Source organism: Bacteroides graminisolvens (assembly GCF_963666085.1).
GTDB classification, from domain to species: Bacteria; Bacteroidota; Bacteroidia; order Bacteroidales; family Bacteroidaceae; genus Bacteroides; species Bacteroides graminisolvens.
Window position 1 is genome coordinate 692059 of the sequence record NZ_OY762556.1, and the last position, 57671, is coordinate 749729.

The 57671-nt window shown below is 43.7% G+C and carries 35 protein-coding genes, 1 tRNA gene and 1 pseudogene (2 of these 37 only partly in view); 24 read left to right on the forward strand and 13 right to left on the reverse strand.

The annotated features are described in order from the left end of the window. Positions 1 to 222: the 5' portion of a VanZ family protein gene (locus ACKPCE_RS02905; RefSeq protein ID WP_319504130.1), read on the reverse strand. It extends 177 nt beyond the left edge of the window; the window shows 222 of its 399 coding nt (coding positions 1-222); its start codon is at positions 220 to 222; its stop codon lies off the left edge, out of view. 102 nt (positions 223 to 324) lie between these two features. On the opposite strand from ACKPCE_RS02905, the gene ACKPCE_RS02910 reads away from it, so the two are divergent. Beyond that, positions 325 to 1692: a sodium-dependent transporter gene (locus ACKPCE_RS02910; RefSeq protein ID WP_319504131.1), complete on the forward strand. Its 1368-nt coding sequence runs from the start codon at positions 325 to 327 to the stop codon at positions 1690 to 1692. A gap of 2 nt (positions 1693 to 1694) precedes the next feature. After that, complete coding sequence (locus ACKPCE_RS02915) at positions 1695 to 2588, forward strand: ComEA family DNA-binding protein (protein WP_319504132.1); 894 nt, start codon at positions 1695 to 1697, stop codon at positions 2586 to 2588. Here ACKPCE_RS02915 and ACKPCE_RS02920 read toward each other — a convergent pair whose 3' ends face one another. Both ACKPCE_RS02920 and ACKPCE_RS02925 read right to left on the reverse strand, forming a co-directional pair. Continuing rightward, positions 2589 to 3242, reverse strand: a complete 654-nt coding sequence (locus tag ACKPCE_RS02920) for an ABC transporter ATP-binding protein (protein ID WP_024995314.1) — start codon at positions 3240 to 3242, stop codon at positions 2589 to 2591. A 20-nt stretch (positions 3243 to 3262) separates the two neighbouring features. Further along, positions 3263 to 5395 (reverse strand): cation:proton antiporter domain-containing protein, encoded by a 2133-nt coding sequence (locus ACKPCE_RS02925; protein ID WP_319504133.1) that lies wholly within the window; start codon positions 5393 to 5395, stop codon positions 3263 to 3265. Positions 5396 to 5629: 234 nt separating this feature from the next. On the opposite strand from ACKPCE_RS02925, the gene ACKPCE_RS02930 reads away from it, so the two are divergent. The 18 genes and pseudogenes from ACKPCE_RS02930 to ACKPCE_RS03015 form a co-directional block, all read left to right on the forward strand. Next, positions 5630 to 6640: an aspartate-semialdehyde dehydrogenase gene (locus ACKPCE_RS02930; protein ID WP_024995316.1), complete on the forward strand. Its 1011-nt coding sequence runs from the start codon at positions 5630 to 5632 to the stop codon at positions 6638 to 6640. Between the two features lie 205 nt (positions 6641 to 6845). Continuing rightward, positions 6846 to 7694 carry a hypothetical protein gene (locus tag ACKPCE_RS02935; protein WP_276962676.1) on the forward strand — a complete coding sequence of 283 codons (849 nt, stop codon included), beginning with the start codon at positions 6846 to 6848 and terminating at the stop codon, positions 7692 to 7694. Positions 7695 to 8198: 504 nt separating this feature from the next. Further along, positions 8199 to 11510 carry a SusC/RagA family TonB-linked outer membrane protein gene (locus tag ACKPCE_RS02940; RefSeq protein ID WP_319504134.1) on the forward strand — a complete coding sequence of 1104 codons (3312 nt, stop codon included), beginning with the start codon at positions 8199 to 8201 and terminating at the stop codon, positions 11508 to 11510. Between the two features lie 21 nt (positions 11511 to 11531). Further along, positions 11532 to 13331, forward strand: a complete 1800-nt coding sequence (locus ACKPCE_RS02945; RefSeq protein WP_319504135.1) for a RagB/SusD family nutrient uptake outer membrane protein — start codon at positions 11532 to 11534, stop codon at positions 13329 to 13331. Positions 13332 to 13495: 164 nt separating this feature from the next. Continuing rightward, positions 13496 to 14671: an exo-beta-N-acetylmuramidase NamZ family protein gene (locus ACKPCE_RS02950; RefSeq protein ID WP_319504136.1), complete on the forward strand. Its 1176-nt coding sequence runs from the start codon at positions 13496 to 13498 to the stop codon at positions 14669 to 14671. Between the two features lie 50 nt (positions 14672 to 14721). Further along, the gene (locus tag ACKPCE_RS02955) at positions 14722 to 16173 is read left to right on the forward strand and encodes a sodium:solute symporter (protein ID WP_277638690.1); all 1452 of its coding nucleotides are present in this window, start codon (positions 14722 to 14724) and stop codon (positions 16171 to 16173) included. Positions 16174 to 16216: 43 nt separating this feature from the next. Further along, positions 16217 to 19255 (forward strand): golvesin C-terminal-like domain-containing protein, encoded by a 3039-nt coding sequence (locus tag ACKPCE_RS02960; RefSeq protein ID WP_407655022.1) that lies wholly within the window; start codon positions 16217 to 16219, stop codon positions 19253 to 19255. 12 nt (positions 19256 to 19267) lie between these two features. Next, positions 19268 to 21127 carry a BamB-related PQQ repeat family beta-propellar protein gene (locus ACKPCE_RS02965; RefSeq protein WP_319504138.1) on the forward strand — a complete coding sequence of 620 codons (1860 nt, stop codon included), beginning with the start codon at positions 19268 to 19270 and terminating at the stop codon, positions 21125 to 21127. Between the two features lie 15 nt (positions 21128 to 21142). Next, positions 21143 to 22606: a glycosyltransferase family 2 protein gene (locus tag ACKPCE_RS02970; protein WP_319504139.1), complete on the forward strand. Its 1464-nt coding sequence runs from the start codon at positions 21143 to 21145 to the stop codon at positions 22604 to 22606. 2 nt (positions 22607 to 22608) lie between these two features. After that, complete coding sequence (locus ACKPCE_RS02975) at positions 22609 to 23541, forward strand: DUF4922 domain-containing protein (RefSeq protein WP_319504140.1); 933 nt, start codon at positions 22609 to 22611, stop codon at positions 23539 to 23541. Continuing rightward, positions 23538 to 24851 carry a SpoIID/LytB domain-containing protein gene (locus ACKPCE_RS02980; RefSeq protein ID WP_319504141.1) on the forward strand — a complete coding sequence of 438 codons (1314 nt, stop codon included), beginning with the start codon at positions 23538 to 23540 and terminating at the stop codon, positions 24849 to 24851. The genes ACKPCE_RS02975 and ACKPCE_RS02980 overlap by 4 nt, the downstream gene beginning before the upstream one ends. Positions 24852 to 24860: 9 nt before the next feature. Further along, positions 24861 to 26159, forward strand: coding sequence for an MFS transporter (locus ACKPCE_RS02985; protein ID WP_319505909.1), 1299 nt, complete (start codon positions 24861 to 24863; stop codon positions 26157 to 26159). Between the two features lie 18 nt (positions 26160 to 26177). Then, a complete protein-coding gene (locus tag ACKPCE_RS02990) occupies positions 26178 to 27416 on the forward strand; it encodes an exo-beta-N-acetylmuramidase NamZ family protein (RefSeq protein WP_319504142.1) in 1239 nt (412 codons plus the stop codon). Then, entirely contained in the window at positions 27413 to 30271 is a 2859-nt protein-coding gene (locus tag ACKPCE_RS02995) for an FAD-binding and (Fe-S)-binding domain-containing protein (protein WP_319504143.1), read from the forward strand. Before ACKPCE_RS02990 ends, ACKPCE_RS02995 begins: the two co-directional genes overlap by 4 nt. Beyond that, positions 30268 to 31416, forward strand: coding sequence for an acyltransferase family protein (locus tag ACKPCE_RS03000; RefSeq protein ID WP_319504144.1), 1149 nt, complete (start codon positions 30268 to 30270; stop codon positions 31414 to 31416). Before ACKPCE_RS02995 ends, ACKPCE_RS03000 begins: the two co-directional genes overlap by 4 nt. Further along, complete coding sequence (locus ACKPCE_RS03005) at positions 31413 to 32243, forward strand: BadF/BadG/BcrA/BcrD ATPase family protein (protein WP_276966292.1); 831 nt, start codon at positions 31413 to 31415, stop codon at positions 32241 to 32243. The genes ACKPCE_RS03000 and ACKPCE_RS03005 overlap by 4 nt, the downstream gene beginning before the upstream one ends. Before the next feature lie 18 nt (positions 32244 to 32261). Further along, positions 32262 to 33104, forward strand: a complete 843-nt coding sequence (gene murQ, locus ACKPCE_RS03010) for an N-acetylmuramic acid 6-phosphate etherase (RefSeq protein ID WP_319504145.1) — start codon at positions 32262 to 32264, stop codon at positions 33102 to 33104. A gap of 23 nt (positions 33105 to 33127) precedes the next feature. After that, positions 33128 to 34309, forward strand: a pseudogene (locus ACKPCE_RS03015) (serine hydrolase domain-containing protein); the annotation flags it as partial. A gap of 78 nt (positions 34310 to 34387) precedes the next feature. Here ACKPCE_RS03015 and ACKPCE_RS03020 read toward each other — a convergent pair. The 8 genes from ACKPCE_RS03020 to ACKPCE_RS03055 form a co-directional block, all read right to left on the reverse strand. After that, complete coding sequence (locus tag ACKPCE_RS03020; protein WP_319504146.1) at positions 34388 to 35722, reverse strand: RagB/SusD family nutrient uptake outer membrane protein; 1335 nt, start codon at positions 35720 to 35722, stop codon at positions 34388 to 34390. A 17-nt stretch (positions 35723 to 35739) separates the two neighbouring features. Further along, entirely contained in the window at positions 35740 to 39054 is a 3315-nt protein-coding gene (locus ACKPCE_RS03025; RefSeq protein ID WP_319504147.1) for a SusC/RagA family TonB-linked outer membrane protein, read from the reverse strand. A 39-nt stretch (positions 39055 to 39093) separates the two neighbouring features. Further along, entirely contained in the window at positions 39094 to 41589 is a 2496-nt protein-coding gene (locus ACKPCE_RS03030; RefSeq protein ID WP_319504148.1) for a zinc-dependent metalloprotease, read from the reverse strand. Between the two features lie 102 nt (positions 41590 to 41691). After that, positions 41692 to 43164, reverse strand: a complete 1473-nt coding sequence (locus tag ACKPCE_RS03035) for a sensor histidine kinase (protein ID WP_319504149.1) — start codon at positions 43162 to 43164, stop codon at positions 41692 to 41694. Continuing rightward, a complete protein-coding gene (locus tag ACKPCE_RS03040; protein ID WP_319504150.1) occupies positions 43149 to 43907 on the reverse strand; it encodes a LytR/AlgR family response regulator transcription factor in 759 nt (252 codons plus the stop codon). Before ACKPCE_RS03040 ends, ACKPCE_RS03035 begins: the two co-directional genes overlap by 16 nt. Before the next feature lie 115 nt (positions 43908 to 44022). Continuing rightward, complete coding sequence (locus ACKPCE_RS03045) at positions 44023 to 44787, reverse strand: hypothetical protein (protein WP_319504151.1); 765 nt, start codon at positions 44785 to 44787, stop codon at positions 44023 to 44025. A 577-nt stretch (positions 44788 to 45364) separates the two neighbouring features. After that, positions 45365 to 45958 (reverse strand): BamJ family beta-barrel-assembly machinery protein, encoded by a 594-nt coding sequence (locus ACKPCE_RS03050; RefSeq protein WP_319504152.1) that lies wholly within the window; start codon positions 45956 to 45958, stop codon positions 45365 to 45367. Further along, positions 45959 to 47500 (reverse strand): glycine--tRNA ligase, encoded by a 1542-nt coding sequence (locus ACKPCE_RS03055; RefSeq protein ID WP_319504153.1) that lies wholly within the window; start codon positions 47498 to 47500, stop codon positions 45959 to 45961. It lies immediately after the preceding gene. A gap of 196 nt (positions 47501 to 47696) precedes the next feature. Between ACKPCE_RS03055 and ACKPCE_RS03060 the strand changes: the two genes are divergently transcribed. The 4 genes from ACKPCE_RS03060 to ACKPCE_RS03075 all read left to right on the forward strand — a co-directional run bounded on the left by ACKPCE_RS03060 (position 47697) and on the right by ACKPCE_RS03075 (position 52421). Then, entirely contained in the window at positions 47697 to 50348 is a 2652-nt protein-coding gene (locus ACKPCE_RS03060) for a DNA gyrase/topoisomerase IV subunit A (protein ID WP_319504154.1), read from the forward strand. A gap of 66 nt (positions 50349 to 50414) precedes the next feature. Beyond that, a complete protein-coding gene (locus ACKPCE_RS03065) occupies positions 50415 to 51248 on the forward strand; it encodes a DUF3316 domain-containing protein (RefSeq protein ID WP_374048561.1) in 834 nt (277 codons plus the stop codon). Positions 51249 to 51260: 12 nt separating this feature from the next. After that, positions 51261 to 52259: a S41 family peptidase gene (locus tag ACKPCE_RS03070; RefSeq protein WP_319504155.1), complete on the forward strand. Its 999-nt coding sequence runs from the start codon at positions 51261 to 51263 to the stop codon at positions 52257 to 52259. 80 nt (positions 52260 to 52339) lie between these two features. After that, positions 52340 to 52421, forward strand: a tRNA-Leu gene (locus ACKPCE_RS03075). Positions 52422 to 52480: 59 nt separating this feature from the next. On the opposite strand, the gene ACKPCE_RS03080 is transcribed toward ACKPCE_RS03075, so the two are convergent. Continuing rightward, positions 52481 to 55849, reverse strand: a complete 3369-nt coding sequence (locus tag ACKPCE_RS03080; RefSeq protein ID WP_319504156.1) for a DUF4450 domain-containing protein — start codon at positions 55847 to 55849, stop codon at positions 52481 to 52483. Positions 55850 to 55870: 21 nt separating this feature from the next. Next, a protein-coding gene (locus tag ACKPCE_RS03085; RefSeq protein ID WP_319504157.1) for a hypothetical protein crosses the window boundary here: on the reverse strand, positions 55871 to 57671 show its 3' portion. It continues 308 nt past the right edge of the window; only the last 1801 of its 2109 coding nucleotides appear in the window; its start codon lies beyond the right edge, outside the window — the gene reads right to left on this strand; the stop codon is at positions 55871 to 55873.

Below are 57671 nucleotides of genomic sequence, written 5' to 3' on the forward strand. Positions count from 1 at the left end.
TCCTACCCATGCGTGCCACAACGGGGCATGAAATTTCCGGTGATTACGAAGAAACTCAAGCCATAGCATGCCCGACATGCCGGCGTACATGCACACATGCACCACTTTGTCGAGGTAAGGAATTTCATTCAAATCTGTGGAAGGCGGTCTGAAGAACGACAAGTAGATAACACTAGAAATAACAAGCAGCGAAAACGGATACCTTTTTATATAGCGTAACATTATTCAATCTATTAACTGTTGAGGCACAAAAATAAGAAACATTTTCTATATTTGCACCGAAATAAAACAGTTTAGTACTAATTACGAGATAATACTTACAAAATGAATAAAAACGATAGAGCAAACTTCGGTAGCAAACTGGGTGTTATATTGGCCTCTGCGGGCTCGGCCGTCGGACTGGGAAACATTTGGCGTTTCCCCTATGAAACGGGCAACCACGGCGGAGCGGCCTTTATCATTATATACTTGGGGTGTATTCTGTTGCTGGGACTTCCCATCATGATTTCCGAGTTTCTCATCGGCCGGCATTCACGCGCCAACACGGCTGCTGCTTATCAAATACTGGCACCGAAAACCCACTGGAGATGGGTGGGCAGAATGGGAGTTTTGGCGGGATTGCTCATCCTCAGTTATTATTCCGTTGTGGCCGGATGGACGCTCGAGTATATCACCGAAGCGCTCACCAACAGCTTTTCCGGAAAAAGTTCGGCCGATTTCATCGCTTCCTTCCAAGGTTTTTCTTCCAATCCGTGGAAGCCGGTGCTGTGGCTCATTGTTTTCTTGCTGGCTACTCACTTCATCATTGTAAAGGGAGTGGAAAAGGGCATCGAAAAATCATCGAAGATTATGATGCCGATGCTGTTCATCATCATATTGGTGTTGGTGGTTTGCTCGGTTACGCTACCCGGTGCCCAAAGTGGTATTGAGTTTTTGTTGAAACCTGATTTCAGTAAAGTAAACGGCAGTGTGTTTCTAGGTGCTATGGGGCAAGCTTTCTTCTCGCTCAGTTTAGGCATGGGTTGCCTTTGCACGTACGCCTCTTATTTCGGGAAGGATACCAACCTCACCAAAACAGCTTTCAGCGTGGGACTCATTGATACGGTTGTTGCCGTACTGGCAGGGTTTATCATTTTCCCGGCTGCCTTTTCCGTAGGCATCAAGCCCGACGCTGGTCCCAGCTTGGTATTTATCACCTTGCCCAACGTGTTTCAACAAGCTTTCGGAAGTATTCCTGTGCTGGCATACGTTTTCTCCGTTATGTTTTATGTGCTGCTGGCTGTAGCGGCGCTGACTTCCACCATTTCCCTGCACGAAGTGGTTACGGCTTATCTGCACGAAGAGTTTAAGTTTACCCGCGGCAAAGCAGCCAAGATTGTAACCGGCAGCTGCATCTTCTTCGGTATTTTCTGTTCTCTTTCATTGGGCGTGGGAAAGGAATACACGCTCTTCGGACTGGGATTGTTTGACTTGTTCGACTTTGTAACGGCTAAGATCATGCTTCCGTTGGGCGGACTACTCATTTCTTTGTTTACCGGCTGGTATCTCGACAAGAAAATTGTATGGGAGGAAGTTAGTAACCAGGGAACCTTGAGAATGCCTCTTTACAAGGTCTTTATCTTCATCTTGAAATTCATTGCGCCGATAGCCATATCGCTCATTTTCATCAATGAACTTGGGTTGCTGCGCTAATCATGTGGAAGGATTATTTTTATTTCACCCGAAACGAACAACAGGGGATTATCATGCTGATGATAGGTATCGTCTGCGTGGCGGGCGGTCTTTACTTTTGGCCGAAAGAGACACGGCAACAGGAAAAGACCAAACAGGAACTGCAACACGAAGAGGCTGAGTTCGCGGCTTCTCTGCAACGGAAGAAGAAAGAATACGACTACAAGCGTTACCACACCTTTGAACAAACACCGATACATCTGGCTCCGTTTGATCCTAACAAGACAGACTCTGCCGGGTTTGTGAGGCTTGGGCTGCGCCCTTGGATGGCTCACAACATCATGCGTTATCGTTCAAAAGGAGGACGCTTTCGCAAGCCCGAAGACTTTAAAAGGGTGTACGGCCTCACTGCTCAACAGTTTCAGTCATTGCTTCCTTATATAACAGTTGAAGAGCGTGCCGTCAACAGAGACAGTTCTCTGTACACGGCGTTGAAACGTGATTCGGTTAAGCCGTTTAAATATGCGGCTGGGGTTACGATTGATTTAAACGCCACCGATACAACCGAACTTAAGAAGATTCCCGGCGTGGGAGGCAGCATTGCCCGCATGATTATTGGCTACAGGCAAAAGTTGGGCGGCTTTTACGATGTGTGCCAACTGGATGACATCAGGTTAAACGTTGAGAAGCTGAGAGGCTGGTTTTATGCAGATGCCAGCAAAACACAACGCATCAACCTCAACAAAGCAAGTGTTGAACGGTTGAAAGCGCACCCTTACCTGAACTTCTATCAGGCAAAAGTGATTGTGGAGCACCGCAGCAGATACGGTGCAATCAGTAACTTAAGCCAATTGTCGCTCTACAACGAATTTACACCGCACGACATACAGCGTATTTCGCACTATGTTTGTTTCTAATCAATACTGAATCATTCCGTCGATCATGTGCACCGTGCGGTCGGTTATCTTCGACAAGCTTTCATCGTGCGTTACAATGACGAACGTTTGCCCGAACTTGTTACGCAAATCAAAAAACAACTGGTGCAGTTCTTCTTTATTGTGCGAATCTAGGCTACCCGAGGGTTCGTCGGCCAAGATGACAGCCGGATTGTTGATCAGTGCTCTGGCTACTGCTACCCGCTGCTTTTCTCCACCCGATAATTCATTGGGTTTATGAGAAGCACGCTCCTTTAACCCCATGAAATCGAGAATTTCCGAAGCACGGGTCAACGCTTCGCGATTGCTCACACCCGCTATAAATGCGGGTATCATGATGTTTTCAATGGCTGTGAACTCAGGGAGCAACTGGTGAAACTGAAAAACAAAACCAATGTGTTTGTTTCTAAAAGCAGAAAGTTCTTTCTGTTTCATCCGGCTCAGATTGGTACCGTCAATACTAACAGTTCCTGCATCGGGATCATCGAGCGTACCCATAATTTGCAGAAGGGTCGTTTTACCCGCTCCGCTGGGACCTACAATGCTCACCACTTCGCCACTGTTTATCTCCAAATCAATTCCCTTCAGCACTTGCAGAGAACCAAAACTTTTTGTTATTCCTTCGAGTTGAATCATACGGATTTGCTTTTGTTACATTAACTTTTCTTGAACCATTTATAGAACCATCTGCCTACTGCTTCGTAATGCTGCGATTCGTTGTGATGCCCCAGATCTGAGAACGAAAGTGTATCTTGCGGGTCGCCGTATTGGTCGGGGTATAACACCAGCAGACTATTGTTATTGAAATACTTGGAAATCTGCATGGGCAGCTTCTCAAACAACGGCGAATACGAGATAGAACCGCGGCGTGCACTGACTATCACCAACAGATGGTCGTAGTTAACCTGTCCGGTAAGCAGCAACAAGTCTTCCCAATTGGGGAATGCGGTAAACTCCGTACGCACGTTCTTATGTTTTTTCCTCACATAAGATTCCAGGTAACGAAGCGTTTCGGGATGCGCAAAGAAATGAATGCGACAACCCAGTTGTCCGCCCATGCGACACAAACGGTCTATCCACTTCAAGAAGCCTGCTTCATACTCAGCCTTTACGGGAACGGCAACAATGATGCGCCTCAACGTGTTGGCAGGCATAAGGCATTTCACAATCATGACCTGACGGTGCATTCCTTTGAGCAGGTTCTCGGCAAGCGCACCGAAGAACGAATCGACAATTGTTGCCTTGCGGTGCAAACCAATGACTACTTCGGTGGCATTGTATTCCTTCACCGCATGTATGATACCTGAAACAGTACTCTGATCAAAACGGGTAGCTGTAGCAACTTTAACATCTACCGCTGCCGCCACCATCGCGGTGCGCTCCAATGATTTACGGCCTCTGGCCAGTACGCTTTCGGATGCATTATTATCATTGATCACGTTTAAGGCTACCAGTCCGTCGTTTCTTTTAGGATCTTTCATAAGCAATGCCATGCCCATCAAACCTTCAATGGTTTCGGGGTTCGACACAGGTATCAGTATTTTTTCTTCTTCTTTTGTCTTCTCATCGGGTAATATGAAATCGTCCCCCAGCGTTATCTGACGAGAAGCTCTTTCGGTTACCACCGAACTAATGATGCAAGTAAACAAGATCATGACAACTGTTCCATTGAGCACATCATCATTCAGTAACGGAACGCCCGGTGATATCTCAATCTTATTTCCAATGAGCACAGCAGCCAAGGTTGCTGCCGCCTGAGCGTTACTGAGTCCGAAAATCATAGCACGTTCATGTTTGTGCATTCGGAAGGTTTTTTGTGTAAACCAGGCAGCCAGCCATTTGCTCAAAGTGGCAACAATGGTCATCACTACGGCTACCTTCAAGGCTTCGCCCTGCGCAAAAAGAGAGCGTACGTTGATAATCATACCCACTCCAATCAGGAAATAAGGAATGAACAAGGCATTGCCCACAAACTCGAGCCGATTCATCAGGGGCGAAACGTGTGGTATCAAACGGTTTAATACGAGACCTACCATGAAAGCACCCAGAATACCTTCCAGCCCGGCTAGTTCAAGCATCCCTCCTCCGAGGAAAACCATGGCAAGTACAAAGATGAACTGCATGATGTTGTCTTCATACTTCCTGAAAAACCAGCGACCGATACGGGGAAAGAAATAAATAATCAGGAAAACTACGGCAATGACTTTCAACGTAAGCCACATCCAGAAGAAGCCGTCAATCGTACCACTGTATCCACCGGCAATAACAGCCAGAATGATCAATGCCAACGTCACGGTAATGGCGGTTCCGGCAATGGTGATGCTTACGCTGCGCAGTCGGCCCAAGCCGTATCGACTCACAATAGGATAAGCTATCAGTGTATGTGAAGCATACATACTGGCCAGCAAAATGGCCGTTGTCATGTTGTAACCCAATATAGTCATGCCACTCCAAATACCCAATGCCATAGGAATAATAAAGGTATAAATACCAAAGACCAGACCTTTTAAACGGTTTTTCTTGAAGTCTTCCATGTCCATCTCCAAACCGGCAAGGAACATGATATAATAAAGGCCTACTTTCCCAAACAGCTCGAAACTGCTATCTCGCTCCAACACGTTAAATCCGTGATCACCAATCACAACTCCGGCCAAAATCATACCTATTATATGAGGTATACGCAAACGATTAAGCAAGATAGGGGCGAATAGAATGATGGTTAACACCAAAAAGAACACCCACGTGGGGTTCGTGATAGGGAGCTGAAAATCGAGATTAAGCCAATCCATCGTCATTTATTTAAATTCCTATGCAAAATAACAAAAAAGATACCAGATTGTCAATCGGAATGAGCGGTAGATTACCAGTTGATGCTAATTTATCAGACAAAGAGTCCGTTTTTGTATAATTCCCAAGTAATTAATAGCTTATATACAGCAAATTATTATAAATTTGCAACCGATTAGCAGTCTCGTTGGCAGACTGGTTTGAATAATTTATTCACATAAAACAAAAGAAAAAAAATGAAAGTAGCTATTGTTGGCGTAAGCGGAGCTGTAGGACAAGAGTTCCTTCGTGTGCTCGATGAAAGAAATTTCCCGTTGGACGAGTTAGTTTTATTCGGTTCTAAACGCAGTGCGGGAACCACATATACTTTCCGCGGTAAACAGATCGAGGTCAAACTTCTGCAACACAACGATGACTTTAAAGGTGTTGATATTGCTTTCACTTCAGCCGGCGCAGGTACCTCTAAGGAATTTGCCGAAACCATCACGAAGTATGGCGCAGTGATGATTGACAATTCAAGTGCTTTCCGTATGGACGCTGATGTGCCTTTGGTAGTTCCCGAAGTAAATGCAGCCGATGCTAAAGATCGCCCCAGAGGTGTCATTGCAAACCCTAACTGTACCACCATTCAAATGGTAGTAGCTTTAAAGGCAATTGAAAACCTTTCTCACATAAAGACCGTTCATGTTTCAACTTATCAGGCTGCCAGCGGTGCAGGCGCTGCTGCTATGGACGAGCTATACGAACAATATCGTCAGCTCCTGGCCGGCGAGCCCGTTACAGTTGAAAAATTTGCTTATCAACTGGCGTTCAATCTCATTCCTCAAGTTGACGTTTTCACTGAAAACGGATATACAAAAGAAGAGATGAAGATGTTTAACGAGACCCGTAAAATTATGCACTCCGATGTAAAAGTTAGTGCAACTTGCGTACGTGTACCAGCTTTACGTGCACACTCGGAAAGTATATGGATTGAAACCGAACGTCCTGTTTCGATAGAAGAAGCTCGCGAAGCATTTGCCAATGCAGAGGGAGTTATCTTGCAAGACAACCCCGCTGAAAAGGATTATCCGATGCCTTTGTTTATTGCCGGAAAAGATCCTGTTTATGTGGGCCGTATCCGCAAAGATTTAACTAACGATTGCGGATTGACATTCTGGGCTGTAGGCGATCAAATCAAAAAAGGCGCAGCTCTTAATGCCGTTCAGATAGCAGAATACCTCATTAAAGAAGGCGATATTAAGTAATTTGCTTCAAATTCTGATATAATAACTCCTATACTTCTTATCATGCGAAGTATAGGAGTTTTTTATTTACCTTAAATCTGTACAAAAAGACCATTAGTCGATAGATTTATACTTTTTAGCAGTAAATCAATAATTAAATACAGTTTAAAAATGGACAGTATTAAAAAAAGCTATATATTTGTATCGAAATACAAAAAACTACAAAATGAAGCTTATTGCAGAAAGTGGTTCTACTAGAACAGAGTGGGCATTAGTTGAAGACTGCCACATTGTTCAACGTGTCTTCACGGAAGGGTTAAATCCTTATTTTCAAACGAGAAGAGAAATTAGCAGGAGTGTCCGCTTAGGATTGCCTGAGTTATTTTTTAAAAAGAAACTGGAACAAGTATATTACTATGGTGCTGGATGCACTACCAATGAAAAGAAAAATATATTAGGAGCCTCTCTGGTGGCCCAATTTAAAACACCAATACAAGTAGAAAGCGATTTACTTGCAGCGGCGCGCGGACTGTTTCAATGCGAAGCCGGAATTGCTTGCATCCTCGGAACAGGATCAAACTCTTGCCTATACGACGGCAAAATAATCATTAAAAACGTAAGAGCCGGTGGTTACATATTGGGAGATGAAGGCAGTGGAGCCGTTCTCGGAAAGATGTTTCTATCAGACGCGTTAAAAGGCATTGCACCTAAAGAATTAGTGAACGACTTCTATGAAAAGTTTCGCATCTCTGCCAATGATGTAATGGAGTCCGTTTACAACCGTCCATTTCCCAACCGTTTCTTATCAACCATTTCTTATTTTCTGGCTGATTACCTGGATAGTGATTATGTTTACCACATGCTAACCGGCAATTTGCGCAACTTCTTTGTTCGTAACGTATGTCAATACGATTACCAAAATTACCCCATACGATTTGTAGGCTCTGTAGCTTACTCATACGCTGATATACTAAGAGATGTAGCAGAAGAATTCGGGGTAACACTTGAGACTATTGAAGAAACTCCTATGCCGGGATTGATAGAATTCCATGCACTTAATATAGAAGAGGCATAAGAAACAAAAACAAATAACTGTTTTTCCGTTCTTAACAGGTAGTCTTTTCTTAAATACAGGTTGTTTTAAGCTATCACATAGTCAAATCGCAACCTTGCTGTTTATAAAGCAGCAAGAAAATCGTTTATATTCGTTAAAACAGAAAACAAAACTCCAACAAAGAAACTTTCTATGCAAAAAAGAATATTTGATTCTAAATAAATGCAAATAAATGTTCGTAACTTGAAAACAATCTCTATATTTGCAAAAGAAGACATAACCTAATGGTGCACTGCCTTTGTTAACAACCTATTGATCTCTTAAAACAACCAACGAGCAGAGATAATGATCCCCTGTCGAATATAAAAAGACAGTCTAACTTATATAATATATAAACGTTAAGAGATAATATTCAATTTTTAAGCCTATGAGACAAAAACCCCCGATAATCAGGCTATCAGCTTATTATCAACTCAAAACTGAGAATTCATCCTTAAGTTACCTAACAATTAAAATCAATCTTTTATGAACGAAGATCGAAAAAGAAGGAGTGTAAAATCATACAAACTCCTGACGACTTTAGCATTCGTGTTACTGATAGGTAACACCGAATCTTTTGCAGAAACAACGACCTTAAGCACAGTTAACACCTCAAGCGAGCAACAACAGGCACAGCAAATACAAGGAAAAATTGTAGATGCTAAAGGCGAACCTGTTATTGGAGCCAGCGTACTGGAAAAAGGTACAACTAACGGAACCATTACTGATATAGATGGAAATTTCACGATTCATTGCAAAACAGGCAGCATATTGGTTATATCTTATATCGGTTATAAAACTCAAGAAATAAGAGCTTCTAAGAATGTAAAAATCACATTGACTGAAGACACTGAACTTCTTGACGAAGTTGTAGTAGTAGGTTATGGAGCGCAGAAGAAGGTCAACCTGACAGGAGCGGTATCAAACGTCAACGTACAAGAAGCTATAGCAAGCAGACCTGTTACTGATGTCGCCAAAGCTCTACAAGGAATAACACCCGGACTTACTATAACAAACAAGGTAGGAGGAATAGGAACAGAGTCAACGATCAAACTACGCGGATCAGTAGGATCATTAAGCGCCAGTTCAGGAACAGCTCCACTTATCTTGGTTGACAATGTTGAAGTACCAAGTATAAACTTGGTGAACCCAGATGACATTGAAACAATTTCTGTACTCAAAGATGCAGCGTCAGCATCAATTTACGGAACACGTGCAGCATGGGGGGTTATATTAATCACAACCAAGCAAGGGAAAAAAAGCAATAAAGTTAAGGTTAGCTACTCAAATAACTATGCATGGAGTACACCAACTACTATGGCAGAATTAGCTTCTGCTTCCGACAATGCAGAGTATATAATGACTATACTTGAACGTTTAGGACAAACTTCAATTACCAACATCGGTTACACGATAGATGCAACTGCAGTTGAAAAAATAAAAGAATGGGAACAAAAGTATGGCAATATGTCTCAATCTGCATTGGGCGAAATGCAAGAAGGTCGAGACTTTGAAATAAGAGGAGGTAAGACCTATTTTTATCGCTCCTTTGATCCGATAGAAGAATTCACCAGAAATTGGACACCACAACAAAATCACAATCTATCTGTAAATGGAGGTAATGATAAAACCACTTATAATATTAGTTTGGGTTATTTGCAGCAAGAAGGTGTAATGAAGTTCAACTCAGATCAATATGACAGATATACATTAAACTCAAGCATCACAACAAACATTAAGGATTGGTGGAAGGTTAAGGCAAACGTATTATTCACTCGTTCTATAAACGATCAACCCTACAAATATACATCAGGGCAATACGATGCTTGGTTTTATTTGATGAGATGGCCTAGATGGTACCCTTATACAACATACGACGGCAAAGAATTCCGTTCGGCTGTTACAGATATAAAAGCTGGAAATCGGGAATCATTAACTTCTAACTATATACGAACAAATCTAGGAACCGAAATAAGCCCCATTAAGGACCTGACAATTAACTTTGACTACACATTTTCCATGTTAATTGATGCCCAGAAAAGAAATGGAGGAACCATAATGGCTTATAATATGTTCTCTGCTTCCCCATTTGACAACTATAGCGATATTTATGGTTCATCTCACAACCGGGTTACACAGTCAAGTAAATACACGATGGCCAATATATTCAAAGCGTATGCTACTTACAACTTTAAACTTAAAGATAAACATGAATTTAAAGTCATGGCTGGTATGGATGCAGAGACTCGTGAAAGATTGTCTCATTACTCAGAAAGAAGAGGCTTAATCAGTACTATATTGCCCGAAATAGCACTAGCAACAGGAGATCAATACTCTTATAACTCATCAGACAGTTATCACAATGATTTTGCAGCCGCCGGGTTCTTTGGACGTATCAATTACAACTACCTACAAAAATACCTGCTGGAAATAAATGCGCGTTATGACGGTTCTTCTAAATTCCCTAAAGGAGAAAAATGGGCTTTATTCCCATCAGTATCTGCAGGCTGGAGAGCCTCTGAGGAAACATTTATGGAATGGGCTAAACCTGCTTTAAGTAATTTGAAAATCAGAGGTTCTTGGGGTACAATTGGTAACCAAGATGTTGCCTCTAATTCATTTATATCGACCATGACTTCTGGAAACTCAGGATGGGTAGTTAATGGACTCAACCAATTATATCTTGGTTCTCCATCAGTCGTGTCAAGTTCATTAACATGGGAACGTGTTACCACCTTTGATCTTGGTTTAGACGCAAGATTCTTCAATGACGAGCTTGGATTCACCTTCGATTGGTATCGAAGAGTGACTTCTGATATGCACTGCGCCGGCGAAACTCTTCCTGCAACATTTGGTGCCTCTTCACCCAAAATCAATTACGGTGAAATCACAGGAAACGGGTTTGAACTTGGTATGGATTATAATCACAGGTTTGCTACAGGACTTGGGTTAAATGTAAAAGCTTCCATCTCACACATCAGAGAAAAGATAACAAAGTTCAACGGAACCAACAACAATATATATGGCAATTATGAAGGTAAAGTATTAGGGGAAATCTGGGGATATGAAACAGACAGGTTATTTCAAGAAGATGATTTCAATGCAGACGGAACGCTTAAAAGTGATATCCCATCACAATCATTGTACGAAACCGGTTCTTTCAAATTTGGTCCTGGAGATGTAAAATACAAGAATCTAGATAATGATGATAAAATCAGTTACGGAAAAAATACGGTTGAAGATCACGGCGATCTAAAGGTTATCGGAAATTCTTTGCCTGATTACGAATACAGTTTTTCACTTGGATTTGACTATAAAGGTTTTGATCTTAGTACTTTCTTCCAAGGAGTAGGGAAACGTGATTATTGGGGATACGGCAGTGTTGCAATACCATCAGGAGGCTCTAGCTATGCTGATGCAGCATACGCACATCAGATGAATTATTGGACTCCGGAAAACAAGAATGCCTTTTATCCACGACCCTCAAATAACGCATGGGTTAGCAATGCTCAAAACTTTCTAAGACAAACGAGATATTTATCAGATATGTCCTATTTACGTTGTAAAAACATAACAGTTGGATATACTCTACCAAAAGAATGGATGAAAAAGATTTATTTTGAGAGCGCACGGTTCTACGTAAGTGCCGAGAATTTATTTGAGTTTGATAACATGAAAATACCTGTTGACCCAGAATCTACAGCATATAAAACGGGTTACGGCGATGAGTCATGGTCATTCGGAAGAAGCTATCCATACTCAAGAACAATCTCATTTGGTATACAGGTTAATCTATAATCACATAAAATTAAGATAATTATGAAATCTAAAATATTTTCCTTACTAATTATCATACTGACCCTAAGCTCATGTGATGATTTTCTAACGCGTGACCCAATGGATACGGTTACTGATACTCCAACTTTTTGGAACAGTGAAGATAATATAAGAACTTCACTCTACGCATTTTACGATGTCTATTTTGAAGGTTATAGAACCGGTTGGGAACGTTCAGACTGGTATTCAGAAACAAATGTAGCAGATTGGACTGATGACAATGCGCAAAAATCAGCAACCTATTTTACTAAAGTTGCTCCTGCTGCAGAAACAGATGTTACATCTACAAAAAAAGATGAACGTAATTGGACTTTTAGCTATGTTAGACAGTTAAACATCATAATAAACAGAATTGGCAGTTCTTCATTAACCAGTGAAGCTAAATATCATTGGTTAGGCGTTGCGCGTTTTTTACGTGCAATGGAGTACAGTAAATTAGTTTCAAAGTTTGGCGATGTGCCATGGTACAGCAATGCATTAGAGAACACTGATTATGAAAGTTTATATAAAGAAAAAGATTCCAGAACTTTAGTGATGGATAGTGTTTTAAATGATTTAACTTATGCATGTGCAAATATACGTAAATCAGATGGAACGGCCGGGCTAACTATCAATAAAGCGGTAGCTTATGCATTTACGTCTAGGCTCATGTTGTTTGAAGGCACATGGCAAAAATATCGTGCAAATAACAATGAATATGCAATTAAATACCTTCAAGCGGCAAAAAATGCAGCTAATGAATTATTAAGTTGGAATGACTATAGCCTTGCAGACAACTATAAATCATTAACTACATCTGCAGATTTAGCTAATAACAAGGAAATCATCTTGTACCGTTCTTACGTCGAAGGTGTTATTACACATAGTTTAATGACATTTCAAGTTACTGAGGCTGAGATTAACAGCCCGTCAAAAGGATTAGTTGATTCATATTTATCAGCAAACGGGCTCCCTATCAACCAAGCAGAAAATGCTCTCTATAAAGGAGATCAATGGTTCTTTGATGAAATTTCAAATAGAGACCCGCGTCTGTATGCCAATATTGACACAACAGGATTGAAATTGGATGGGGTAGAAAAAGTATACGCTATTTCAGGATACTTTGGTAATCGTTTTGTGAACGAATCTTTAAAAACTTCAGCAGGAGGAACAAGTAATACTTGTATCACAGACGCTCCAATTATGAAGTTAAATGAGGTCATGATGAACTATATTGAGGCCGCTGTCGAATTGTCTCAGCTAGGAGCATATTCATTGACACAAGTCGACTTGGATAAAACAATTAATACTCTACGCGATAGAAAAAGCACGAAAATGCCTCATATAACTCTTGAGGGGAACAATTTATCGGTGAATGGCATTACAATCAACGACCCTCTGCGAGACACAGATGTACCTTCATTAATCTGGGAAATACGTCGTGAACGTAGAATTGAACTCGTATACGAAGGGATTAGATTCAACGACTTACGGCGCTGGAACAAACTAAAGTATGCTGATATGTCACTCAATCCCAAATTAAATCTTGGAGCATGGCTTGACAAAGAGAATTATATTGTATGGTATAATAACAAATACAAGCCATCTACCCCAATAACTCTACAGACTCTAAAATCAATAAATTTAGATCGAAGTGGTAATGCTGGATACATAGTGCCAATTACTGATAATAATATGCTAAGAAAGTATCAGGAGAAAGATTATTTGTACCCAATACCTTTAGATCAAATTACTTTATACGAAACAAGAGGTAAAGAGCTGAAGCAAAACACTGGATGGTAAAAATATTGAATAATGAGGAGATGATTGATTATATCGTCTCCTCATCAATAAAGTTTTTTCATTTTAAAAGATAGTCCTAATAATGATTAACTATATTTATTAGCTAAAACTTTTCAATCTCATCAAGTTATACTTAATTTAGCTTGTGAATAAACAAAACAATAATGAGAACAGCCGTTATTACATCTCTACTTTTCTGCATAACTCTTTGCACAAATGCCCAAAAGACAAATAACAGCCGTATTGCGGTTGGAGCAGAACAAACCTCTGAATATTTCCCCATTCTTAAAAATAAGAAAATAGCAGTTTTCTCAAATCATACAGGAATGATTGGAAACAAACATACTATTGATGTATTACTGGAGAATAAGCTAAATGTGGTTGCTATATTTTCCCCCGAGCATGGCTTCAGAGGAGATGCAGATGCCGGAGAGCATGTTTCCAGTTCGGTAGACAGTAAAACCGGAGTTCCTATTCTTTCTTTATATGATGGGAGAGCTGGTAGACCGAGCGAAGAATCCATGCGTAAGTTCGACGTATTGCTAGTCGATATACAAGATGTGGGGTTACGCTTCTATACATACTATATTTCTATGGTAAAGCTCATGGATGCTTGTGCTGAATACAATCGCAAGATGATCATTCTTGATCGTCCCAATCCCAACGGACATTATGTTGACGGTCCTATACTTGATATGAAATATAAATCGGGAGTTGGCTGGTTGCCTATTCCTGTGGTACACGGAATGACGTTAGGTGAACTAGCACTTATGGTCAACGGAGAAAAATGGCTTCCGGCGTCGAAAGAATGTGATGTTACTGTTATTAAATGCAAGAACTATACACATCACTCTTTCTATCAGCTTCCCGTTGCCCCATCACCTAATTTGCCAAACATGAAGGCCATCTACCTCTATCCTTCTACATGTTATTTTGAAGCAACTCCGGTAAGTCTGGGCAGAGGAACATCTCTACCTTTCCAGATATACGGACATCCCAACATGAGAGGCTATGACTATTCCTTTACTCCTAAAAGTGTTCCTGGAGCAAAAAATCCGCCTCAATTAGATAAACTATGCTACGGCAAAGATTTAAGTGGGCTCTCAGACAAAGAGATATGGGAAAAAGGTGTAGATTTGAGCTATGTCATTGACGCTTATACAAACCTCAACATGGGAGAACATTTCTTCAGGCCTTTCTTTGAGTTACTAATCGGAACGGATTACGTACGCAAAATGATTATCCAAGGGAAAAGTGCTGATGAAATTAAGGCCATGTGGAAAGATGACGTGGAGAAATTCAAAGTACAACGCAAACCTTATTTACTCTATGCAGAATAAAATAACGGAGTAGCGAATCAACTAATTATAACAGTTATAAAAAACAATTTATGAGTCCTGTACTAGTCCTTATTACCATTGCAGCATATTTTGCTATCCTATTTACAATATCATATATTGCCGGAAGAAAGGCTGATAACGCAGGCTTCTTCGTAGGGAATAGAAAATCAACGTGGTATGTTGTAGCCTTTGCTATGATAGGTTCGAGTATCTCGGGCGTAACATTTGTATCGGTACCCGGTATGGTTGCAACGAGTAACTTCTCATATCTGCAGATGGTGTTGGGCTTTGTTGCCGGGCAGTTCATCATTGCTTTTCTATTAATACCACTGTTCTACAAAATGAATTTGGTCTCTATCTACGAATATCTTGAAAACAGGTTTGGACTTTCTTCGTATAGAACAGGTGCGTGGTTCTTTTTTATATCCAAAATGCTAGGAGCAGCTGTCAGACTGTTTTTGGTTTGTCTTACTTTACAACTTCTGGTATTCGACCCATTAAAGCTACCTTTTATTCTAAACGTTATCGCAACAGTGGCACTGGTTTGGCTATATACTTTCCGAGGTGGAGTCAAATCATTGATATGGACCGATTCTTTGAAGACTTTCTGTCTGGTAGTATCTGTTGTTTTGTGCATCTATTACATTGCTTCCGATTTGAATCTAAGTTTTACCGGCATGGTGAATACCGTCGTTGACAGTGATTTTTCTCGTTTCTTTTTCTTTGATGACGTAAACGATAAACGATATTTCTTTAAGCAATTCCTGGCAGGCGTCTTCACCATGATTGCTATGACAGGGCTCGATCAAGATATGATGCAACGAAATTTGAGTTGCAAGAACTTCAAAGATTCGCAGAAGAATATGATTACTAGTGGAATTTCGCAATTCTTCGTTATTCTACTCTTCCTCATGTTGGGTGTTCTTTTGTATACATTTACAGCGCAGAACGGAATTACGAACCCAGCAAAAAGTGATGAATTGTTCCCTATGGTTGCCACGGGAGGGTATTTCCCTGTAATTGTTGGAGTCCTTTTTATAGTAGGGCTCATATCTTCCGCCTATTCAGCAGCCGGTTCTGCATTAACGGCCTTAACAACTTCTTTCACCGTAGACATTCTAGGAACTAAAGGAAAAAGTGAACAAGAAGTTGTAACCATAAGGAAGCGGGTGCACATTGGAATGGCTATTGTTATGGGAATTGTCATTTTCATATTCAACATACTTAATAATACCAGTGTGATAGACGCCGTATACATCTTGGCAAGCTACACATACGGCCCTATTCTGGGATTATTTGCATTTGGCATGCTTACCAAAAAACAAGTGCGCGACAAATACATTCCACTTGTAGCCATTCTCTCTCCTATACTGTGTTTCATCCTACAGAAGAACTCGGAAGTCTGGTTTAACGGTTATGCATTCAGTTATGAACTCTTAATATTCAATGCATTTTTTACCTTCATCGGGTTATGCCTGCTGACTGTAAATGAGAAGAAATAAATAAATCGCAAGATCCATTTATAAACTTAACACAATGATGTTTATCAAAAAAATCTCTTTCTCGGCGATATTCGCTTTAGCAACAATTCAGGGCAGTATTGCACAAGAACTTTCCCCCGAAGTTCGAGTGCAAATAGCTACTGTCCTGAATGAAGTTGCACGCAAGGAGATATCCATCGGCAAGATAACGATTGATTCTGCCAAATTGCAAAAGGACGAGTTAATCTTGTTTGCCAACACAAACTGTTCGTATATTCCTTTCCGCGAAAATAACGTATTGGAGATCTACAGTAGAGTACGTACACTTCTTCCGCCTGATTTTAGCAACTGTAAAGTGAAAATATACGCGGATAAAAAGGCAATTGAAGACTTGATACCCACAGCTCTTAAAAGTCGAAAAGAGAAGGGTACAATCAGCTTCACCCATAAATCGACCAAACCTTTAACTACCAGGTTATCAAATCCTTTTGCCCCCACAAAAGGTTTGGTTAACCGACACATTGCCTTGTGGCAAAGTCACGGCTACTATTACGAGGCTAAACTTTCAAGATGGGAATGGCAACGGGCAAGGGTTTTTCAAACCGTAGAAGATCTGTTTACACAAAGCTATGTTCTGCCTTACTTAGTACCGATGCTCGAAAATGCAGGAGCCAATGTACTTGTTCCTCGTGAAAGAGACACACAAGTAGCCGAAGTTATCATTGACAATGATAACAACCGTGACACGTCAATTTATAGTGAGATCAATACAGACAAAGAATGGCAAACAGGAAGTTCTCCAGGTTTTGCTCACTTCCGTAATCACTATGTTGACTTTGAAAATCCGTTTAAAGAAGGGACTTACCGTTTCACCCAAACTGTCAAAAAAGGAAAGGAAAACTTGGCAGAGTGGATTCCTTCTATTCCTGAAACCGGCAAGTATGCTGTATATGTATCCTATCAAACGGTGGATAACAGCACAGACGATGCACTGTACACGATATATCATAAAGGTGGGGCCTCCCGGTTTAAGGTGAACCAAACAATGGGCGGCGGTACTTGGATATACTTGGGACATTTCAGTTTTGATAAAGGCAAAAACCCATCTGGGAAAGTGGTATTAAGTAATAGGTCATCGAAATCCGGTCGCATCGTTACTGCTGACGCGGTTAAGATAGGAGGCGGCTATGGAAATATTGCCCGCAGAGTTTCACCGTGTGGAATAGTCACAGAAAACAGGAAAAGCTCTGATGCCAATGCCCCTGCTGTCAGCACAAAATTACCGCAAATAGATTATCCTTACGAAACAAGCGGTTATCCCAGATTTACTGAAGCTGCAAGATATTGGATGCAATGGGCCGGTATTCCCGACAGCATTTATTCAGAAAGCCACGGGCAAAACGATTACACGGATGACTATAAATCACGTGGGCTATGGGTTAATTATTTGGCCGGAGGTTCTGCAGCAGCCCCAAATGATAAAGGACTAAATATCCCTGTAGATATGGCTTTTGCATTTCATTCAGACGCAGGTACAACACCAAACGATTCAATTATAGGAACATTGGGTATTTTCCAAACAGCTGCCAATGATGGTATCTTTGCTAACGGCGCATCTCGGTATGCATCAAGAGATTTAACTGATTTAATCCAATCTCATATCGTTAATGACATCCGACGCTTGTACGAGCCGAACTGGACAAGGCGCGGCATGTGGAATCAATCTTATTACGAAGCAAGGGTACCCAAAGTTCCAACCATGCTATTGGAACTTCTTTCACATCAAAACTTTGCAGATATGAGATACGGTTTGGATCCACGTTTCAGGTTTACTGTGAGTCGGGCTATATACAAAGGAATGCTACAGTTCCTTGCCAATCAGTATAAACAAGACTATGTTGTTCAACCTTTACCAGTTGATCACATGAGTGCACGTTTTACAAAAGACACAGAAGTGGAGTTAACATGGCAACCCCTTGATGATCCGCTTGAACCCACTGCCAAAGCCGAGCAATACATCGTATACACTCGAATAGGAGAAGGGGATTTCGACAATGGTATTCTTGTTAACAAAAACAGTTATCAAACCAACATCCCTTCGGGCGTTATTTGCAGTTATAAAGTAACAGCCGTCAATAAAGGCGGAGAAAGCTTTCCCTCTGAAATCCTTTCCGTGGGCAAAGCCATACAAACCAAAGGTACAGTTTTAGTCATCAATGGATTTGACCGCATAAGTGCACCGGCCGATTTTGTAGCTCCTCAAGATAGCATTGCCGGTTTTCTAGACCAGTTAGATCATGGAGTGCCTTACAAAACGGACATAAGCTACATTGGCAGCATGAAAGAGTTTCGTCGGAATATTCCATGGATGGACGATGATGCCTCTGGATTTGGTGACAGCTACAGCAACTATGAAACAAAAGTGATAGCGGGTAACTCATTTGACTACCCAGCCATTCACGGAAAAGCCATTCTGAAAGCCGGATATTCCTTTGTTTCTTGTAGTGACGAGGTCATTGAAAACGGGTCCGTGTCGTTACAAGATTACCCATTTGTTGATTTAATTCTGGGCAAGGAGAAACAAACTAAAATGGGAAGAGGTGCAATGGCATTGGAATTTAAAACATTCACTCCCAGTATGCAGCAAGCTCTGACTGATTATTGCCAAAAAGGAGGAAGTCTATTTATATCGGGTGCCTACGTTGGCTCAGACTTATGGGATAATCCGATGGCTAATCAAACCGACAAGGACTTTGCTACCGAAGTATTGAAATACAAATGGAGGGCAGGGCAAGCTGCTATAGAAGGAAAGGTGAAATCCGTAACCTCTCCCTACTCTGTTTTAGGGATTCAGTATACTTATTACAACGAATTAAATGCAGAGTCATACGTGGTTGAATCACCAGATGCCATTGAACCAGCTACTAATGAGGCCTTTACCGTATTGAGATATAGCGAAAACAACCTCAGTGCAGGTATTGCTTACAAAGGGAAGTATAAAACCTTTGTAACCGGTTTCCCGTTTGAATCACTTCGCAGTGAGTCGGAACGTGAATCCCTGATGAAATCTGTACTAGATTTTTTTGATAGTCCAACCGAGTAATAAATTGTGCAGATGAAAAAGATACATTACATATTATTCTTTCTATTGTGTCAGTTATCACAATTGAATGCGCAAGATTTTCGTTTTGCATTAATTACCGATACACACATTGCCGATAATACTCCAGCAGCAGAAGACCTAAAGAATTCAATTGAGCAGATTAACGCAACCCCTAACCTTGATTTCGTATTGGTAACGGGTGACATCTCTGAAAATGGAGATCGTAAAAGTCTGCAAATAGCTCATGATCTATTGTCTCAATTAAAAATAAGGTATTACATTATCCCCGGTAACCATGAAACCAAATGGAGTGAATCAGGTGTCACAGCTTTCAGCCAGCTGTTTGGCTCTGAACGTTTTACATTTGAGCATAAAGGTTTTCTCTTTCTGGGTTTCAATAGCGGGCCGCTTATGCGTATGGCCGACGGCCATGTTGCGCCGCAAGATATCACGTGGCTGAAAAAACAGTTAAGCAAAGTCGGCAAGAAAAAGCCCGTCATATTAGTTACACACTATCCCTTACAGGAAGGAGATGTAGATAATTGGTTCGATGTTACCGATGCTGTGAGAGCCTATAATATACGCGTTGTATTGGGAGGACATTATCACAGCAATAAATTCTTGTCTTATGATGGTATACCCGGTATTCTAAATCGTTCCAACCTTCGGGCTAAGAGTTCGGTAGGAGGTTATTCAGTTTATGACATAACCAAAGATTCCATAGCAGTATACGAACACAACATTGGTTCGCCAATGAAGAAGTGGGCCTCATTATCTCTAAGCAAGCAATATTTTCAAGAGAAAGGTTCGTCTCAAAAGTATCCAGACTTCAAGGTAAACAACGAATACCCGCAGGTTAAGAAAGTGTGGCTCATTCAATCGGGCATTGGCATTTACAGTTCACCTGCATACGATGGGAAAAATATATTTGTAGGAGACGACATGGGGTATTTAACATGCTACGATGTCCGTAACGGTAAGAAGAGATGGCGGTTCAAGTCGGGCAGTCGCATCGTTGGAACACCCGCAGTTGCAAACAATACAATTGTATTTGGCTCAGCGGACCAATACATTTACGGAGTGAATGCAGGTAACGGCAAACTGAGTTGGAAAGTAAAAGCCTCAAGTCCGGTGCTCGGAGCTGTTGCCATTGAAAACTACATAGCTTATATAGGAGCTAGTGACCATACGTTCAGAGCCATCAATATACAGAACGGAACAATTATCTGGGAATATAACCAGGTGAAAGGATATATTGAAACTCGTCCGTTGCTTACCGATCACAAAGTCATATTCGGAGCATGGGACAATACGTTGTATGCTCTTGATAAACAAACCGGTAGAGAAGTCTGGAAATGGACCGGCGGACTTACGCGGATGCATTTTTCGCCAGCAGCAGTATGGCCGGTTGCAGCCGATGGCAAAGTCTTTATAACAGATCCGGAACGTGCCATGACAGCCATTGACTTAGAAACAGGAGAAACGATATGGCGTACCAAACGCTCCATGGTTAGAGAAACAATTGGACTATCCGAGGACCAAAAGAGAATTTACAGCAAAACGATGAACGACAGCATTGTATGCTACTCAACCCAAGGTAACCGCCCCACACCAATATGGGCAACCAATGTCGGCTTCGGATACGAGCATGCCCCTTCTATGCCGGTTGAGAAAGGCAAAGTTGTTTTCGGAAGCACCAAAAGCGGAATCATGTTTGGGCTGGATGCTTATTCAGGTAACGTATTGTGGAAACACAAAGTTGGGAATTCATTGATCAATACATTGGTTCCCCTCAACAGAAATCAGGTTCTATTCACAGCTTCCGGAGGTGAGATCGGATTATTAGAGTGGCAAGAAAAATATAATAAATAATATAAAACAAAGAATATGAGAACAACAATCGACTGCTTTATTCCCTTCTCGGGAGTAACACAAGTGCAACAAACCATAAAAGGATTACTGGAAACAGACCTTATCAATAAAATATATCTGTTGGCTACCGAAGATACTCACGAAGAGGTAAATGGTTGTGAAACAATTGTAGTGTCATCTCTTAACTCGAGTGCAGCGATGCATGCCATTGCTGCACGATCAACTGCAACATTTACACTATTATATACCAAATACACCACGCTTGAGTTTGGTCTCCATGCACTCGAAAGAATGACACGCTTATCAGCAGATGCGAGTACCGGTATGGTTTATGCTGATCATTATCAAGTTTCAGGAGAGACAAAGACAAACAATCCGGTTATCGACTACCAATTCGGAAGTTTACGTGATGACTTTAACTTTGGTTCCGTACTCTTATATAAAACCGATGCTTTCAAAAAAGCAGTATCAAAGATGAAAGTCGACTATCAGTTTGCCGGACTTTATGATTTGCGTCTCAAATTATCACAAACAGAAACGTTGGTGCACATCAACGAATACCTCTATTCGGAAATAGAGAATGACACCCGTAAGAGTGGCGAAAAGATATTTGATTATGTAGACCCTAAAAACAGAGGGGTACAAATTGAGATGGAAAACGCCTGTACGGAGCACCTCAAAGAAATTGGAGGTTATTTGGCACCCAAATTCAAAGACATTGAATTCAATGATGGAAACTTTGAGTACGAGGCCTCCGTTATCATCCCGGTAAGAAATCGCATCCGCACCATTGAAGATGCCATTCTATCCACCCTGAATCAAAAAACAAAATTCAAATACAATGTGATTATCATTGATAACCATTCAACAGACGGTACTACCGAAGCAATAGATAAATACAGCACTGATGAACGTATCATTCATATTGTTCCCGAGCGTAAAGATCTAGGCATTGGCGGTTGCTGGAATGTGGGTGCTCACCATCCCAAATGTGGTAAGTTCGCTATTCAGCTCGATAGTGATGATGTTTACAAAGACGAGAACACCATACAAAAAGTAGTTGACGCATTTTATAGTCAGAAGTGCGGCATGGTAGTGGGTACCTATATGATAACCGATTTTAATTTGAATATGATTGCTCCCGGTGTTATTGACCACAAAGAGTGGACTCCCGATAACGGACGCAACAATGCCATGCGCATCAATGGTTTAGGAGCTCCACGTGCTTTTTACACTCCGCTTTTACGCGACATAAAGATCCCGAATACCAGTTACGGGGAAGATTATGCTACTGCATTGAATATTTCGCGAAACTATCAGATAGGTCGTATCTATGATGTGCTATACTATTGCCGCCGTTGGGACGACAATTCAGATGCTTCGCTCGATGTCGTGAAAATGAATGGCCATAACACCTACAAAGACAGAATTCGCACTTGGGAATTGCAGGCACGAATTGCCTTGAATAAAAACAAATAAGCATGAAGGAAGCTGTTGAAAACTTATACAGAAAGCAGTTGGACAACTGGGAACTTGCAGCTAACAACTACAAAGCCTTAGCTTTAGTCAAAACCAAACAGGTTGATGTAGATGGCTGGAAATACTTGGTACAATTCAATCCGGCACGTATCGTTTCGTCGAGTGCAAAGATTGATCCTCAATCAATAAAAGAAAGAAAATGCTTTCTTTGCCGCGAACATTTGCCGGCACAACAAGAGGGGCTATCTTTTGGAGAACATTATACCATTCTCGTTAATCCGTTTCCCATTTTTCCGAAACACCTGACTATTCCTGATAACAGGCATCTGCCTCAACGCATTAACGGACGCATAGGTGATATGCTCGATCTGGCCAAAGAACTAGATGATTATGTACTCTTCTACAATGGGCCGAAATGCGGAGCATCAGCTCCTGATCACATGCATTTCCAAGCTGGAAGCAAAGGCTTTCTAACCTTGGAGTCCGAATGGAAATTCAAGAAGGCAGGAACCATCGTTGCTTATAAGGAGGCTATATTAACCTACCTGAATGACACTTCCCGAGCCACATTGGTCATTGAAAGTACACAAAGAGAGGACGCTATCACACTTTTCGAAACGGTGTATGATGCCTTGCCTTCGACAGAAGGAGAAGAAGAACCCATGATGAATATCTTAACCTGGTACGAAGCCGGGAAATGGATTATCTGTGTATTCCCTCGAAAGAAGCATCGTCCCGCCTGCTATTTTGCAGAAGGAGAGGAAAACATCCTGCTTAGTCCGGCTTCCGTTGATATGGGCGGTGTGTTTATCACTCCACTTGAGAAAGATTTTATAAAGATCACAGCAGAGAATGTGAAAGAAATCATGAAAGAGGTCAGCCTCAGCAACGAAGAGTTTCACGAAGTAAGACAATTAATAAAAGAACGTTTATGAAAGAGCCCAAAGTACAAGTCGGCATTCTGTTCGAACCACAGATAGAGTTTATTCTGAACGGTCAATACGTGATTAACGGTATCCATGTTACCGGACGACAAGTAGCCACCTATGACGAAGAACAGATTCTTTGGCAAGGGCGGTTGTACAACGAACTCATCTTTGAACCGGCACAGGAACAAGCGTGCTCGTTCGACCTGATTGATGTAACCATTGGCATCAACTTTCATTGGGAGCGAAAAGAAGATCAACGTTTCTTAGGCGCTTTCAAACTGATTGTCGAGAATAAAAAGCTCACAGGTATCAATGTCATTTCAATTGAAGACTACCTCACCAGCGTCATCTCTTCTGAAATGAGCGCTACCGCCTCTTTAGAGTTATTGAAGGCTCATGCCGTCATTTCACGCAGTTGGTTGCTAGCCCAGATACAGAAAAACAAGGAAATTACAGAGACTCAAAGCAGCTACTCTGCCTTTACGGAAACAGCCGATGAACTCATCAGATGGTACGACCGCGAAGATCATACGAACTTTGATGTGTGTGCCGACGATCATTGTCAGCGTTATCAGGGGATTACCCGTGCGTCGACTGAAATCGTGCAACAAGCCATCCAGGCCACTCGCGGTCAAGTATTGTTATACGGAGATAAAATATGCGATGCCCGTTTCTCCAAATGTTGCGGAGGAGCTTTCGAAGAATTTCAATACTGTTGGGAGGATGTGAAGTATCCGTATTTGGTTAAGCAGCGAGATAGTAAAACCATTCAGGAGTTACCCGACCTGCGTATCGAAACGGAAGCTGAACAATGGATTCGCACCTCCCCTGAAGCCTTCTGTAACACTACAGATAAAAAGGTTCTGTCGCAGGTACTTAATAACTACGACCAGGAAACAACCGACTTTTTCCGATGGAAGGTAACCTACCAACAAGAAGAATTATCCGAACTGATAACCAAACGTTCGGGCATAGATTACGGTCAGATACTAGACCTGATTCCCATGGAACGCGGTACATCGGGACGACTTACCAAACTCAAGATCGTAGGAACCAAACGTACTCTTACCATTGGCAAAGAACTGGAAATTCGTCGTACCCTGTCCACGTCACACTTATACAGTTCAGCCTTTGTAGTCGACAAAAAACATATTGAAAATGGCGTCCCCTCCTCTTTTACATTAACAGGTGCCGGTTGGGGACATGGCGTAGGACTCTGCCAAATCGGTGCTGCTGTTATGGGAGAACAAGGATATAAATACAATGATATCTTGCTGCACTACTACATTGGTGCCAGCATTGACAAACTCTATTAACCAATGAGGATGAAAGATCGTAAAACATCACCGTGGGCATGGATTCCCACATTATATTTCGCACAAGGATTACCCTATGTAGCTGTCATGACTATCTCGGTAATCATGTATAAGAAACTGGGCATATCAAATACCGACATTGCTCTTTATACCAGTTGGCTCTATCTGCCCTGGGTCATCAAGCCCTTCTGGAGTCCGTTTATCGACCTGCTTAAAACCAAACGTTGGTGGGTAGTTACCATGCAACTCCTTGTGGGCGCCGGCTTGGCTGGTATTGCCTTAACCATACCCATGCCCGATTTCTTTCGGATCACACTAGCCGTTTTCTGGCTGGTGGCATTCAGTTCTGCCACGCATGACATAGCAGCCGACGGCTTCTATATGTTGGCATTGAATGTGAAAGACCAGGCTTTGTATGTGGGAATAAGAAGTACCTTTTACCGCATTGCTACCATTGCAGGACAAGGACTACTTATTATGCTGGCCGGTGGACTGGAAATATGGAGCGGAAACATTAAATATGCCTGGAGCATTACCTTCTTTATTTTGGCCGGGCTATTCTTGGCATTCTCCCTTTACCATAAATACATACTTCCGGCGCCGGGTTCAGATAAATCGGTGGTTGGTCAAAACAACGCCAGCTCCATCATGGAAGGATTTATAGAGACCTTTGCTTCCTTTTTTCGGAAGAAACAAGCTAAAATAGCCATCCTCTTCATGTTGTTTTATCGATTCCCCGAAGCACAACTTGTTAAGTTGATTAATCCGTTCCTGCTAGACCCTATTGAGAAGGGAGGTCTGGGACTTACTACTGCTGAAGTGGGATTGGTTTACGGTACCATTGGAATCATTGGTCTTACGCTGGGAGGTATTATAGGAGGCATTTGTGCCGCCAAAGGAGGACTGCAAAAATGGTTGTGGCCTATGGCATGGAGTATTTCACTTACCTGCGTTACGTTTGTGTATCTCGGTTATGTTCAGCCACAAGACCTGCTCACAATCAACATCTGTGTATTTATAGAACAGTTCGGCTACGGCTTCGGTTTCACAGCCTATATGCTCTACCTCATTTACTACTCGGACGGAGAGCACAAAACGGCACATTATGCCATTTGCACAGCCTTTATGGCATTGGGAATGATGTTGCCCGGAATGGCTGCCGGATGGTTACAAGATCACATCGGATACGAGAACTTCTTTATATGGGTCATGATTTGTTGCGCTGCCACCATCACAGTCTGCGCATTCATTAAGATTGATCCCGATTATGGTAAAGAAGAAAGCCGAAAACAAGAAATAAAAAAATAACCAACGATTCGATATAGGATGAAAACGATCAAACTTATTTTGCTTAACACGCTTTGCTTCCTTTCACTCAGTGCGCATGCTCAGAAGATAAAGATTCGAACGGGCATTGAAGTCTTGAAAGAGCAAAAATTCAAGTGCCTTGAGGGAAAACGGGTAGGACTCATCACCAACCCCACAGGTGTTGACAACAACCTGAAATCAACCATCGACATTTTGCACGAAGCCCCCAACGTGCAACTTGTCGCCCTCTTCGGCCCTGAACACGGTGTACGCGGAGACGTACATGCCGGTGACAAAGTCGACAATTCCGCCGACGCTTCCACCGGTCTGCCCGTATATTCTCTTTACGGTAAAACCCGGAAAGCAACCCCGGACATGTTAAAAGGCATTGATGTATTGGTGTACGACATACAAGACATCGGTTGCCGATCATTCACTTACATCAGCACAATGGGTCTGGCCATGGAAGCCGCTGCCGAAAACAACATTGAGTTTATTGTGCTCGACAGGCCCAATCCGGTGGGAGGATTAAAGATTGAAGGTAATCTAGTTGAAGATAATTACATATCTTTTGTCAGCCAATTTAAAATTCCATACCTTTACGGTCTCACCTGCGGAGAACTGGCCCTGATGTTGAACGGTGAGAAGATGTTAAACAAACAATGCAAACTACACATCGTCAAAATGAAGAAATGGAAACGCGATATAGACTATTCGCAAACCGGTTTACAATGGATTCCATCCTCACCGCATATCCCCCACCCTCATTCCGCTATATTCTATCCTGTTAGCGGCATATTGGGAGAGCTGGGCTACCTGTCAATCGGCGTAGGTTACACCATTCCTTTCCAAATGTTTGCAGCCTCGTGGATCAAAGCCGACGAGCTGGCCGGTAACCTCAATCAGCTCAACCTGCCCGGAGTAACCTTTAGGCCTATGCACCTCAAGCCATTCTATTCCGTTGGCAAAGGCGAACACCTGCAAGGAGTACAAGTACACATTACCAACTTCCGAAAGGCCGCATTGAGTGATATACAGTTCTATGTCATGCAAGAGATAGCCACACTTTACCCGGATCACAAAGTCTTTGAACAAGCTGATAAAGGCCGGTTCGATATGTTCGACAAGGTAAGTGGAAGCAAAGAGATCAGAGAACGTTTCAGTAAAAACAATCGTTGGGAAGACGTACGTGACTATTGGTATAAAGATGTTGAAGCCTTCCGCAAACTGTCCAAACAATACTATCTATATAAATGAGTGTTACAAAGAAATACATCGATTTCTTGGGAGACATATCAACATTCATCCCACAAGAAAGAATCTACACCGATGAACTCCGTCGGCTAGCTTGGGGAACAGACGCCGGTTTCTATCGCCTGATTCCTCAGGTGGTGATCCGTTCCGATAATGAAAAAGAAGTGTCCGAACTGCTGAAGTGCGCCAACAAGCACCTGCTTCCCGTTACTTTCCGGGCGGCAGGCACCAGTTTGTCGGGCCAGGCCATCAGCGACTCCATATTGATTGTTGCCGGAAAGCATTGGGAAAAATACACAGTCAGTCCGGACGCCACACAAATTACTTTGCAGCCGGGCATCATCGGTCAGCGAGTGAATGAAATACTCAAGCCCTACGGCCGCAAATTTTCGCCCGATCCGGCTTCGGTCAAAAGCGCCATGGTAGGTGGCATCGTCATGAATAATGCATCGGGCATGAACTGCGGTACCCATGCCAATAGCGACAAAGTACTTCATTCAGCCCGAATGGTCTTTGCTGACGGTACTATATTAAACACCGGCGATGCCGACAGCCGACGCAACTTCACGTTGCAGAAGCCCGAGTTCATCCGCCAGATAGAATCCATGCGCAATTTGGTTCGGAACGATCATCAACTGGCCGAAAGAATTCGCTATAAATACTCCATCAAAAATGTAACGGGACTGAACCTGCTTCCCTTTATCACCTTTGATGATCCGTTTGATATCATAGCACATCTGCTGGTCGGTTCGGAAGGCACACTGGCTTTCTTATCCGAAGTAACCATGCAGACAGAATACGATTATCCGTTCAAAGCCAGTGCCATGCTCTACTTTGATGATATAAAAGAAGCATGCCGGGCCGTGGTTGCCATGAAGAAACTGACCACAGAGAACGGAGAAACAGTAGTCAAAGGAGCCGAATTGCTCGACTGCAAATCACTGGCTTCCGTAAACGACCCAACAGGCTACGGGCTCACCGCCGTGTTAACGGAAACCAAAGCCTCAACAGCCAAAGAGTTAGCAGGCAACATACAGATTGTTGAAGAAGCATTGAAAAACTTCAAGACCCATACACCGGTTCACTTTACCGACAAGGAAAGCGAGTACGCCGCATACTGGGCTATACGCGCGGGTATTTTCCCATCCGTGGGAGGAACACGTAAACCGGGAACTACCTGCTTGATTGAAGACGTGGCTTTTCACATTGAAGATTTGCCCGAAGCGACAGCCGAACTGCAACAACTTCTTACACACCACGGTTATGATGACGCCTGCATTTACGGGCATGCACTTGAAGGTAACTACCACTTTATTATCAACCAATCATTCTCCAGCGAAGCCGAAGTAGAACGTTACGAGGCGCTCATGAATGAGGTGAAAATGCTAGTGGTCGACAAATACGACGGTTCCCTCAAAGCAGAACACGGCACGGGACGCAACATGGCTCCCTTCGTGCAATACGAATGGGGAGAAACCGCCTTTGAACTGATGCGCGCGGTGAAACAACTCTTTGATCCCAAAGGATTGCTTAACCCCGGCGTTATCTTCAATGATGATCCGAAGTGTCACATCCGCAACTTCAAGCCACTGACACTGACCAACGCACACGTAGACAAATGCATCGAGTGCGGATTTTGTGAAGTAAACTGTCTGACGTGCGGATTCACCCTATCGTCTCGTCAACGCATTGTGATTCAACGTGAAATATCACGTTTGAAAACATCTCAGGAGGCAGCCGACCAAAAGAGGTTGCTCACCTTGGAAAAGCAATACCAATACCTAGGTAACCAGACCTGTGCCGGCGACGGACTCTGTTCTTTATCGTGCCCCATGGGCATCAACACGGGCGACCTGACACACGACCTCAGACAAGAACAGCTTCCGGCTAACAGTATGGGTTACCGTATGGGAGTCTTTGCAGCCAATCATTTCTCGGAAATAAAAAATGTGCTTCGTCCTGTGCTCACGCTGGCCGACACCGCACATGCTTTGCTGGGTAGCGGAGTTATGTCAACGCTAACGAAAAGCATGCACCATGCCATAGGTGTTCCCCAATGGACACCCGCCATGCCCAAAGCCTACAACCCCGAGAGCGTAAAGAAAGAGATCATTCAGAAAAGCACTCAGCCACAGTCGGAAGATTTAAAGGTAGTGTACTTTCCCAGTTGCATTAACCAAACAATGGGATTAGCCAGAAAATCGCCCGAAGAACAGCCTTTGGTCAATAAAATGGTTTCGCTCCTGCACAAAGCCGGCTACGAAATCATCTTCCCCGACAAGATGGAGAATCTATGTTGCGGTACCATTTGGGAAAGCAAAGGTATGCCTGATGTGGCCGACAGCAAAACAGCCGAACTGGAAACGGCATTGCTCCAAGCCAGTGAGAACGGAAAATATCCGGTGTTGTGCGACCAAAGTCCCTGTTTGTATCGCATGCGTCACACCATCAAGCAACTCAGATTGTACGAACCGGCCGAATTCATCTATACTTTTCTGCAAGACAAGTTGGAATTCAGGCCAACCGACAAGCCCATTGCCCTGCACATCACCTGTTCCATGAAGAAAATGGGACTGGGCGATCAGATCACGGCATTGGCCCGTCTTTGTTCGAACAACGTGTTCATACCCGAAGAAGTGGGATGTTGTGGTTTTGCGGGCGACAAAGGCTTCACTCATCCCGAAGTAAACGCTTACGCATTGAGGAAACTAAAGCCACAAATAGAAAAAAAGCACATAGATATAGGATACTCTAACAGTCGTACCTGCGAAATCGGGCTTACTACGAATTCGGGCATCGCCTATGTATCTATTGTCTATTTGGTTGATCAGTGTACCCTTAAAAAAGAAAAGATATGAATACCAACAAAGAAAATAGAACTCTGCAAAGAGACACCAAAGCATCACAGCGCCTATTGGCACTGGATGTGCTGAGAGGTATTACCATCGCCGGAATGATTCTGGTCAATAACCCCGGCAGTTGGGGTAAAATATACGCCCCCTTGAGCCATGCCGAGTGGAACGGACTTACGCCAACCGACTTAGTATTTCCCTTTTTCATGTTCATCATGGGTATCTCTACTTACATCTCATTAAAGAAATACAACTTTGAACTCAACGCACAGGCGGTTTGGAAAATACTCAAACGCACGGTCGTTATATTTGCTATCGGACTAGGCATTGCTTATTTCTCCCTTTTGTGCCGCACGCACAACCCGTTGCCTTTCGACAACATCCGTATATTGGGAGTCATGCAACGCCTGGCACTGAGTTACGGCGTTACCGCCATAGTAGCATTGGTAATGAGCCACAAGCACATTCCTTATCTTATTTTTGTATTGCTGGCCGGTTACTTCGGCATTTTATTCTTTGGCAACGGATACGAATACAACGAAACAAACATACTCTCGGTGGTAGATCGTGCCATACTGGGCACCAACCACATGTACAAGGACAACGGCATTGACCCCGAAGGCCTGCTGAGCACACTGCCTGCTATTGCACATGTGCTAATAGGCTTTTGTTGCGGTAAATTGCTGATGGAAGTGAAAGACATCCATGAAAAGATTGAACGGCTGTTCATCATAGGCACCGTACTTACCTTCGCAGGATTCCTGCTGAGCTACGGTTGCCCGATTAACAAAAAGGTATGGTCGCCCACCTTTGTACTCACCACTTGCGGCTTGGCTTCAAGCTTTCTGGCATTGCTGGTGTGGTTCATCGATGTGAAAGGCTATAAGAAATGGAGCCGTTTCTTTGAATCCTTTGGAGTTAACCCGCTTTTTATTTATGTAACAGCCGCTGTATTGTCCATCCTGTTAAGCAACATAAAGTTCCCTTACGCCGAAGACGTAATCAGTTTGCACGGCTACGCCTACACGGTGGTATTGCAGCCTGCCTTGGGTGATTACGCCGGTTCGTTGGCTTTCGCCCTGCTCTTTGTGGCACTTAACTGGGTTATCGGACATGTATTGTACAAAAAGAAAATATATATAAAGATATGATATTAATAGCAGATAGTGGATCTACTAAAACCGATTGGAGTTTGGTAGATAAGGGACAGCTCGTCCAACAGGTTTACACGAAAGGAACGAATCCTTTCTTTCAGTCAGAAGAAGAAATCAGTACCGAAATTGGTGAAGTGCTCTTGCCCCAACTGGGTAACCGCACCGTAGAGGCCGTTTACTTCTACGGAGCCGGATGCGGTTTCCCCGACAAGATAGCATTGGTAACCCGGGCCATTGCCCAACACATTTCCGCACACATCGAGGTGGCAACCGACATGCTTGCTGCCGCTCGCGGACTGTGTGGTCATAATCCCGGCATTGCCTGCATCCTGGGAACAGGTTCAAACTCGTGCTACTACAACGGGAAGGACATTGTTGACAACGTTTCTCCGCTGGGCTTCATCCTAGGCGACGAAGGAAGCGGTGCCGTACTGGGCAAATTACTGGTGGGTGATGTCTTGAAGAATCAAACATCACCGGCACTGAAAGAAAAGTTTCTTTCCGAAGTGAACCTCACCCCGGGTGAAATTATCGACCGCGTGTACCGTCAGCCTTTCCCCAACCGTTTCCTGGCAAGCTTGTCGCCTTTCCTAGTGGCCAACCTGCACGAACCGGAAATTCATGAACTGATATTAAACAGCTTCATGGCTTTTTTTAAACGCAACGTGATGCAGTATGACTACCGCAACAACCCGGTACACATCATCGGATCGGTGGCTTATCACTACAGAGAGATACTGACAGAAGCTGCCCAGAAAAGCGACATCACACTGGGCACAATCATACAAAGCCCCATGGAAGGACTTATTGCATACCATCAATAATCATCAGCAGAAACAACAATGAATAATCAGAAGGAAACCAACAACGGTGCTTTCATTAAGATATCAGAGCAACCGTCACTGTACAACAACCTCGAAAAGAAGTCGGTACGCGAAATACTTGACGAGATCAATACCGAAGACCAAAAGGTGGCACTGGCCGTGCAACGTGCCATTCCGCAAATAGAGAAGCTGGTCAACCAAATTGTGCCCCGCATGAAACAAGGCGGTCGCATCTTTTACATGGGAGCAGGCACCAGCGGCCGATTAGGAGTGCTCGATGCATCGGAAATCCCCCCTACATTCGGCATGCCCAACACACTCATCATCGGATTGATTGCCGGTGGTGACACCGCACTGCGCAACCCCGTAGAAAATGCCGAAGACGACATGGAGCGCGGCTGGCAGGAACTGCAAGAACATAACATCAGCGACAAGGATACTGTGATCGGCATTGCCGCATCGGGCACCACGCCTTACGTTATCGGTGCTATGCATGAAGCACGAAGCCACGGCATATTAACAGGATGCATCACCAGTAACCCCAACTCGCCCATGGCAGCAGAAGCCGATGTGCCTATTGAAATGGTAGTAGGACCGGAATACGTAACGGGAAGCTCGCGCATGAAATCGGGTACGGGACAGAAAATGATTCTGAACATGATTACCACTTCGGTGATGATTCAGCTAGGTCGTGTAAAAGGCAACAAGATGGTCAACATGCAACTCAGCAACAAAAAGCTGGTTGACCGCGGTACCAAGATGATTGTCGAGGAACTCGGACTCGATTACGAACAAGCCAAATCACTCTTGCTGATGCATGGTTCCGTTAAGAAGGCAATTGATGCCTACAAAGCCAAGTAAGTTTAACCCCAAATAATGAGAAGATGAGACGAACATTTTATCTGCTTGCAACCCTTTTCATGGCGTTGCAGGCAACCGCACAACCTTTGCCCCGTGTAACTCCCGAGCAGGTGGGAATGGACACACAAAGACTGAAGTACGCTGACCAAGCCATTCAAAAGGCTGTTGATAACAAAGAAATTCCCGGCGCCGTACTTGCTGTTGTGAAGGACGGTAAAATGGCTTATCTCAAAGCATACGGCAACAAGCAGGTTTACCCCAAGGTTATGGCCATGGATACCAACACCGTGTTCGACATGGCTTCGGTCAGCAAGTCCATGTCGACCGCCATTTGCGCCATGATGCTCATTGAGCGGGGACAACTGCGCCTGCAAGACAAGGTTAGCCTGTACGCTCCCGGCTTCAAACCGTGGCAAGATAGCGACGGCAAGAAGACCGACATACGCGTGGCCGACCTGATGACGCACACTTCCGGACTACCACCTTACGCACCGGTGGACTCGCTTAAAAAGAAGTACGGCGCCCCTAACCCAGACGGTGTCATTGAATACATCAGCAACTGCAAGCGCGACTTTGCACCGCGGACCGACTTTCAATACAGTTGCCTCAATTACATTACGTTGCAACGCATCATTGAAACCATTTCGGGACAAACGCTGCAACAGTTTGCCAAGGAGAATCTGTTTGATGTGCTGGGAATGAAACACACCGATTACTGCCCCACGGGCGAAACATTGGCCCGCTGTGCCCCAACGGAAAAGCAAGCCGACGGAAGTGTTCTGAAAGGAATGGTTCACGATCCGCTTGCCCGTATCATGAACGGAGGCATTTCAGGCAATGCCGGCGTGTTTTCTTCGGCAGACGATGTGGCCATTTTGGCGGCCGCCCTGCTGAACAACGGCGAATATAACGGCCACCGCATACTGAGTCCGGCAGCCGTCAAAGCCATGCGCACCGTACCTCGTTACGTAGCCGGGCTGGGACGCACCCCTGGTTGGGATGTTTTTTCGCCCTACGCCTCGAACAACGGCGATCTCTTCGGACCTAATACCTACGGACATACCGGCTACACAGGAACTTCATTGATACTTGACCCCGACAGCCACACCGCAGTTATTCTGCTTACCAACCGGGTACATCCTTCCGATAAGGGAGAAGTAGTGAGATTGCGTTCGGTAGTTGCTAATGCTGTAGCGGGAGCCATACTGAAATAGAATAAACTCCATCAAACTAAAAAAGGTATCCTTTAAAGATACCTTTTTTAGTTTGATAACAGCTACTACCTAGTTAAGCAAGTTCGGATTAGCCTCAACAGCTTCTACAGGGAAAGGTAAGATATACCTTGCATCATTTTTCTGCAATACAAATGATTCACCGTTGAATGTCTTTGTGATAGACGGCTGCCCAAAGAATTTCAGGTCATACCAACGGAAGCCCTGGCAAGCCAGTTCACGGAATCTTTCTTCCTGCACCCTTTGCAGAAATGCATCCTTACCCATTCCGTCTATAGAAGCAGCCTCCGTTGCATAGAAAGCAGCCTTCAGACGTTTAGACAACAACTCTTTCAGATAACCTTTCGCCGTTTCCAGATTACCGCCCGACACCTGCGCTTCAGAAGCAGCCAGAAGGAGATAAAATTCCGAAGTGCGCATCGATACTTTATTGTCTAACTTAGAACCAAGAGAACACTTGTAATTAGAACCAGAGCGTTCAAAGTACTTGCCAAACCTCAAATCGTTGTCCTTATCAAATGCATTCAATAAATTATCCGAGATAATGAAACTAGGTTTTAGCAATGACACGAATGTTTGTTCCATAGCTAAAACATTCTCGGTCGAAGCATAGTTAACCGGAAGTAAAGCAGTAGAACTATTCATATCAACCAACGCATGATTGATATCGTAAGCCTTTTTGGCATATTCGTGCGCCTTTTCCCAATTACCTACATAAGCATACACACGAGCTGCAAAGCCATACGCCGAAACCTTTGAGAAGCGATAATTGAGTCCTTTGGATTGTTCATCCACATTCAATAACTTGATACCACTTTCCAGATCACTAAAGATTTGCTCGTAAACTTCACCAACGGTATTACGTTCATAGTTCTTCCAAACATCAATGGTAGTGGCCAGTGGAATAGCCTTTTTATTCAGATTGGTACTGCTATATGTATCGGCAAACAAGCTGACCAGACCAAAATGCATGTAAGCTCTCATTAAGAAAGCTTCCCCTCTTAGTTGATCAATTCCGGCTTGAGTTCCGTCTGTCGCACCTTCGGCCGACAAGATAACTTGGTTAGCGTTGAGAATTGCCTTATAATAATGTTGCCAAGAAAAGCTATTGGTATTTTGATCCGTATTGACATCATTCCATATAAAGATATTATAATAAGGTATATAATCACCCCAATCATCATAAATCAGTTGCAATTCATCACCCCTGACTGTGCTCAACGAGCGGTCAAAAGATACTGTTTCGTACGCATAAGTCATCACGTCACGGTAATCGTCCAAAGAAGTAGGTATTACTTTACCTACAGGTTTTATATCCAAATAGCTGTCACACGAAGTAAAGACGACTGCTAATAAGGATACTATATATAAATTTGTTATTTTCATACGTCCATATAATTAAGTTAGAAACTAACGTTCAATCCGAAAGTGATAGATTTTGGCATGGGCTGTGCATAAATGTTTCCCACTGTTTCAGGATCAAAATAGCCCGAGTAATTAGTTGCAATCACAAACGGATTTCTTGATTCGATATTAACCTTAGCCGATGCTATGCCCAGCTTTGCCAATGCACTTTTCGGTATGTCATACGCCAATCGAATGCTGTTAACACGCAAATAGCTGACCTCTTTGTACCAAATATCCAAATCACGGAACACGTTATTGGCCAACACATAACCCGTGTTGAACGCCATGTAATCACCCATGCGCGCTCCACCTTCTGTATACGCACCAATCATGCGCGGATAGGTGCCCGACGTGTTATCGGGAGTCCATACCTGACTCATCTTCTTAGAACGGTTTACTCCGCGATCCATTTCAATCAAGTCATAGAAAGGTTCCGTCTTTACCCACTGTCCCAAGTTAAATGCACAAGAAACATTCAAGGTAAATCTACCCAGTTCAAAGTTATTGATCAAACCGCCCGATAGTTTAGGATCCGTATTGCCTACGTGCGTATACAAACCTCTTATCTGCTCGTTGGTCAGTGTACTTTGATACATACCCCATCCACTTGGATCTTCTAAGCCGAAGAACTCTGTAGCCGTAACCTTTTGGTCACCCTTTTGGAAAAGCGGATACCCTTGTTCATCCAATCCGGCAGTTTTAAATGCAAATAAAGCATTGACAGAATACCCTTTCAGTGAAGGAGTAACCTGATTATTAGGGACATGGATTTCATCAACCTTATTCAGGTTCTTCGAAACATTAATAGTCGTATTCCATTTGAAAGAAGGAGTCTGAATGTTACGAGTTACCAAATTCAACTCGAAGCCTTTGTTTGTCAACGCAGCAAAGTTAGTCGTTACGGTACTCATACCATTCTCTAACGCAACGGCGCGCACTCCAATCAAATCTGTCGATTTACGGTGATAGAAGTCGGCACTGAAATAAATACGGTTATCAAGCATAGCTATGTCAAACCCGGTATTCCATGTGGCCGTCTTCTCCCAACGTAACCGATCATTAGGTAAATTAGTAGGTGAAATAGTCGTCTCTGTTTGTCCAGGTAACAAAGTCGCTGTTTTACGATCACCAATTATATATCTGGAAGTACCTTTGTCAATGTTACCTTGCAAACCGTATGAAATTCTCAGTTTCAAATCACTTAACCAAGCAGCATTCTTCAAAAAGCTCTCTTCCTTCACCCTCCATGCGGCAGAAGCAGCCCAGAGAGGCAGGTAACGATATTTAGGATCCACACCAAAAAGATCGGAACCATCTACACGCACACTACCAAAGAACGTATACTTCTTATTAAAGGTATACCCTAGTGTACCAAAGAAAGAAGCAAATGCATTTTCAACATAAGTCTTTCTGAACAAAGGGAAAGTCGATGCATACGAAGGATCGGGGAACACAATCGGTTCAGTTGTTAAGGTTTCCTTGTTGAAACCGTATCCTGCCGAGAACACACCTTCCTCTTTTGTGCGTCTCAGTTCATTACCAACCATGAAATCAAACTCATGCTTGTCGGCCAATGACAAATTGTATTCCAACACGGTTTTAAGATTCCATTGTGAAAAAGAGTTTTTCCACTCTTTAATCACACCACCTTCGGGAACAAAGAAAGAATCACCGTACTCACTCATGGCTCTTTCACGGCGTGCGAAGTAACTGTTCTTGCCTCCATACTGCTCTTTATCGTTATGATCACGTTGTAAACCCAACTGAGAGCGAAGTGTTAGCTTCGGTAGAATTTTCCAATCGATATCAAACACCGCATTCAACGATTGAGTCTTTGATACATTCGAGGTATTGTTTCTTTCCTCAATGATATTGTAGTTTATCGTATTGCCACTATACAAAGGCACATCGGGGTCATACACATAATTGCCGCCTTCATCGTAAATAGACAGATAAGGATTGGCATCCCTTGAGTATCTTGACGGATTTGTTACCGAACCCGTACCGGTCAGGTAAGACTTCTGCTTACGCTCGCTCGAATAGAGTGCAACGCCCAATTTAAAGTTATCCCACAACTTATAATCACCCTTGAGGGTAAAGTTAAGCCTGTTGAGCGAAGCGCCCACCGTAGCTCCCAGCTCATCATAATAACCGGCTGAGAAATAGTAAGTAGAACGCTCGGTACCTCCGTTAATGCTAACACTATGATCCTGATTTACCGCTGTACGATACAGTTCATCTCCCCAATTGGTATTGACCGTTCTCAATCGGCTTATTTCACTTTGTACTTCCTGCGGCAGAGCTTGCACACCGCCTCCGCGATAAGTGTTCCACAAATTGTTTGCTTCAAATAAGCGACCGATGGCACCTTTCTTTGTCACATAGTTATACGAGTCCAAATCATCATACTTAGCCATCATCAGCTCCATGTCAATTTTCTCCGAAGCATTCATCAAATTGAGCTTATCCATATTGGGACGAGTCACAAAAGACAGCTTAGAAGAGAACTGCACCAACGGTTTGCCCTCTTTCCCTTTTTTCGTTGTAATAAGGATAACCCCATTGGCTGCTCTGGCTCCATAAATAGCCGTAGCAGCAGCATCTTTCAGAATCGTAATATCTTCAATATCCGAAGGATTGATGCCCGCAATAGATGAAGAAAACAACTCATCGACATTGGTGTCGCTCATATCGGGCAAGTCAGTACCTTCCAAAGGCATGCCGTCGAGCACCCAAAGTGGGTCTTGCGTTCCATTGAGTGATGCCGTACCACGAATACGAATCTTAGCCGGAGCACCCGGGGCACCACTAACAGCAGTAGTCTGCACACCGGCAACCTGTCCACTCAACATCATATCGACACTAGACACGCCCGCTTGCAAGATGCTTGCTGCCTTCACATTTGATACGGCAGAGGTCAGCTTCCTCTTTTCAATCTTTTGGTATCCTGTTACCACCACTTCGCCTAAAGTACTTTCGGCTTCCTGCAAAGTAACCGTAACGAAAGATTTATTCTTTATATTGACTTGTTGTGCTTCATATCCGATGAAGCTACAAGTTAATTTCTCCACTCCTTTCGGCACCGAAAAAGAGAAAACACCATTTATATCAGTAGTAGTTCCCAAACTGTAATTGGCCACTACTCCTTCAATAGACATCTTCTCGCCGATTGTGCCTTTCTCCACATACACAGATGCTCCGGGTAGCGGACTGCCATCTGCGGCTACAACTTTTCCTTTAATCTGGATTGTTTCCTGCGCAAACAACATTGCAGGAAGCAAACAAAGGAATAATAATACTTTTAATCTCATTACCTAACTTTTTACGCTTTTTACTTATACTAATTCTCTCTATCTCAATGATTTGTCGATACGCAGCAGCATATCTTCATAATGATATTTTGTTGCCTGGTCGGCACTGTTCTTCTTTCCTTTCAGCAGTTGCTCGATGCGAAGCAACACCCCGCGTTTCACAGAAACAGCTTCAGAGGCCCGTTGCGGACCCGAGAAGATTTGCTCCGAAGCAAAATTCGTATCGGCACTTGCCAGTCCTTTCTTCTCTTTGCTTACCTCGTTCCTGTCGGCCGCAATAATCAGTGCATCGATAAATGCCTTTTGCGTGGCTCTTTGTTCTATAGTCAACGAATGGCCGGTCATTGTGTCTGCGAATATAGCATTGAACAAATCATCCATCATTTCAGTTGCGGAATACGCCTTCTTACCATTTTGCACTTCATTGGCAATCATACGATCCATGCGGTCGTTATTCAAAAGATCCCAAAAGATATACGACTGAATGTTTTTGTACGTGGCAAAAGGACTGTACTCACGATATCCGGTAGGCGCTTCTTTAACGGGATAAACATAGTTATACACCTCATTCTTAAACAACCATTCGGGGAAAGTGACCACCTGATCTATCAGGAACTTCACCGATTTCTTTTGCATCGACTTGGGAACAAAAACATAACTCTGTGCGGCTTCCCCGTAAACGGTATTGTTGAGGTATATGCCGCCCACATTAGTTAGTACATGATAAGCATACATGTTCCACTGACCAATGATATCATTGACCAGTTTGCCAGCGTTGAGGTAATCATCTCCTTCACGCGTGGTCCAATCGAGTACAAGAGGCATGATGCGCTTTAAGTTCATGATACCATATTCACTTGCTTTTACGGCATCATCGCCCAAGTCTTCACTTTGCGCTCTGGGGTCAACACCCGTTCGCATGTCTTGCTGAGGCAAGTAATGACAGTTGGGGTTTTCGTAAGCCTTGGCCACCATTTTCTTCAAAGTGCTTAATTCTTTGTGAGCATCTTCTTCGGGATAATAACGATACGCCCATTCAATGGCAAACTTGTCGTACTCGCCAATCTTAGGCGTGATCGACTTTACATGATCGCCCGGTTGTGCCACATAATTGAACCGCGCATAATCCATGATGGAAGGAGCGGTAGCCATGTGAGCACAAAAGTGTTCGGAGCGCAACGAGTCGACCGGATACGCAAAAGAGGCGCCCATGTTATGTTTTAAGCCCAAGGTATGACCTATTTCGTGAGAAGAAATAAAACGAATGGCTTCGCCCATGTGTTCATCACTAAACTTGTTGCCTCTTGATTTGCTGTCGACACTTCCTGTTTGCACACGCATCCAGGCATGAACGGCCGACATGACATTGTGCCACCAAATAACATCCGATTCCAAAATCTCCCCCGAACGCGGGTCATAAACAGAAGGTCCCATGGCATTGGCCCTGTCGGATGCAACGTAAGTCACCACCGAATAGCGCACATCATCAATATCGAAATCTTTATCGTCGGCACTCACTTCTTTGGCTTGTATGGCGTTCTTAAATCCGGCCTTTTCAAATGTAGCCTGCCAGTCATTGATTCCTTCCATGATGTACTGACGCCATTGTTTAGGAGTGGCGGGATCAATATAAAACACAATCGGTTTCACCGGTTCGGTGAGTTCACCACGCAGATAAGCTTCCTTGTCTTTGGGTTCCAAACGCCAGCGTGTTACCACATTTCTCTTTTCTAATTCGTGTTGTTGGTCATTGAAATACCAGCGAGGCGTGGTGAAGTATCCTACACGCGTGTCTTCAAACCGTGGAGTCATCGGTTTTTGCGGCAACAACACCAGATTAGACGTGACCTCAACCGTTAAGTTCGCTTCCGTTTGTGCTCCGGGAATGCGGGTTGTTTGCAACGCCTTGACCACAATGTTATGCGGAAAACTTTTGGCCGACGTCACGTATGAGTAATCACCGATGGGTGAACTGCCCAGACCCGTCATGCCAAATACATTGTTAAAGCTGGTTTTTGTTCCGTCGTACACCTTATTGACTTTAACCAGAACCGCAGTACTGTCGGCATTATAGGCTTCAATGTCAAATGATTCCAGAATGGACTTGGCAAAGTTGCTGGTCACACTCTCTTGTATGTACGATGAAGCCGGCACAGAGACAAACGGTTTGTATTGCAGTGCATATACCTTTTTCTGTTCCTTATTAATTTGAAACTGAATGACCAGGTTCTCATAGTTCATTCCTTTATTAATACCCGCATCATTGAAGTTTGCCGGAACCTGAGAAATCTTGTTGACTATCAGGAAGTCGCGCTTGGTAAGGCTATCGGGTATGAGGAAATAATAATCTTTGTTCTTCTTGTACACAGAGAAAACGCCTTTATCACAAGCCGCACTATCTACAAGCTGATTAAACTTGCTAACCTTTTCAACCTTTTCAGGTTTCTCTTTTTTTTTCTTTTTTCCAAAAATAGGAATCGTTGCGTTGGCACTAACGGAGCAAAGCAATAATCCTATGATCAATAAATGCTTCATAAAACGTAACTTTTCCGCAAAAATGGCAGAAAAGATTATGATATAAAAGAAATATGTAATGAGTTGGGCAATATGAGTAGTGAAGTTGATATTTTAAAGAATCTATTCCATTATAAGCAGCGGTATTTTTGCCAAATACGTGCCGTTAATAACACCAAAATGGAGCTGCCTGTCGGTGAGGAAGGAATATCTTTTAATCAGGTTTTCAATACCTTTACCCGAATTTTCGGTATCCGATGACATTCTGGGGCTGTAATTATTCTCAACGGCCAGCATCTCGTTCTCTATATAGATACGAATAAGCAGGGGTTCGTTGTCGGATATCCGGGTATGTTTAATGCAATTCTCAACGAGCAGTTGCAAGGAAACCGGGGGAACGCGCCTTTGCAGGTAATCATCGGGAATGATAATTTCTGTTTGGAGCTTCTTGTCAAAACGAATCTTTTGCAGACTGATGTAGTTACGGGTAAAGACCAATTCATCGTCTAACGCAACCAGATTCTGGTTTTCTTGCTTCAACAGATAACGATACAGGTTAGACAAGTTAATGGCAAAGTCTTTTGCCACCTCCGGATTGAGACCAACCAATACCCTGAGACTGCTGAGTGAATTGAACAAAAAGTGAGGATTCAGTCCGCTCTTCAACCGTTCCAGTTCGGTGGTCACCATCATTTGTTTACGCTTCTCGTCTTTCAGCAACAGGTTGAGGTTTTGCTGTTCTATTTCCTGGCGGCGGACAAACTCTTTTCGCCAACGAATAACGCCCAGGCTAAACACGGCTATGAAAGAGAACATGGCCAGCAGGGAAATGATGAAGAAGTTCATGCCGGTTTTGCGGAACGATTCACTGAGTCCGATGTTGGGCATGCTGGCGGTAAACACCCACCGCTGTCCGCTCACTTGCTGCGGATGATAGTAGCGGCTCACGGGAATATTCAGATAATCGGAATGTATTTTTTCAACGAACCGGTTGCCCGATGCTGCCAGACGCTCGTTCATCAAGTCTTGTTCGCCCAGAGAAGTGCCAATCTTATGTTCGTCGGGATGATACAGGTACACACCTCCGCAAGTAATAGTGACGTATGCATAATTGAGCCCCTCCATGCCGACAATGCGTTGATGAAAACCCATAAGATCAACAGCTAGGCAGAGTTTTCCATACGGATAAAAGGGCAGGGAGTAAGTTAATGTTCCGCCGCCTTTTCGGAGTTGATAGGTTCTGTGTACCGCAGAACTATCGGCGGGACTGCCGTTGAACGGTTCCACATACAAGGCGCAAATGGAAGAATCACGTTGATGCATTTGTGCAAAAACAGCTTCCAACTTGCTTTTTTGATTGGTGTTTAAGACAGATTGTACCGAACGTAGCTGTTCTTCATAACCGTTGAGCAGGCTGGTTACCAGATACACATTGTTGATTGCCACGTCTTCCGTAATGGCATTGACCCTATCGACTGTTTCCTTCTCAATGAGGTTATTGACATACCATATAGCAGTAAAGAACAAAAGCAGAACCAGTATGCTGATTCTGAAGTGAATACTTTTAAAGACCCCTTCGGTTACCTTACCAACCATTTCTTGAATTCTTTTACTTTGTCGGCGCTGACAATGATTTCTTCTTCAGCCTGAGGTATCAGCTTCACTTTCACTCTGCTTTTTGAGTAATGCGTAAAGTAAGCCACACTCGAGAAATTGACGATGTACTTCCTATTTAGCCGGAAAAACATCCGCGTATCAAGTTCTTCTTCAAGCTTATAGAGAGTACCGTCGCAGAAGTATTTATCACCTTTACGGTCAACGGCGTACAGGTACCTGCCGTTAGCTAGGAAATAAGCTATTTCATCCACATTCATAGCCATCTGCGCTTTGCCGGTGCTAAGCATAATGCGACTGATGGGTGCTTTTTCTTCCCCCGTAGGTTTGCCCAAATAATTGAGTAAGTTATCGAGGTCGGCCCGAAAGAGGCTACGCATTTGTTTGTATTTAAGCAGTGCTTTCCGGAGGTCTTCCTCATCGATGGGTTTCAGCAGGTAGCCAATGCTGTTCACCTCAAAGGCTTTGATGGCGTAGTGATCGTAAGCTGTGGTAAATATAACGGGACACTTCACTTCTACCCGGTCGAAAATAGAAAAAGAAATCCCGTCGCTCAAATGTACATCCAGAAACATCAGGTCGCACTCATGATGCTGTAACCATTCCACGGTCGACAAGATGCTATCCGTTCGGCCGGCAATTTCTATTTCTTTATCCAGACTAGCCAGCCTATCGGCCAATTCCAAGGCCAACAAGTATTCATCTTCAACTATTAACACCCTCATACCAGTCATTCTTTAGACAACAACACTCTAGATGGGGCGCAAGTTAAGAATAATTCTTTGTGCAACCAAATTAGTGCCGGTTTCTGTGAGACAGAACACCGGCTCAGTATCCGGCTTATCGCCCTATAGCAAACCCAAGCCCCACACTCACATTCAAGGCTCGGCCGCCGGTAATGGTCTTATAAGAAAGACGTTCTGTCTCTACATCGTTGTCCATTCGCACCAGTTCCCCCCTCGATTTCTGCAAAGGCTGCACGAAGTTGGTGCTGAGAAACAAGTACTTGCGTGAGGAAAAATAGTAATTGGCCGATACACCCATGTTCAATGTCAACGATGAAGCCCGTTGTTTGTACTCCACGGTATGGAGCACCTCATCGGAGCCGGTAGAACTTTTAATAACCCCCCTGTCGCGCAAATGATACACGTAACCCACGCCGAAAGAAGGATATATTCTCCATTTCTGTTGTTCGAAGCGATACACTAAACCGGCATCAACAGAGGGACGCATAATAGAAACCGGCCAAAAAAGAACGTCAGCAAGATTCTCGGTAAAACTGCCTAGAAAGCCCTGATCCACGGCCTCAGCCTGTTTGTCTTTATAGAAGTTCATTTGTATATTGGCATACCACCCTACTCTTTTCGAGAACAGATGCGTGAACTTAATGCCCAACAGAGGTGCCACATCGGGGCGGGTACCTAATAAACCGGCATTGGGACTGGAGCCGGAATGACTCAAATCAAAATTGGCGCCGGCGTATAAATCAATAAGCGCGTACTTACTATAAGGCTTTAATTCATTGTTTATACTAAGGTATTTGTTTTGTGAATAACTCAATGCGGAAGTTAGTAACAGAGAAACAAGTAGTAATTTAGTCTTCATGGTTTATTAAATTTAGTCGATTATAAGAATAGCCGGCAAAGTCCGGTTGAGAATACAAAAGTAATAAAAATAATGGGTTAAATACTTGACTTTGGTAATATAATGTATTATCTTTGTCAAAGTAATCCTATAGTACATTCAAATTAATATAGGGGTAAAGGCAGGAGTTCCAACTCTTGCCTTTTTTGTTTTCTGTCGGTTCAATTTCTCACTGAGACGGTAGCTCATGCCAGTTTGCACGGTAGCAAATGGTCCGCGACAAACCGTCTCTTGGCCGTCAGACGGTTGCTCATGACCCAAAAGACGGTTTATCTTTTCAAATTGCTCGTTATCTTTTTCAAATCGGCCGTTATGTTTTTCAAAAAGTTGGTTATGTTTTGCCCAACTCTTGCCGGTGGGTAGTGAAGGTCTCTTCGTTCGTTAATAATATATAAACTTGCTCTTGACAAGAATCCATTGAAAAGAGTGTGTGAGTAAGGTTATTTCTATAAAACGGCAGGCAAAGAGTGTCCGCTTCGCAAAGGTACTTACCAAAAAAGGCCGCCCGAAGGCAGCCTTTAGCATATAATCAAAAGAATTACTTCTTTATGATACTGACTAAATTAAGATCAAAGATCAGCGTAGAATAAGCGGGAGCAGCGCTCACTGAAGAGCCGTATCCTTGCTGCCAGGGAATATAAATCTCCCAACGCTCACCAACCTTCATGCGTTGCAGTACTTCGGTCCAGCCGGCTACCACACCGTTAACGAAAAACGTCGTTGGCGATTCAAATACGGTAGGCTCTTCTCCTGCAAAGTTCTTATCGAACACATCCAGCGACTGATAGAGTTTGGTATAGTAACGCGGAGTTGTTGCCGCACCAAACACGGCTTCGTTAATCAACATACCTCTATAATATGCAGTTACCGAGTCAGTGTAAAGCGGTGTTTCACCACTGGTTACCGTCTTCAGCTTTTTGGCATAAATAGGATAGTTCTTCTCTGCATAAGGAATGATCTGAATTAACTCAGGATCCGTCTTTGCATCATACACACTCTTTAATGAATCAATGAAAGCCTCGTTACGATTGCGCCAATCAGCGTACTTATTCACTTCCTCTGTTTCTTCACAGGAAGTAAACAGCAGCAAGCATTGGGTGAACAGCAGGCTCAACAGAATATATTTCTTCATTTAAATTAAGGTTTTAAGTAGCGTAGTAAGACTTACGCGGTCTGCAATAATATTGTTTAGCTCAGAGATAGCAACTCTTTCCTGCTGCATGGTATCTCTGTTACGCAATGTAACACAGTTATCTTCCAGTGTCTGGTGGTCGATGGTCACACAGTAAGGTGTACCGATGGCGTCTTGGCGTCTGTAACGTTTACCAATACTGTCTTTTTCGTCATACTGACAGTTGAAGTGGAACTTCAGCTCGTCAATGATTTCGCGTGCTTTCTCGGGCAATCCGTCTTTCTTAACCAAAGGCATTACGGCCAGTTTCACCGGTGCAAGTGCGGCAGGCAGTTTCAAAACAACGCGGCTTTCACCGTTTTCGAGCTGCTCTTCGCAGTAAGAAGCCGACATGATGCTGAGGAACATACGGTCAACACCAATCGATGTTTCAATAACATACGGAGTATATGACTCGTTCAGTTCGGGATCGAAGTACTTGATGCTCTTTCCGCAATACTTCTCGTGCTGGCTCAAGTCAAAGTTTGTTCTGGAATGGATCCCTTCCACTTCTTTGAAACCAAAGGGCATTAAGAACTCAATGTCTGTTGCCGCATTGGCGTAATGAGCCAATTTATCGTGATCGTGGTAACGGTATTGTGAATCGCCGAAGCCTAGTGCTTTGTGCCATTTCAAACGGATGGCTTTCCACTTGGCAAACCAATCCAGTTCTTCACCGGGGCGAACAAAGAATTGCATCTCCATCTGTTCGAACTCGCGCATGCGGAAAATGAACTGACGGGCTACAATCTCATTACGGAAAGCTTTACCGATCTGTGCAATACCGAAAGGAATCTTCATGCGGCCTGTCTTCTGCACATTGAGGTAGTTAACAAAAATACCTTGCGCCGTTTCGGGACGAAGATATACTTTCATCGCTCCATCCGAAGTAGAACCCATCTCGGTAGAGAACATCAGGTTGAACTGACGAACTTCCGTCCAGTTCTTTGTGCCCGAAATGGGACAAACGATTTCTTCGTCAATGATGATCTGACGTAATTCTTCGAGGTTACCGTCGTTCAACGCTTGGGCAAAGCGAGTGTGCAAAGCGTCACGTTTAGCCTGATGCTCAAGCACGCGGCCATTGGTCGTGCGGAACTGCTCCTCGTCAAACGATTCGCCGAACTTCTTAGCAGCTTTGGCTACCTCTTTGTTGATTTTATCATCGTATTTGGCAAGTTGGTCTTCAATCAGTACATCGGCACGATAACGTTTCTTGGAGTCTTTGTTGTCAATCAACGGATCGTTAAATGCATCAACGTGGCCCGAAGCTTTCCAGATAGTTGGGTGCATAAAGATAGCAGAATCAATGCCCACAATGTTTTCATGCAACAAGACCATACTGTCCCACCAGTACTTCTTGATATTGTTCTTTAACTCAACTCCCATCTGACCGTAATCATACACCGCACCAAGCCCGTCATAGATGTCGCTTGAGGGGAATACAAAACCATACTCTTTACAGTGTGATACTAATTTCTTAAAAACATCTTCCTGTGCCATCTTTCTGTTTACAATTTATGCGTTTACTTTTAATCTTCTGTGCATTTACCCGTTACAGGTTACTGAAATAAAGTGCAAAGTAAATGATTTTTTTCAATTAAATTCGTATTTTTGCCTGCACATCATCCAAATAATGATGTAAAAAAGATAATTTGTTGTTAAAACAAGATAGAATAGATTAGAGGACCAGTTATTTATGAGCGACGAGATTAACGAGATTACGGAAGGACATTCTGATTACAGACCGGCCGACACACACGACCAAAGCATAAAACACCAACTGTCTGGCATGTACCAGAACTGGTTTCTGGATTATGCTTCTTACGTTATATTAGAACGTGCCGTGCCTCATATTAACGACGGATTAAAGCCCGTACAACGACGCATTCTCCATTCCATGAAACGAATGGACGACGGACGCTACAACAAGGTGGCCAACATTGTGGGGCACACCATGCAGTTTCACCCTCACGGCGACGCTTCCATAGGCGACGCGTTGGTACAGCTGGGGCAAAAGGACTTGTTGGTTGACTGCCAGGGAAACTGGGGTAATATATTAACAGGCGACGGTGCCGCTGCTCCCCGTTACATTGAAGCGCGTTTGTCTAAGTTCGGACTGGAGGTTGTATTCAACCCCAAAACAACCGAATGGAAACTTTCATACGACGGCCGTAACAAAGAACCGGTTACCTTGCCGGTGAAGTTCCCGTTACTGCTGGCACAGGGTGTGGAAGGTATTGCAGTGGGACTTTCGTCAAAGATTCTGCCTCATAATTTCAACGAGCTGTGCGATGCAGCGGTTGAGTATCTTCACCAAAGGGAGTTCAGACTTTACCCGGATTTTCAGACGGGCGGTTCCATCGATGTATCCAGATACAATGACGGTGAACGAGGAGGCGTAGTCAAAGTCAGAGCCAAGATAAACAAGATTGATAACAAAACGCTGGCCATCACCGAGATTCCTTACGGTAAAACAACGACCAGTGTCATTGAATCCATACTGAAAGCGGTCGACAAAGGGAAGATCAAAGTCCGCAAGGTTGACGATAACACGTCGGCTCAGGTTGAGATATTAATCCACCTGGCACCGGGCGTTTCGTCCGACAAAACGATTGATGCCCTTTATGCCTTTACGGATTGTGAAGTGAGCATATCGCCCAACTGTTGTGTCATTGACGAAAGCAAACCTCACTTCCTGAGGGTAAGTGACGTGTTGCGGAAGTCGGTTGATAATACGCTGGATCTTTTACGTCTCGAACTGGAGATTCACAAAAACGAGCTGCAGGAAGGTCTGCACTTTGCATCGCTCGAAAAGATATTTATCGAAGAACGTATATATAAGGATAAGGAGTTTGAACAAGCCAAAGACATGGATGCTGCCTGTGCGCACATTGATGATAGGCTGACTCCCTTTTATCCGAAGTTTATTCGTGAGGTGACCAAAGAGGATATTCTCAAGCTCATGGAAATAAAGATGGGACGTATCTTGAAATTCAATTCGGACAAAGCGGAAGATTTCATTGCACGTACCAAAGAAGAGATTGAAACCATCAACAATCACTTGGCCAACATCGTGGAGTACACCACCAACTGGTTCAAGATGCTGAAAGAGAAATACGGAAAAGGATTTCCCCGACGCACGGAGTTACGCAACTTTGATACCATTGAAGCAGCCAAAGTGGTGGAAGCCAACGAGAAGTTATACATTAACCGCGACGAAGGATTCATTGGTACGGCACTGAAGAAGGATGAGTTTATTGCCAACTGTTCGGACCTGGATGATGTGATTATTTTCTATCGCGACGGAAGGTATCTCATTACGCCGGTTGCCGAGAAGAAGTTTATCGGTAAGAACATTCTCTATATCAACATCTTTAAGAAGAACGACAAACGAACCATTTACAACGCCGTGTACCGCGACGGGAAAGAGGGCATTCATTACATGAAGCGTTTTGCCGTAACTTCTGTTACCCGCGACCGTGAATATGACTTGACACAGGGAACACCGGGATCGCGCGTGGTTTATTTCACAGCGAACCCCAACGGAGAGGCTGAGGTTATCAAAGTAACCCTGAAACCAAACCCGCGCATACGCAAAATTACATTTGAGAAAGACTTTAGTGAAATTGCCATCAAGGGAAGGCAGGCCATGGGAGTTATTCTTTCTAAATATGATGTGCACAAAATTGCACTCAAACAAAAAGGAGGCTCTACGCTGGGCGGACGAAAGGTTTGGTTTGACCGTGATGTGCTCCGCCTCAATTATGACGGCAGAGGGGAATATCTGGGTGAATTCCAAAGCGAAGACAGCATATTGGTTATTCTTAATAACGGAGATTTCTACACAACCAACTTTGATCTAAGCAATCATTACGAAGACAATGTGCAGATTGTAGAGAAGTACGACCCGAATAAGGTGTGGAGTGCTGCCTTGTATGATGCCGACCAACAGAATTATCCGTACCTGAAACGTTTCTGTTTTGAAGCCGGATCACGCAAACAGAACTACCTGGGCGACAACAAAGAGAGCAAGCTCATTATCCTGACGGATGAATATTACCCCCGCTTGGAGGTTATCTTCGGAGGACACGATAGTTTCCGCGAAAAACTAATCATTGATGCCGATGAGTTTATTGCCGTCAAAGGATTCAAGGCGAAAGGGAAAAGAATTTCGACTTTTAACATAGAGGCCATCAATGAATTGGAGCCGGTACGCTTCCCTGAAGAAAAGCAGGAGGCAAATGAAGGTGACGATGAAACGGAGGAAATAGAGAACCTGGACCCTGACAACGGTAAGAGTGAAGACGATATTATTGATGAAATAACAGGGCAAATGAAGCTCTTTTAAGTCAGATATGAAATGACACATAAAGCCATGATAAAACGTATGCCCCAAACCATAAAGAGATTATTTATGGTTTGGGGCATTTGTGTATTTGCACAGACTGCATTGCAAGCACAAGAGGATTCGCTAAAAGCCAGCAGGTACCTGATGCGTGCCACTCTTTACGGAGTAGGATACTCTAATGTGTATGACACGTATCTTTCTCCGCAGGAATATAAGGGGATGGACTTCAGGGTAACTCGCGAAACCATGCGGATGACCACGCTATTTGACGGGAATGTATCTGCGCAAAACTTTTTTCAGGCTAACTTGTCGTACACGCACAACAGAGCCGACAATAACAATACGTTTGCCGGATTAGTGAACTGGAATTATGGTTTACACTATCAATTCAGGATAACGGAAAACTTCAAATTGCTGGCAGGCGGACTAGCCGACTTTAACGGTGGCTTTGTATATAATCTGCGTAACACAAACAATCCGGCTTCTGCCAAGGCTTATATCAATCTCGACGCTTCGGGCATGGCAATCTGGCACGTCAAAGTGAAAAATGTGCCCTTAACGCTGCGCTATCAGCTCAATGTTCCGGTAGCGGGTGTGCTGTTTTCGCCCAACTACGGACAGTCTTACTACGAAATATTCACGTTGGGTAACAGTGACGGGGTAGTGCGGTTTACTTCTTTGCACAACCAGCCGGCATTCCGGCAAATGCTTTCTGTGGACTTCCCGGTGGGGAGTTCCAAATTAAGAATGAGCTACGTGTGCGACATACAACAATCTGATGTCAACGAGATACAGACACATATTTACTCGCATGTGTTTATGGTGGGATTCGTTAAAGACCTCTATCGCATTAAGAATAAAAAAGGAGCTCCTTTGCCGCCTTCCGTGCGAGCATATTAAAGAAAGACAGAAATGAAACGACATATCAAATACTTGATTCTGCTCACTGTTGTGTTGTTCTCTTCCTGCATAGGAGAAGAAGAATACGATAACTCTCCGCAAGGTAACTTCGATGCCTTATGGACTATCATTGATGAGAAATATTGTTTCCTTGATTACAAAGACATAAATTGGGATAGCATCTACACCGTTTATCAGAAGAAACTGACTCCTACCATGAGTGACGAGAATCTTTTTGAGGTATTGGGCGATATGCTCGATGAACTAAAAGACGGACACGTGAACCTTTACTCTTCCAGCGACGTGGCGCGCTACTGGAATTGGTACGAGGATTATCCGAGGAATTTTAATGAAGCCATTGTTGAAAAATACCTGGAAACCGACTATCGCATTGCGGGAGGAGCGAAATACACTATTTTAGATGATAATGTGGGCTACATCTATTATGAAAGTTTCAGTAATCCGATAGGCAATGGAAACTTAAATGAGATATTGCAATACATGGCCATCTGCGACGGTATCATCATTGATGTTCGCAATAATGGAGGAGGAAATTTAAGCAATTCGTCTACTCTGGCATCGCGCTTTACCAACGAAAAGGTGTTGACCGGTTACATCAGACACAAAACGGGGAAAGGACACAGTGATTTCTCTGATCCCGAACCTATTTATCTGGAGCCTTCCAAACAGATCAGGTGGCAAAAGAAGGTGGTGGTGCTGACCAACCGTCATGCATACAGTGCGACCAATGATTTCGTCAACTCCATGAGATACCTGCCTTTGGTAACTACTGTGGGTGATCAAACCGGAGGCGGATCGGGCATGCCTTTCTCTTCGGAATTGCCCAACGGATGGTCGGTACGCTACTCGGCCAGTCCGCATTTTGATGCGGAAATGAACCAGATTGAATTTGGCATTGATCCCGACGTTACTGTTAATATGGAAAAGAATGACGAAGATAAAGGGATTGATACAATCATTGAAACTGCCCGGAAACTAATAAAAAATTAACTTTATAAGCAAATTGTTTGCGAAACCGGAAAAAGTACTTATCTTTGCACCGCAAAACAAGGTAACTATTACCTGCATGAGCGGATGTGGCGTAATTGGTAGCCGCGCCAGACTTAGGATCTGGTGTCGTGAGACGTGTAGGTTCGAGTCCTATCATCCGCACATAAAAAGAGGTTTGTCACAAGTGGCAAACCTCTTTTTGTATATACATACTTCTGTAACTACTGCTGCAGCGTTATACTCATTAAGCCTATCACCACATCGTTTGAGAGGGTTTCCAAAGTAAGATGACTTAATGTTTTCTTGGGATTCAAGGGCATATCTAGCAATACGCCTGCTCCACCGGGAATTTCACGACCGTACACGCCTTTAATCGTCAAATCCTTCTCTAGGTTGTTACTAACCAGTCCCGAAAGCAAATGCACCCGATAAGGACGTGGCACCTTGATACCGAAAGCAACGTTATCAACGAAAAAGTCTTGCTCAATAGGACACCAGTTTTCCGGATTAATCAATTCCAAAGAATCGCAACTACCATCTGTATAATGTACCTTTACGATTCCGTTGACTATGTGACATTGCATGTGATTGGTACTGCCTGCCATTAATAAGTAAGCATGCGATGCACTACCCGTAAGCGGCACCCGAATGCTATCGGGATAATTATCCCACAAAGAAGTAAATGCAATGTTGTTTCCCTCCGACGGTGTTCGGAAGTTGACCCCGAACGGTGTAGCAAACAACTGGTTTCGCACTTTCTTCCGAAGTCCCGAATCGTCTATCACCGCCGTAGTTTTAGGATGACACCACTCACCTATTCCTTGTTTGGGCAATTGCAATGTTGTATACGGAGAGCGGGGAGTTAAATATTCATTTATAAAAATGGCAGTAACCGGTGCGTTCCACAGACTATCCATGTTGACCGGTTGGCAATGTGCGGGCACTACCTTTGAGAAGGCTACCACAGCGTCTTTACTCTCCTCCTCCACTTGTATTTCTATCGGCAACCACCAAGACAAATCACCTTGCCGCACGCGTGCAAAGGCTGTTCGCCCTCCCAGAGCACCGGTAACCACTGCCACAAACTCTTTGGGATTGATAGGGGTACGAGTTTTCAAGAAAACGTTTTGAGGATCATATAGTTCCTCCATAGTCAATGATTGGAAGGACATTTTGGCTACGTCACCTTTTTTGTATGCCTTGCCCGTTTGCAACAAACCGGCCTCAACAGGACGACCTGCCCATTCAATTTTTATTTCCGCGGTTTTAGCCGAAGGAATTTCGATAAGTAAGCAAGGATAGCCAACGGACTTTTCATTTTGTTTCCACTGAGCTTTTTTGCCATTCACCGTAACAGTTACCACACGATCCATACGGGCACGACATTGCAGCTCAATGGTTAACGGTTTATCAAAGCGGGTGGACACCCGGTACACGTCACTTGGGCCTTCTTGGTGGTAACCAAATGAAATGTCAGGCGTTTCGAGCGAAGCGTAAGGCCATTCAACCGGGAATCCCGGGCGAAGCAGCAAACGGTTATTCAACAAGTCGGGAACAATGCCATAAAGTCCTTGAATCAAAGCACGTGAGGCAACTCCTATGGGATCGCCGAAATCTCGGTAACACTCACCGCGTGCCGCATCATAAAAACTAACCTGACCAAAGTTACCCGGACTTCCTCCCAAGTACATGCCATCGAGAACGGAGCTTTTAAGAAGTTTAAAAGCTTCATCATTGCGCCCGGCTTGCCAATAAGCCAACGAGGTGTGCATCACTTCGGCAAATGCCACATTATTGATACTCCATGAATAAGGTAACCAATTCGTAGTAGAGATCGTTTCGAACTGCTCATCTTTAAGCCCTTCGGCACGGACGGGAATATGGGGAATAGCTGTATCTACATATCGAGTAGCCTGATACGCCTGAAAAGGATCGGCCGTTTCACTATCAATAGCATGATAAACTGTCCAGACCGCTGCACTTTCATGCACCCGTTTATGCCCCATGAAGTCTTTGTATTCTGCCCAATGTCCTTTGGATGGTATCCAGAGTTGTTCGTTCATGGCCTTGAGTATTTGGGCAGCCTCCAAAGCATAAGGAGTCGGGTCTTCGCCAATGAGCCGGGCTATCTCGGCTGCCATCTTATTCGCTCGATAGTTGTAGGCCGACGAATGTGTTACTGCACCCGAATTATAATAGAGTGCGTCACTGGCCCATATACAAGCGTAAGCATCATACAATCCATCGTTATCGGGATCGAAATTGCGTTTCTCCCAGTCAAGATGACGAACCAAAACGGGCCACATCTTGCGAGCATAAGCCAAATCGCCCGTCCAATTGAAATGCCACAGCAATTCATCTGTATAACATAAGTTCATGTCGTAGTGATGCATCTGATCATTGCGGTTTGGGTTCCGGCAAATGTATCCGTTACTATACTGCGGTGTACCCCATTCTTTGATGGAACGGGCCAGATTCATCTCTGGATCTTGCGCGGGATGCTGTTTAACCTGTGGTTTATGGGTGACCTGACTCGCTGCATACGCATCAAAATGCTTTCGTGCCCGGTCGTGCCAGCCCAGAATATCGCCTGTGTAAGCTGCGCGCCAACCGCTCAAAGGCATGCGCCAGCCTATGGCTCCATGCAACCAGACTTCACCATCCCATATACCGTCGGCCGCAACGCTTAACGCGCCTCCCAAGGTATTAAAATAAGGATCAGGAGTTGAAATACGAATACGCTCGGCCAAGGCACGACGGGCCTTTTCTGCTTTATCAAACAAAGCGGAAAGAACCACGAGAGAATCGGACAGTTCCCCGGAATGCAACAGAAAGTACTGTTCTTTTTGGAGTAACACACTTCCGTGTAAACGAGGTAATTCATCGGTGGTAAGCTTGGATCCGGAAGGGAATAACCCACTCAGTACACGGGCACCCGTTTTGGATTTTTGTCCGAAAGTAACCTGGAACTGATTGTTTCTGATGGCATATACATTGCCCGAACAATATTCGGGCTTCAGGTCGAAACAATCAGCAGGATCTACTCCCATATCGCCTTCCCGACTGAAACGTTTGTCGGCCGCACCTCCAAATAACCAAGTCAACTCAATACCCGAAGGAATGTTCTTACTCTCTATTTTCCAGATAGCTCCATCTGCATCGGGTAATGCCAGCGCAGTAATGACAAGAAAACCGTTTTTACCCAATATCGGATCGGTTATCTTATATATACGACTTCCCGCCCGGTAACGAGATTCAATACGCGATGCATGATTGAGTGACAGAACACGGTTTTTCAATCGCAGTCCTAAAGTCAGATTTCCTCCCATGCGGGGTAAATACAATGCAAATTCAGGCACATCACTTGTCTCTAGGCGGAAACCGGAATGACTGCCATATAGGGCACGGTTAAACTTGCGATCGCCATTAACGATTACAAAGTCTTCCCCATCCGGATGGTAACGCAACTTTCGGGCAGACGTATGTTTTCCTTCGTTCAATGAAGCAAGAGGCTGGCCCAATGCTTCACTGGAAAGAATACACAACAGAATGAAAAGGGTACAAAGCGCAGTAATTTTTCTTTTTCTCATAATAGTTTCCAAACAAAAGAATTAAGGCATGGGATTAAGACCTTCCCATCGCACGTTCCACTTTCCGTCTTTCGGGAAACCGGGGGTTTGCTCTTTGCAACCGTCCCAACCCGCACACATCATAGCCACAGCCGTAAGCAGACCGCCATTGCCCGGTAGATAAACTCTGAGACGCCCGTCCTGGTAATTATGTCCGTTTACCAAATACGTATTTGTTCGTTTCTCCATGAGTAAGGCTCCCACTGCTTTTTCAGGTTCTCCTAAACGAGCGGCGTTCATCGCGGTCATAGGATAATCCCATCCCCAGGTTTTACCCCAGTTCCAATTATCCCAAATCCAATGAAGCGTATTCTTCATATAGTCTTCCCGAATCAATTTGCACATGGGCAAGATACCGACAGAGCCAAGCACCGCCATGTGGTCTGAAGTAAAACGGATATCTTTATAGGTATCGACAGCTGTTTCAGCTGCCAAGTATAACTTATCTTCATTGTAAGCCAAAGGAGAGAGTTTATCAATCATCTCATCCCACTGCAGGTTACGCTTTTCTCCGGAACGTTCGCGCCATTTTTGTGCCGTTTCCATGGCAAAGTGCCAATAAGAAAGTTCAAAAGGAGGGTTCACTGTTTCAGCCGCACGCAATGTTTCTTGAGCCGGGATAGCTCCTTTAAGCACAAAGCGACCTTCCAACTCGTCGTACGTGGCAAAAGAATACATGAACTTAGCTGTTTCCTGCACCAAACGATTGTATTTCTTGATCACTTCTTCACTGGGATTGGCACGATAAATCAGTTCGGCCAAATAAATAAGGTGAGGTTGCTGCCAGATAAGAAAGCTTCCTACTTTTGATGGCGCTTCCAATGCTCCGGGATCAGTCATCTTCATCCATCGAACTCCTTGAAACCCTTGGCGTCTTGCTATTTCACGGGCTATGGGTTCAGCCTTTTCATACCATCCGAGAGTACGGTCAAGCAGGTCAGCACGGTTCCAAAGCGCAAACTGTGCCTGATGCCACCAAATCATTTCCAAATGAAACTTGCCAAACCACGAATTGTAAGTCAGCCCTGTTTCCTGCGGCGGGGTGGTCCCTGCGCACTGGATAGCCAATAGATACTGGCTAAGTACCACGCGACGTTCCAGTTCTTTTGCCCGCGAATCTGTGCACAGTGAGAAGTCAACCGCACCTCCTTTTTTCCAGAAGGAAACCCAATATTCAGCGGCGGCAGACAGTGTTTGTTCCACATTTACTTTTTCCTTAGATGGAGCGTCAGAAGTAAACTCGCAAGTAAAGGCCAAAGAATCACCTTGAGGAGTCAAAACGAAATAGTTCTTTTCCTTCTCTTTTATAGTTGCATTGCCTTCCCAACGGATAGTCACGTAATAGGTAGTAGCATCCAAAACTCGTTTCAATACGGCCGATTGTGCATCTTGAGCGATGATTGTCGTTGAATGTTTATCATTCACATTCCATAAACAGGCATCATCACAATGGCCTCCGGTAGGATAAGGGAAGTGAAACTTAACACCCGAATGCCCGGTACTAGTGATACGCGCAGCAATCAGGTCTGCCTTAGGATGAACGGCTGTTTCTACTTCATAGGGAACACCTGCTATTTTGTAACTACTGTGAATAACCCCTTTCCACATATCCAGTGTCTGGTGAATATCTGTAAAATCAGTCGGGGTTACTCTCTCTGATAGTTCTAAGCCAACAATACCCAAATGCAGACGATGTGGGTTTACTCGAAACCAATTGGCTGCATCTTGCTGACGACCTTTTTCATTAAATTGAGTAGAATAGGGTTCCAAGCGCCCACGACCG

What these genes read in the sequence shown, in the direction of transcription:
- ACKPCE_RS02945 (WP_319504135.1), top strand. Translation starts at nt 11,532, where the DNA reads ATGAAATCTAAAATATTTTCCTTACTAATTATCATACTGACCCTAAGC.
- ACKPCE_RS03040 (WP_319504150.1), bottom strand. Translation starts at nt 43,907, where the DNA reads ATGAGGGTGTTAATAGTTGAAGATGAATACTTGTTGGCCTTGGAATTG.
- ACKPCE_RS03030 (WP_319504148.1), bottom strand. Translation starts at nt 41,589, where the DNA reads ATGAAGCATTTATTGATCATAGGATTATTGCTTTGCTCCGTTAGTGCC.
- ACKPCE_RS02915 (WP_319504132.1), top strand. Translation starts at nt 1,695, where the DNA reads ATGTGGAAGGATTATTTTTATTTCACCCGAAACGAACAACAGGGGATT.
- ACKPCE_RS02985 (WP_319505909.1), top strand. Translation starts at nt 24,861, where the DNA reads ATGAAAGATCGTAAAACATCACCGTGGGCATGGATTCCCACATTATAT.
- ACKPCE_RS03055 (WP_319504153.1), bottom strand. Translation starts at nt 47,500, where the DNA reads ATGGCACAGGAAGATGTTTTTAAGAAATTAGTATCACACTGTAAAGAG.
- ACKPCE_RS02935 (WP_276962676.1), top strand. Translation starts at nt 6,846, where the DNA reads ATGAAGCTTATTGCAGAAAGTGGTTCTACTAGAACAGAGTGGGCATTA.
- ACKPCE_RS02910 (WP_319504131.1), top strand. Translation starts at nt 325, where the DNA reads ATGAATAAAAACGATAGAGCAAACTTCGGTAGCAAACTGGGTGTTATA.
- ACKPCE_RS03035 (WP_319504149.1), bottom strand. Translation starts at nt 43,164, where the DNA reads ATGGTTGGTAAGGTAACCGAAGGGGTCTTTAAAAGTATTCACTTCAGA.
- ACKPCE_RS02980 (WP_319504141.1), top strand. Translation starts at nt 23,538, where the DNA reads ATGAAAGAGCCCAAAGTACAAGTCGGCATTCTGTTCGAACCACAGATA.
- ACKPCE_RS02975 (WP_319504140.1), top strand. Translation starts at nt 22,609, where the DNA reads ATGAAGGAAGCTGTTGAAAACTTATACAGAAAGCAGTTGGACAACTGG.
- ACKPCE_RS02920 (WP_024995314.1), bottom strand. Translation starts at nt 3,242, where the DNA reads ATGATTCAACTCGAAGGAATAACAAAAAGTTTTGGTTCTCTGCAAGTG.
- ACKPCE_RS03070 (WP_319504155.1), top strand. Translation starts at nt 51,261, where the DNA reads ATGAAACGACATATCAAATACTTGATTCTGCTCACTGTTGTGTTGTTC.
- ACKPCE_RS02930 (WP_024995316.1), top strand. Translation starts at nt 5,630, where the DNA reads ATGAAAGTAGCTATTGTTGGCGTAAGCGGAGCTGTAGGACAAGAGTTC.
- ACKPCE_RS03000 (WP_319504144.1), top strand. Translation starts at nt 30,268, where the DNA reads ATGAATACCAACAAAGAAAATAGAACTCTGCAAAGAGACACCAAAGCA.
- ACKPCE_RS02965 (WP_319504138.1), top strand. Translation starts at nt 19,268, where the DNA reads ATGAAAAAGATACATTACATATTATTCTTTCTATTGTGTCAGTTATCA.
- ACKPCE_RS03065 (WP_374048561.1), top strand. Translation starts at nt 50,415, where the DNA reads ATGGTTTGGGGCATTTGTGTATTTGCACAGACTGCATTGCAAGCACAA.
- ACKPCE_RS02990 (WP_319504142.1), top strand. Translation starts at nt 26,178, where the DNA reads ATGAAAACGATCAAACTTATTTTGCTTAACACGCTTTGCTTCCTTTCA.
- ACKPCE_RS03080 (WP_319504156.1), bottom strand. Translation starts at nt 55,849, where the DNA reads ATGAGAAAAAGAAAAATTACTGCGCTTTGTACCCTTTTCATTCTGTTG.
- ACKPCE_RS02970 (WP_319504139.1), top strand. Translation starts at nt 21,143, where the DNA reads ATGAGAACAACAATCGACTGCTTTATTCCCTTCTCGGGAGTAACACAA.
- ACKPCE_RS03025 (WP_319504147.1), bottom strand. Translation starts at nt 39,054, where the DNA reads ATGAGATTAAAAGTATTATTATTCCTTTGTTTGCTTCCTGCAATGTTG.
- ACKPCE_RS02940 (WP_319504134.1), top strand. Translation starts at nt 8,199, where the DNA reads ATGAACGAAGATCGAAAAAGAAGGAGTGTAAAATCATACAAACTCCTG.
- murQ (WP_319504145.1), top strand. Translation starts at nt 32,262, where the DNA reads ATGAATAATCAGAAGGAAACCAACAACGGTGCTTTCATTAAGATATCA.
- ACKPCE_RS02955 (WP_277638690.1), top strand. Translation starts at nt 14,722, where the DNA reads ATGAGTCCTGTACTAGTCCTTATTACCATTGCAGCATATTTTGCTATC.
- ACKPCE_RS03005 (WP_276966292.1), top strand. Translation starts at nt 31,413, where the DNA reads ATGATATTAATAGCAGATAGTGGATCTACTAAAACCGATTGGAGTTTG.
- ACKPCE_RS03045 (WP_319504151.1), bottom strand. Translation starts at nt 44,787, where the DNA reads ATGAAGACTAAATTACTACTTGTTTCTCTGTTACTAACTTCCGCATTG.
- ACKPCE_RS03020 (WP_319504146.1), bottom strand. Translation starts at nt 35,722, where the DNA reads ATGAAAATAACAAATTTATATATAGTATCCTTATTAGCAGTCGTCTTT.
- ACKPCE_RS02950 (WP_319504136.1), top strand. Translation starts at nt 13,496, where the DNA reads ATGAGAACAGCCGTTATTACATCTCTACTTTTCTGCATAACTCTTTGC.
- ACKPCE_RS03050 (WP_319504152.1), bottom strand. Translation starts at nt 45,958, where the DNA reads ATGAAGAAATATATTCTGTTGAGCCTGCTGTTCACCCAATGCTTGCTG.
- ACKPCE_RS03060 (WP_319504154.1), top strand. Translation starts at nt 47,697, where the DNA reads ATGAGCGACGAGATTAACGAGATTACGGAAGGACATTCTGATTACAGA.
- ACKPCE_RS02995 (WP_319504143.1), top strand. Translation starts at nt 27,413, where the DNA reads ATGAGTGTTACAAAGAAATACATCGATTTCTTGGGAGACATATCAACA.
- ACKPCE_RS02925 (WP_319504133.1), bottom strand. Translation starts at nt 5,395, where the DNA reads ATGGATTGGCTTAATCTCGATTTTCAGCTCCCTATCACGAACCCCACG.